This window comes from Nocardia sp. NPDC056611, from assembly GCF_042792755.1.
Lineage (GTDB): Bacteria > Actinomycetota > Actinomycetes > Mycobacteriales > Mycobacteriaceae > Nocardia.
Map to the genome: position 1 here is coordinate 1 of NZ_JBHTVV010000008.1, position 56747 is coordinate 56747.

The 56747-nt window shown below is 68.6% G+C and carries 54 protein-coding genes and 1 riboswitch (1 of these 55 running past the window's edge); of the genes, 18 read left to right on the plus strand and 36 right to left on the minus strand.

Going from position 1 to position 56747, the window contains the following annotated elements; translation table 11 throughout:
* Positions 1 to 188: 188 nt before the first annotated feature.
* Both ACFRAQ_RS31890 and ACFRAQ_RS31895 read right to left on the minus strand, forming a co-directional pair.
* Entirely contained in the window at positions 189 to 476 is a 288-nt protein-coding gene (locus ACFRAQ_RS31890; RefSeq protein WP_379106282.1) for a putative quinol monooxygenase, read from the minus strand.
* Between the two features lie 55 nt (positions 477 to 531).
* Positions 532 to 1578, minus strand: a complete 1047-nt coding sequence (locus tag ACFRAQ_RS31895) for an aldo/keto reductase (RefSeq protein WP_379106284.1) — start codon at positions 1576 to 1578, stop codon at positions 532 to 534.
* Positions 1579 to 1725: 147 nt separating this feature from the next.
* On the opposite strand from ACFRAQ_RS31895, the gene ACFRAQ_RS31900 reads away from it, so the two are divergent.
* Complete coding sequence (locus ACFRAQ_RS31900) at positions 1726 to 2577, plus strand: helix-turn-helix transcriptional regulator (RefSeq protein ID WP_379106286.1); 852 nt, start codon at positions 1726 to 1728, stop codon at positions 2575 to 2577.
* A 78-nt stretch (positions 2578 to 2655) separates the two neighbouring features.
* Here the strand turns inward: ACFRAQ_RS31900 and ACFRAQ_RS31905 are convergent, their stop codons facing one another.
* The 4 genes from ACFRAQ_RS31905 to ACFRAQ_RS31920 all read right to left on the minus strand — a co-directional run bounded on the left by ACFRAQ_RS31905 (position 2656) and on the right by ACFRAQ_RS31920 (position 7527).
* Entirely contained in the window at positions 2656 to 4230 is a 1575-nt protein-coding gene (locus ACFRAQ_RS31905; protein WP_379106289.1) for a protein kinase, read from the minus strand.
* A gap of 267 nt (positions 4231 to 4497) precedes the next feature.
* On the minus strand, positions 4498 to 5373 hold the full coding sequence (locus ACFRAQ_RS31910; protein WP_379106291.1) for an arylamine N-acetyltransferase: 876 nt from the start codon (positions 5371 to 5373) through the stop codon (positions 4498 to 4500).
* Positions 5374 to 5473: 100 nt separating this feature from the next.
* Complete coding sequence (locus ACFRAQ_RS31915) at positions 5474 to 6418, minus strand: NAD-dependent epimerase/dehydratase family protein (RefSeq protein ID WP_379106293.1); 945 nt, start codon at positions 6416 to 6418, stop codon at positions 5474 to 5476.
* A 134-nt stretch (positions 6419 to 6552) separates the two neighbouring features.
* A complete protein-coding gene (locus ACFRAQ_RS31920; protein WP_379106296.1) occupies positions 6553 to 7527 on the minus strand; it encodes an alpha/beta hydrolase family protein in 975 nt (324 codons plus the stop codon).
* Between the two features lie 120 nt (positions 7528 to 7647).
* Here ACFRAQ_RS31920 and ACFRAQ_RS31925 point away from each other — a divergent pair, with 120 nt between their 5' ends.
* From ACFRAQ_RS31925 to ACFRAQ_RS31935, 3 genes are all read left to right on the plus strand, one after another.
* Positions 7648 to 8826 carry a winged helix DNA-binding domain-containing protein gene (locus ACFRAQ_RS31925; protein WP_379106299.1) on the plus strand — a complete coding sequence of 393 codons (1179 nt, stop codon included), beginning with the start codon at positions 7648 to 7650 and terminating at the stop codon, positions 8824 to 8826.
* A 213-nt stretch (positions 8827 to 9039) separates the two neighbouring features.
* A complete protein-coding gene (locus tag ACFRAQ_RS31930; RefSeq protein WP_379106301.1) occupies positions 9040 to 9552 on the plus strand; it encodes a tellurite resistance TerB family protein in 513 nt (170 codons plus the stop codon).
* A gap of 85 nt (positions 9553 to 9637) precedes the next feature.
* Positions 9638 to 9820 carry a hypothetical protein gene (locus ACFRAQ_RS31935; RefSeq protein ID WP_379106303.1) on the plus strand — a complete coding sequence of 61 codons (183 nt, stop codon included), beginning with the start codon at positions 9638 to 9640 and terminating at the stop codon, positions 9818 to 9820.
* A gap of 72 nt (positions 9821 to 9892) precedes the next feature.
* Here ACFRAQ_RS31935 and nadC read toward each other — a convergent pair whose 3' ends face one another.
* The 3 genes from nadC to nadA form a co-directional block, all read right to left on the minus strand.
* Positions 9893 to 10753 (minus strand): carboxylating nicotinate-nucleotide diphosphorylase, encoded by an 861-nt coding sequence (nadC, locus tag ACFRAQ_RS31940; RefSeq protein WP_379106305.1) that lies wholly within the window; start codon positions 10751 to 10753, stop codon positions 9893 to 9895.
* Positions 10754 to 10859: 106 nt separating this feature from the next.
* Entirely contained in the window at positions 10860 to 12530 is a 1671-nt protein-coding gene (locus ACFRAQ_RS31945; protein WP_379106308.1) for an L-aspartate oxidase, read from the minus strand.
* A gap of 32 nt (positions 12531 to 12562) precedes the next feature.
* The gene (gene nadA / locus ACFRAQ_RS31950) at positions 12563 to 13594 is read right to left on the minus strand and encodes a quinolinate synthase NadA (RefSeq protein WP_357285739.1); all 1032 of its coding nucleotides are present in this window, start codon (positions 13592 to 13594) and stop codon (positions 12563 to 12565) included.
* Positions 13595 to 13671: 77 nt separating this feature from the next.
* Between nadA and ACFRAQ_RS31955 the strand changes: the two genes are divergently transcribed.
* Positions 13672 to 14430, plus strand: coding sequence for an NUDIX domain-containing protein (locus ACFRAQ_RS31955; RefSeq protein WP_379106310.1), 759 nt, complete (start codon positions 13672 to 13674; stop codon positions 14428 to 14430).
* A 94-nt stretch (positions 14431 to 14524) separates the two neighbouring features.
* Positions 14525 to 15019 carry a hypothetical protein gene (locus tag ACFRAQ_RS31960; RefSeq protein ID WP_379106312.1) on the plus strand — a complete coding sequence of 165 codons (495 nt, stop codon included), beginning with the start codon at positions 14525 to 14527 and terminating at the stop codon, positions 15017 to 15019.
* 71 nt (positions 15020 to 15090) lie between these two features.
* Here ACFRAQ_RS31960 and ACFRAQ_RS31965 read toward each other — a convergent pair whose 3' ends face one another.
* Positions 15091 to 15612 (minus strand): hypothetical protein, encoded by a 522-nt coding sequence (locus tag ACFRAQ_RS31965; RefSeq protein WP_379106314.1) that lies wholly within the window; start codon positions 15610 to 15612, stop codon positions 15091 to 15093.
* A gap of 139 nt (positions 15613 to 15751) precedes the next feature.
* Between ACFRAQ_RS31965 and ACFRAQ_RS31970 the strand changes: the two genes are divergently transcribed.
* Positions 15752 to 16243, plus strand: coding sequence for a hypothetical protein (locus tag ACFRAQ_RS31970; RefSeq protein ID WP_379106316.1), 492 nt, complete (start codon positions 15752 to 15754; stop codon positions 16241 to 16243).
* A gap of 4 nt (positions 16244 to 16247) precedes the next feature.
* Here ACFRAQ_RS31970 and ACFRAQ_RS31975 read toward each other — a convergent pair whose 3' ends face one another.
* From ACFRAQ_RS31975 to ACFRAQ_RS32025, 11 genes are all read right to left on the minus strand, one after another.
* Positions 16248 to 16430 (minus strand): hypothetical protein, encoded by a 183-nt coding sequence (locus ACFRAQ_RS31975; protein ID WP_379106319.1) that lies wholly within the window; start codon positions 16428 to 16430, stop codon positions 16248 to 16250.
* Positions 16431 to 16627: 197 nt separating this feature from the next.
* Complete coding sequence (locus ACFRAQ_RS31980) at positions 16628 to 18091, minus strand: MFS transporter (protein ID WP_379106322.1); 1464 nt, start codon at positions 18089 to 18091, stop codon at positions 16628 to 16630.
* 22 nt (positions 18092 to 18113) lie between these two features.
* The gene (locus ACFRAQ_RS31985) at positions 18114 to 18887 is read right to left on the minus strand and encodes an ABC transporter permease (protein ID WP_379106324.1); all 774 of its coding nucleotides are present in this window, start codon (positions 18885 to 18887) and stop codon (positions 18114 to 18116) included.
* 35 nt (positions 18888 to 18922) lie between these two features.
* Complete coding sequence (locus ACFRAQ_RS31990) at positions 18923 to 20086, minus strand: ABC transporter substrate-binding protein (protein ID WP_379106327.1); 1164 nt, start codon at positions 20084 to 20086, stop codon at positions 18923 to 18925.
* Positions 20083 to 20748, minus strand: a complete 666-nt coding sequence (locus tag ACFRAQ_RS31995; RefSeq protein ID WP_379106641.1) for an ABC transporter ATP-binding protein — start codon at positions 20746 to 20748, stop codon at positions 20083 to 20085. Before ACFRAQ_RS31995 ends, ACFRAQ_RS31990 begins: the two co-directional genes overlap by 4 nt.
* Positions 20749 to 20800: 52 nt before the next feature.
* Positions 20801 to 21424 carry a class I SAM-dependent methyltransferase gene (locus ACFRAQ_RS32000; RefSeq protein ID WP_379106330.1) on the minus strand — a complete coding sequence of 208 codons (624 nt, stop codon included), beginning with the start codon at positions 21422 to 21424 and terminating at the stop codon, positions 20801 to 20803.
* A gap of 43 nt (positions 21425 to 21467) precedes the next feature.
* Positions 21468 to 22892 carry a cytochrome P450 gene (locus tag ACFRAQ_RS32005; RefSeq protein ID WP_379106332.1) on the minus strand — a complete coding sequence of 475 codons (1425 nt, stop codon included), beginning with the start codon at positions 22890 to 22892 and terminating at the stop codon, positions 21468 to 21470.
* 11 nt (positions 22893 to 22903) lie between these two features.
* The gene (locus ACFRAQ_RS32010) at positions 22904 to 23575 is read right to left on the minus strand and encodes a class I SAM-dependent methyltransferase (protein ID WP_379106334.1); all 672 of its coding nucleotides are present in this window, start codon (positions 23573 to 23575) and stop codon (positions 22904 to 22906) included.
* Between the two features lie 65 nt (positions 23576 to 23640).
* A complete protein-coding gene (locus ACFRAQ_RS32015; RefSeq protein ID WP_379106336.1) occupies positions 23641 to 26889 on the minus strand; it encodes a thiamine pyrophosphate-binding protein in 3249 nt (1082 codons plus the stop codon).
* Positions 26877 to 27932, minus strand: coding sequence for a pyridoxal phosphate-dependent aminotransferase (locus ACFRAQ_RS32020; protein WP_379106338.1), 1056 nt, complete (start codon positions 27930 to 27932; stop codon positions 26877 to 26879). The genes ACFRAQ_RS32015 and ACFRAQ_RS32020 overlap by 13 nt, the downstream gene beginning before the upstream one ends.
* The gene (locus ACFRAQ_RS32025; RefSeq protein ID WP_379106340.1) at positions 27932 to 28903 is read right to left on the minus strand and encodes a UbiA family prenyltransferase; all 972 of its coding nucleotides are present in this window, start codon (positions 28901 to 28903) and stop codon (positions 27932 to 27934) included. The genes ACFRAQ_RS32020 and ACFRAQ_RS32025 overlap by 1 nt, the downstream gene beginning before the upstream one ends.
* A gap of 280 nt (positions 28904 to 29183) precedes the next feature.
* Here ACFRAQ_RS32025 and ACFRAQ_RS32030 point away from each other — a divergent pair, with 280 nt between their 5' ends.
* On the plus strand, positions 29184 to 30044 hold the full coding sequence (locus ACFRAQ_RS32030; protein ID WP_379106342.1) for a haloalkane dehalogenase: 861 nt from the start codon (positions 29184 to 29186) through the stop codon (positions 30042 to 30044).
* Positions 30045 to 30134: 90 nt separating this feature from the next.
* On the opposite strand, the gene ACFRAQ_RS32035 is transcribed toward ACFRAQ_RS32030, so the two are convergent.
* The 7 genes from ACFRAQ_RS32035 to ACFRAQ_RS32065 form a co-directional block, all read right to left on the minus strand.
* Positions 30135 to 33047 carry a (Fe-S)-binding protein gene (locus ACFRAQ_RS32035; RefSeq protein WP_379106344.1) on the minus strand — a complete coding sequence of 971 codons (2913 nt, stop codon included), beginning with the start codon at positions 33045 to 33047 and terminating at the stop codon, positions 30135 to 30137.
* Between the two features lie 99 nt (positions 33048 to 33146).
* On the minus strand, positions 33147 to 34235 hold the full coding sequence (fni, locus tag ACFRAQ_RS32040; RefSeq protein WP_379106347.1) for a type 2 isopentenyl-diphosphate Delta-isomerase: 1089 nt from the start codon (positions 34233 to 34235) through the stop codon (positions 33147 to 33149).
* A complete protein-coding gene (locus ACFRAQ_RS32045; RefSeq protein WP_379106349.1) occupies positions 34232 to 35344 on the minus strand; it encodes a phosphomevalonate kinase in 1113 nt (370 codons plus the stop codon). Before ACFRAQ_RS32045 ends, fni begins: the two co-directional genes overlap by 4 nt.
* Positions 35341 to 36342 carry a diphosphomevalonate decarboxylase gene (gene mvaD / locus ACFRAQ_RS32050; protein WP_379106351.1) on the minus strand — a complete coding sequence of 334 codons (1002 nt, stop codon included), beginning with the start codon at positions 36340 to 36342 and terminating at the stop codon, positions 35341 to 35343. The genes ACFRAQ_RS32045 and mvaD overlap by 4 nt, the downstream gene beginning before the upstream one ends.
* Positions 36339 to 37265 (minus strand): mevalonate kinase, encoded by a 927-nt coding sequence (gene mvk, locus ACFRAQ_RS32055; RefSeq protein ID WP_379106354.1) that lies wholly within the window; start codon positions 37263 to 37265, stop codon positions 36339 to 36341. The genes mvaD and mvk overlap by 4 nt, the downstream gene beginning before the upstream one ends.
* 2 nt (positions 37266 to 37267) lie before the next feature.
* Positions 37268 to 38452: a hydroxymethylglutaryl-CoA synthase gene (locus ACFRAQ_RS32060; protein ID WP_379106356.1), complete on the minus strand. Its 1185-nt coding sequence runs from the start codon at positions 38450 to 38452 to the stop codon at positions 37268 to 37270.
* A 1-nt stretch (position 38453) separates the two neighbouring features.
* Positions 38454 to 39497 carry a hydroxymethylglutaryl-CoA reductase gene (locus ACFRAQ_RS32065; protein ID WP_379106358.1) on the minus strand — a complete coding sequence of 348 codons (1044 nt, stop codon included), beginning with the start codon at positions 39495 to 39497 and terminating at the stop codon, positions 38454 to 38456.
* A gap of 467 nt (positions 39498 to 39964) precedes the next feature.
* On the opposite strand from ACFRAQ_RS32065, the gene ACFRAQ_RS32070 reads away from it, so the two are divergent.
* Genes ACFRAQ_RS32070 through hypF form a run of 4 tightly spaced genes read left to right on the plus strand, consistent with a single transcriptional unit; the run spans position 39965 to position 44879 of the window.
* Positions 39965 to 40948, plus strand: coding sequence for a ParB N-terminal domain-containing protein (locus ACFRAQ_RS32070; RefSeq protein ID WP_379106361.1), 984 nt, complete (start codon positions 39965 to 39967; stop codon positions 40946 to 40948).
* Positions 40949 to 40953: 5 nt separating this feature from the next.
* Entirely contained in the window at positions 40954 to 41538 is a 585-nt protein-coding gene (locus tag ACFRAQ_RS32075; protein ID WP_357287270.1) for a cysteine hydrolase, read from the plus strand.
* A complete protein-coding gene (gene hypE, locus ACFRAQ_RS32080) occupies positions 41535 to 42551 on the plus strand; it encodes a hydrogenase expression/formation protein HypE (protein WP_379106364.1) in 1017 nt (338 codons plus the stop codon). Before ACFRAQ_RS32075 ends, hypE begins: the two co-directional genes overlap by 4 nt.
* Positions 42552 to 42557: 6 nt before the next feature.
* Positions 42558 to 44879, plus strand: coding sequence for a carbamoyltransferase HypF (gene hypF, locus ACFRAQ_RS32085; RefSeq protein ID WP_379106367.1), 2322 nt, complete (start codon positions 42558 to 42560; stop codon positions 44877 to 44879).
* 20 nt (positions 44880 to 44899) lie between these two features.
* On the opposite strand, the gene ACFRAQ_RS32090 is transcribed toward hypF, so the two are convergent.
* The 3 genes from ACFRAQ_RS32090 to bioB all read right to left on the minus strand — a co-directional run bounded on the left by ACFRAQ_RS32090 (position 44900) and on the right by bioB (position 47004).
* Positions 44900 to 45610 carry a DUF2567 domain-containing protein gene (locus tag ACFRAQ_RS32090; RefSeq protein WP_379106369.1) on the minus strand — a complete coding sequence of 237 codons (711 nt, stop codon included), beginning with the start codon at positions 45608 to 45610 and terminating at the stop codon, positions 44900 to 44902.
* Positions 45610 to 45825 carry a hypothetical protein gene (locus ACFRAQ_RS32095; protein ID WP_213561023.1) on the minus strand — a complete coding sequence of 72 codons (216 nt, stop codon included), beginning with the start codon at positions 45823 to 45825 and terminating at the stop codon, positions 45610 to 45612. Before ACFRAQ_RS32095 ends, ACFRAQ_RS32090 begins: the two co-directional genes overlap by 1 nt.
* A gap of 141 nt (positions 45826 to 45966) precedes the next feature.
* The gene (gene bioB, locus ACFRAQ_RS32100) at positions 45967 to 47004 is read right to left on the minus strand and encodes a biotin synthase BioB (RefSeq protein ID WP_357095183.1); all 1038 of its coding nucleotides are present in this window, start codon (positions 47002 to 47004) and stop codon (positions 45967 to 45969) included.
* Between the two features lie 110 nt (positions 47005 to 47114).
* On the opposite strand from bioB, the gene ACFRAQ_RS32105 reads away from it, so the two are divergent.
* From ACFRAQ_RS32105 to ACFRAQ_RS32120, 4 genes are all read left to right on the plus strand, one after another.
* Positions 47115 to 47699 carry a TetR/AcrR family transcriptional regulator C-terminal domain-containing protein gene (locus ACFRAQ_RS32105; RefSeq protein ID WP_379106372.1) on the plus strand — a complete coding sequence of 195 codons (585 nt, stop codon included), beginning with the start codon at positions 47115 to 47117 and terminating at the stop codon, positions 47697 to 47699.
* 83 nt (positions 47700 to 47782) lie between these two features.
* Positions 47783 to 47917: riboswitch (cobalamin riboswitch) on the plus strand.
* A 33-nt stretch (positions 47918 to 47950) separates the two neighbouring features.
* Entirely contained in the window at positions 47951 to 48982 is a 1032-nt protein-coding gene (locus ACFRAQ_RS32110; RefSeq protein WP_379106374.1) for a FecCD family ABC transporter permease, read from the plus strand.
* Positions 48979 to 49953 carry an ABC transporter ATP-binding protein gene (locus tag ACFRAQ_RS32115; RefSeq protein ID WP_379106376.1) on the plus strand — a complete coding sequence of 325 codons (975 nt, stop codon included), beginning with the start codon at positions 48979 to 48981 and terminating at the stop codon, positions 49951 to 49953. The genes ACFRAQ_RS32110 and ACFRAQ_RS32115 overlap by 4 nt, the downstream gene beginning before the upstream one ends.
* Positions 49954 to 50051: 98 nt before the next feature.
* Positions 50052 to 51077: an ABC transporter substrate-binding protein gene (locus ACFRAQ_RS32120; protein WP_379106644.1), complete on the plus strand. Its 1026-nt coding sequence runs from the start codon at positions 50052 to 50054 to the stop codon at positions 51075 to 51077.
* Positions 51078 to 51130: 53 nt separating this feature from the next.
* Here ACFRAQ_RS32120 and ACFRAQ_RS32125 read toward each other — a convergent pair whose 3' ends face one another.
* From ACFRAQ_RS32125 to ACFRAQ_RS32140, 4 genes are all read right to left on the minus strand, one after another.
* Complete coding sequence (locus tag ACFRAQ_RS32125; RefSeq protein ID WP_379106378.1) at positions 51131 to 52279, minus strand: alpha/beta fold hydrolase; 1149 nt, start codon at positions 52277 to 52279, stop codon at positions 51131 to 51133.
* 96 nt (positions 52280 to 52375) lie between these two features.
* Positions 52376 to 52843 (minus strand): SRPBCC domain-containing protein, encoded by a 468-nt coding sequence (locus ACFRAQ_RS32130; RefSeq protein WP_379106380.1) that lies wholly within the window; start codon positions 52841 to 52843, stop codon positions 52376 to 52378.
* 194 nt (positions 52844 to 53037) lie between these two features.
* Positions 53038 to 53727, minus strand: coding sequence for a dethiobiotin synthase (bioD, locus tag ACFRAQ_RS32135; protein WP_379106382.1), 690 nt, complete (start codon positions 53725 to 53727; stop codon positions 53038 to 53040).
* Positions 53724 to 54878 (minus strand): 8-amino-7-oxononanoate synthase, encoded by a 1155-nt coding sequence (locus ACFRAQ_RS32140; RefSeq protein ID WP_379106384.1) that lies wholly within the window; start codon positions 54876 to 54878, stop codon positions 53724 to 53726. Before ACFRAQ_RS32140 ends, bioD begins: the two co-directional genes overlap by 4 nt.
* 105 nt (positions 54879 to 54983) lie before the next feature.
* Between ACFRAQ_RS32140 and ACFRAQ_RS32145 the strand changes: the two genes are divergently transcribed.
* Positions 54984 to 55277, plus strand: a complete 294-nt coding sequence (locus ACFRAQ_RS32145; RefSeq protein ID WP_379106386.1) for a hypothetical protein — start codon at positions 54984 to 54986, stop codon at positions 55275 to 55277.
* A 29-nt stretch (positions 55278 to 55306) separates the two neighbouring features.
* On the opposite strand, the gene ACFRAQ_RS32150 is transcribed toward ACFRAQ_RS32145, so the two are convergent.
* On the minus strand, positions 55307 to 56599 hold the full coding sequence (locus ACFRAQ_RS32150; protein WP_379106646.1) for an adenosylmethionine--8-amino-7-oxononanoate transaminase: 1293 nt from the start codon (positions 56597 to 56599) through the stop codon (positions 55307 to 55309).
* A 97-nt stretch (positions 56600 to 56696) separates the two neighbouring features.
* On the opposite strand from ACFRAQ_RS32150, the gene glgX reads away from it, so the two are divergent.
* Positions 56697 to 56747: the beginning of a glycogen debranching protein GlgX gene (gene glgX / locus ACFRAQ_RS32155; RefSeq protein ID WP_379106388.1), read on the plus strand. The gene runs 2061 nt beyond the window's last position; 51 of the gene's 2112 nt are visible here — the first part of the coding sequence; the start codon lies at positions 56697 to 56699; the stop codon falls past the right edge of the window.

Sequence of the window (56747 nt, forward strand, 5' to 3'; positions counted from 1 at the left end):
CACACACCGGTACTTCGGACAAGCCACATCCCGGACCCACCACACAGGTTAACCCCGCACCCATTCGGACGTCTTGACATAGAGGGGAGCCATTAGAGGGCATTCTCCCGAGATGTGGGCTCGCTAGCCGATGCGGCCTCCACGGCCGTGCCCCGCGGTGGGGCGCGGGGACACGGCCGACGCAGGGGCTATTCGGCGACGAGGCGGCGGATGATCATGGGCTCGGCGAGGATGCCCTCCAGAACGCCCGCCACGTGCTGGAAGTGCTCGGTGGCGAAGTGCTTCTCGAGGGCGTCGGCGTCCTGCCATTCCTCGACCACGACCATGTGGGCGGGGTCGTTGGGGTTGGTGAAGGGCTGGTAGGACAGGCAGCCGGGTTCGGCCAGGGACGGTTCGATCATGGCTTCCAGGGCGGTGCGCAGGCGGTCTTCGTTTCCGGCGGTGACGCGCAGCTCGGCGACGACGTGCAGGGTCATGGGGAGCTCCTCGGGGTCGGTGTGGGTCTTGGTGGTGGGGTCAGTGATCGTGGGGTCAGTGGGTGATCGGGCCGTCGCCCGCGCCGGTGGTGCGCAGGGCGGTGGCGATGGCGTCGAGGTCGGCGGAGGTCAGTTCCAGTGTGGCGGCGTCGATCCAGCCGTCGATCTGGTCGGGGGTGCGAGCGCCGACGATCGCACCGGTGACGCCGGGCCAGGTCAGGGTCCAGGCGATGGCGAGGGCGCCGACGGTGGTGTGGTGGGCGGCGGCGAGGGGGCGCAGCGCCTCGACCAGGGCGAGGTTGCGGTCGAGGTCGGTGGTGAACTCGGGGAAGCCCTTGCGCCAGTCGTCGTCGGGCAGGTTCGCGACGCGTTCGGCGGAGAAGGCGCCGGTCAGCAGGCCGGAGTGCTGCGGCTGGTAGACGATGCCGCCGGTGTGATGGGCTGCGGCCCACGCCAATTCGCCCGCGGCGGCGCGCTTGATCAGGGAGAACTGGGGCTGGATGGCGTCGACGTGGGCGATGGATTCGGCGATTTCGAGCTGTCCGACGTCGTGGTTGGACAGGCCGATGGCGCGGACCTTGCCCTCGGTGACCAGGTCGGCCATGGTCTGCCAGTACTCGTGCAGCGGGGTGACCACGGCGTCGTCCACGCCGTCCGGGTCCGAGAAGTCCAGGGAGGCACCGGTGTCGGGCCAGTGCACCTGGTAGAGGTCGATGCGTTCGACGTCCAGTCGCCGCAGCGAGTCCTCGATCTCGCGACGCACGCTGGCGGCGGCCATGATCCGCCGGGGCGCGGCGGCGCGGTCGTTGTCGTCCCAGACCAGTCCCGCCTTGGTGAAGACGAAGGGCCGGTCGGCTTCGGGCAGGTCGCCGATCGCCTTGCCGACCACTTCCTCGGAGTGGCCGAGCCCGTAGACGGCGGCGGTGTCGATCCAGTTCACGCCCGCGTCGAGGGCGCGGTGCAGGGTGGCGATCGATCCGGCGTCGTCCTGCGCGCCCCAGGCGTAGCGCCAGCCCGCGCCGCCGAGTGCCCACGCGCCGAAGCCGATCCGGCTGATGCGCATGTCGGTGGTCCCGAGCTGACGGGTGGGAAGGGAGGTCATGCTGTGCTCCTCGGGAGTCGGTGTCCGCCGTGGTGTGCGGCGCTGAGCACTACAGTCGCCCGATCCGGCAGCGGCAGACAGTGCGGCGTCTGCCTGGGCACGCGATGACCAGGATGAAACCCGGGGCCCGCGTGGTTACCTGGTTCCATGACCCTGGACCGTCGCGCCGAACTCGGTGAATTCCTGCGCTCCCGTCGCGCCCGGCTGCGCCCGGAGGAGGTGGGCCTGGTCTCGCACGGGGCGCGCCGCCGGGTGCCGGGGCTGCGGCGCGAGGAGTTGGCGCTGCTGGCCGGGGTGAGCGTGGATCATTATGTGCGCCTGGAGCAGGGACGCAGTCTGCAGTTCTCGGAGTCGGTGCTGGACGCGGTGGCGCGGGCGCTGCGCTTGAATCAGGTCGAGCGTGATCACCTCTATCTGCTGGCCCGCCCGTGGTCGGGTGAGGAGCCGCCCGCCGCGCAGCGGGTGCGCCCGGGTCTGCGGCGGCTGCTCGACGCCGCGCACGACGTGCCCGCCTACATCGTGGGCCGCGGGGTGAGCGTGCTGGCGTGGAATCGCCTGGCGGCGGCCCTGATCGGTGATTTCGGCGCGATCGCCCCCGAGCAGCGCGACTTCCTGCACCTGGTGTTCCTGGACGAGGGCGCGAAAGACCTCTACGAGGACTGGGACGACAAAGCCGCTGACACCGTGGCGTATCTGCGAGTGGACGCCGCCCGCAATCCCGGCGACCCCCGCATCACCGCGCTGATCGACGAAATGAACTCCGCGAGCCCGGAATTCGCCGCCCTGTGGGAGCGCCACGAGCTCAAGGACAAGACGCACGGCCGCCACATCTACCGGCATCCGATCGTGGGCCGCCTCGATCTGGGCTACGAAACCCTGCGCCTGCCCGACGATCCCGATCAGGCCCTGGTCGCCCATCACGTCGAGCCGGGCTCCCCCAGCGCCGACGCCCTGCGCCTGCTGGCTTCGCTCGCCGCGGATCCGGCCACACAGCACTAGCCGACCCGGGCACGACCTCCGGAAAGCACTGCGCCGCACCGGTGATCCGGTGCGGCGCAGGCGGTTCGAGCGATCGGGCTACTTGGTGTCGCTGTCGATCAGCAGCGAGCCGCCGCTGTCGACGACCCGCAGCGTCACCGACTTGCTGCCGCTGTTCTTGGTGCTCAGGCTGGCCAGCGAGATGTCCACGGAGCCATCGGGATTGTTGCTGTCGGTGCCACGCGCGCCCTCGATGGTCGAGTAGCGGCTGACCGGGTTGTTCGTCCAGTAGGTCTGGAACGCCGACGCACTGCCGTACACCTGCTGCGCGGCCGGGGTGAGCCGGGTCCACGCCTCCTGGTACCGCTGCGAGGTGAGGGCGTCGTAGAACTTGTCCACGGCGTCCGCGCCATTGCCCACGCTCACGGTCGAGGCGCTCTTGGTCTGGCCCAGGCCCGAGGGCGTGCCCTTGGTGGAGCTGGCCGAGGTCGAGGCCTTCACCGAGGTGGTGGTCCCGCCCGCACCGGGCGAGTCGCCCGAGCCGGAGTCGCTCATCATGCCGTAGACGATGCCGCCGGCCACCACGACGACCGCGGCCAGCAGGATCCACACCAGCTTCTTCTTGCCGCCCGGCTCCGAATCCGGTTCCGGCGCGGGGTGATTGCGGGTCGGCGGGCCGCCGTTGGGCACCGGCCGCGGCGGCGGGGTCTCGAGCAGCTGGGCCTGGCTCATGGCGCCGGTCGGGATGTCGGCGTTGGCCGACGAACGGCGTTCCATCTGCCGGGTCTGCTGGCGCGGCGCGGTGCCGCCCTGCGGGGTGACCGGGCCGGAGCGGCGGCCGGCGAACACCCGGGCGGCCTCGGCGTCCGGGCCGACCTCGGCGAATTCCGCCATGATGTCGCGCACGTCGAGCATGCTCGGCCGGTCCTCCGGCTCGAAGCTGAGCAGGCTGAGCAGCAGGTCCGACAGCGGCCCGGCATTGCGCGGCTCGCTGATCTGGCCGTTGGCCGCGGCGTAGAGCAGTGCCAGCGGATTCGGGTTGGTGCCGTAGGGCGGTTCGCCTTCCAGCGCGTGGAAGAGCGTGGCGCCCAGGGCGAAGACGTCGGCGGCCGGGGTCGGTTCGGCGCCGCGAGCGACCTCGGGGGCGAGGTAGGCGGCGGTGCCGGAGATGAGCCCGGTGGCGGTGAGGGTGACGTCGCCCTTGGACTTGGCGATGCCGAAGTCGGTGATCTTCACCGCGCCGTTGTCGCCGAGCAGGATGTTGCCGGGCTTGACGTCACGGTGCACGATGCCGGCGCGGTGCGCGGCGATCAGCGCGGAAGCCACCTGTTCGCCGATGCGCGCGCACTGCGGCAGCGGCAGCGTGCCCTGCGCGGACAGCACCACGGCGAGGCTCTGCGAGGGCAGGTACTCCATGATCAAGCACGGGTCGCCCTCGTGCTCGGTGATGTCGAAGACGACGATGGCGTTCGGATGCTGGAAGCGGGCCGCGTTGCGCGCCTCGCGCGCGGCACGCTGCTTGACGATGTCCTTGTCCGCATCCGACAGGCTCGGCTGGGTGAGGATCTGCTTGATCGCGACGGATCGCTCCAGCCGCTGGTCGACGGCTCGCCAGACGACACCTGTGCCGCCGCTACCAATCCGTTCGACCAGGCGGTAATGCCCTGCGATCACTTGGCCGGTTTCGATGGCACTACTCCGAGGTTCTTCGAGATGACTGTGACAATGCGGTTGCCCGCGCGTTTCCCCGCATGAGTGTAGCGGGCGACGCGCGGATCGCCGACGTCAGCGTGAGATATGGCGGAGATCTCGATGAGATCTGCGCCGCCCGTCAGCGACCGGCGCGTGACCCCGCTGACGTATGTGCTGGTAGCGACCCATACATGACCAGACATAGACCGATCGGTTTGGTGCGTGTTTGCTCCCACACACCAACCGAGTTCAGCTACTTTTCACCGCCGCGGGCCACTCCGCGCGAACCAACCGGGCGGCGTCGGCGGCATCGAGCTCGATATCGAAGACCTCCGCGAGCACCTTGGGCAGCTCGGCGACCTCGAGCTCGCGCACCTCCTCCGAGCCATCGGGATGGTGCGTGGTCCAGGTGGTGCCGTCGATCTGGTGGTGCACATCGGGCAGGAAGCGCTGCACGAAGGGCCGCAGGGTGAACGGCGAACGCGCCGCGGTGGACACGTAGTGGTTCCCGACCGCGAAATCGACGCGGTATTGCGGGGTGATGGCGAAGGTGTGCCGGTCCACCCAGCCGTCCTTCCCGAACTGGTACAGCGTCCACAGCTCGCCGCCGACCGCGTCGGTGGTCCGCTCCAGCCGGAAACGCCATGCGCCCGCAGCGAATTCACCGCGGTCGGGGGCCAGTTCGATCGGTTCCAGGGGACCCCAGCCGAAACCGACGTCACACAGCCACAGCCGGTCGTCGTCGGCGGCCTCGACCCGCAGCAGCGCGTGGGTGGCCGGGCGCAGGCCGGTCGCGCCGAGGGTGACCCGGCCGGACATGGCGGTGAATTCGAAGCCGAGCCGCTCCAGCGCGGCCGCGAACAGTCCGACGTTCTCGTAGCAGTAGCCGCCGCGCCGCCGCCGGATCAGCTTGTCCTGCAGCGCTTCCGATTCCAGGGGGATGCCACGGCCGAGGATGATCTCGAGGTTCTCGAACGGGATCGTGGTGGTGTGGGCGCGCACCAGGGCGCGCAGGGTCTCCAGGGTGGGCGTGCGCGCACCGGTGAATCCGATCCGGTCCAGGTAGGCGTCGAGGTCGAGCTCCGCGCCCAGCCAGGTGTAGGTGGGGTCCGCCGGTGTGTTCATCACTGCCTTCCTTCGCGCCCGATTCGCGTGGATCATCGGTCTTCCGAGGTGATCAACGGTAGTGGGCGCGGCTGTGTTCCGACGCGACCGGTCCGCCGGGTCAGGCGTGGACGCGCGCGAGGGTGCGCAGGCCCTCGCGGTAACTCGGATAGCGCGGCGCCCAGCGCAGTTCGGCCCGGGCCTTGGCATTGGACGGGCGGAGGGAGAAGTCCAGCATCTGGGCCGCCGTCAGCGGGGAGGTGATGCGCATCAGGCGCGGGGGCACCCGCAGCGGCGGGCGCGCGCCGACGGCCTCGGCGGCGGCGTCGAACATGGCCTCCCAGGTGGCGGGCTCGTCGTCCACGATGTTGTACGCATGGCCGGGAACGCCGCGTTCGAGGGCGGCCACGGTCGCGGCCGCGGCGTCCTCGACGTGCACGAAGCCGGTGTGCCCGGTGGTCGTGCTGGGCAGCGGGAACAGTCGCCGCCGCAGGGCGCGGGTGAAGGACGCGGACGCGCCGGGTCCGTAGAAGACGCCGTAGCGCAGCGCGATTCCGTCGATGCCCGGCGCCCGCCAGGCGTGGCATTCGGCCTCGTGCAGCGCGCCGATGAGGCCGTCGTTGACGTCGCCGGGGATGCGGCCGAAGGGATCCTGCTCGGTCACCGGCCGCGGGCCGTGGTCGCGCATGCCGTAGCCGAAGATCACCGATTGCGTCAGGTACCGGCGCGCGCCCGCGCGCTGGGCCAGTTCCACCAGGTGCTTGCCGCCGGTCTCGCGTAAGGCGTTGGTGCGCAGCAGGCCCGGCGAGTGGTAGTGGGTGGGCGGCGAGTTCCGGTAGGCGGTGAGCTCGTGGATGACCGCGTCGGCGGTGAGCCGCTCGGTGGCGCGCAACAGCTCCGAGCGGTCCATCACATTGGCGACCAGCGGGGTGGCCCCCAGCGTCCGCGCGACTTCCGCGCCGCGGCCGTCGCGGGTGAGCGCGTACACCTGGTGTCCGCGGGCGCGCAGCGCCATCACCAATGGCCGCCCGATCGCCCCTGTCGCTCCCGCCACCACGACTTTCATTGCGCTTCATCCCGTCTCGCCCTGCCGATGCCGGGCCCGAGCCTAGTGTTCGGCGCGCGATCGTGTGGCACGGCGGTCGGCGCGCGCGGGGCGCGACGGCGGGCGCGGTGACCGCTCGCGCGCGGGACCGGTTGTCAGGCGGCGCATTTGGCGTTCGCCGGGGCCGGTGGAGCGGTGTTGACTCCCGCGCCGACGTCGATCGTGTAGTCGTGATCGCCACCGAGGGGTTCGGTGCCCTGCAGCAGTCGCATGACGGCGCAACCGGATTCGAAGAACACCGGATTGATGCCGTGTTCGCCGGGCACGACGCGGCCGTCGAGATCGCGGCCGCTGACGACGGTGTACATGGACACCCGCTTGCCCGCGAGCGTCAGCGCGGCGCGCATCTCCACCGAACTGATGTAGGGCACCACCGTATCCGCGGTGCCGTGCACCAGGATCGCCCGCTTGACGTCGATGCGGCCGGGCATCAGTACCGGGGAGCGATCGATGTAGGCCTGCGGGCAGGTCAGCGGAATACAGCCGCCCGCATCGCGTTCGATCTCCGGCCGCAGTTGCTTGCCGGCCAGGCCGGCTTCCAGCCAGGCGGTGAGATCCCCGGCGTGGCCGAAGGTGTCGACCCAGTAGTCGTAGGTGCCGGGCGGGGCGTAGGCGGCGGCCAGCCCGCTGGTGACGCCGCCCTGACTCCAGCCCCACAGCACGGTGGGGCCGAGGCCGGGGTGTTCGCCGCGATACCACTGGGTGGCGGCGACAGTGTCGCGCCAGCCCGCCCACACGTTCCACTCCCCCGTACGCCACGGGCTGTTGCCGGAGCGCTGGTCCATGGTGAGCAGGGCGGCGCCGGTGTTCTCGACGATCGAGGCCATGTAGTCGGGGAAGTCGCTCGCGCTGCCGTCGTGGCCGTGCACCGCCACGATGAGCGCCCGGGCCCCGCCCTCGGGTTCGTAGACGCGGCCGGTGGCGGTCTCGCCGTCGACGGTGAGGCTGATCGGCCGCATGGACACGCCGTCGTCGGCCGCGCCCGCGATTCCCGGTAGCCCGACCATCACCGCCGCCACCACGCCCGCGACCGCACCGATTACCCGCAACCCTCGCCGTTGAGCACGCACGTCCGGCATCGTCGCACGTCCGGTCGGTCCGGTCGGGAACCCACGCCGGGCCGGTCGGCGCGCCGGAACCGATGTGGCGGGGTGTGCCCGAATCAGGCTGCCGGCGGCTAGGATTCGACCATGCGTTCGATGGATGCCGCGGAGCGGCGGGCTCGACTCGGGGTGCGGCACCGGCTGGCGTCGACGGAGCGCGGCGAGACGGTCGAGTCGATCGTGCGGTCCCTGGTCGTCTTGCACGCGACCGACCCGGCCACCGTGTACCTGTCCGTCGCGGCGCGCTCGGCGGACCTGGAGACCGGCCACGTGGAGAAAGCGCTCTACGACGACCGGACCCTGCTGCGCATGCTGGCCATGCGGCGCACCATGTTCGTCGCGCCCATCGATCTGGTGCCGGTGCTGCAGGCCGCGGTCGCCGACGCGCTGGCGCACAAGCAGCGCAAGACCTACGGGCGCTATCTCGAACAGTCCGGCGCGGTGCCCGGCAATGTCGTGACGTGGTGGAACGCGGTCGAGTCGAAGACGCACGACGCCTTGCTGGCCCGCGGCGCGGCGACAGGAGCGCAGCTGAGCAAGGAGGTGTCCGAGCTGCGGACCCAGGTGGACACCGCGCCGGGCAAGCCGTACTCCAAGCCCACCAATATCACCACCTGGGTGCTGGTCACGCTCGGTTGCGAGGGCCGGATCGTGCGCGGCCGTCCCAATGGAACCTGGTCCAGCAGCCAATACACCTGGGCGCCCATCGAATCCTGGCTGCCCGACGGGATCGCGGTCATGCCGGTCGAGGAAGCTCGCGCCGAGCTGGTCCGGAAGTGGTTGCGCGCCTTCGGTCCCGCGCCGGTGAGCGATCTCAAATGGTGGACCGGCTGGACCCTGGGCGAAGTCCGCAAGGCGCTGGCGCTGGTGGACACGGTCGAGGTGGACCTGGGCGGGGAGACCGGCCTGGTGCTGGCCGACGATCTGGAACTCACGCCCGCCCCGGAACCGTGGGCGGCGTTGCTGCCCGCGCTGGATCCCACGCCGATGGGCTGGCAATCGCGCGACTGGTATCTGGGACCGCATCAGCCCGCCCTGTTCGACCGCAACGGCAATATCGGCCCGTCGGTGTGGTGGGACGGCCGCATCGTCGGCGGCTGGGCGCAGCGACCGGACGGCGACATCGCCTGGCGGCTGCTCGAGGATGTCGGCGCCGCCGCCGAGCGCGCCATCGCCGCCGAGGCGGACCGGCTGCGCGGCTGGTACGGCGAGGTCCGCCCGATCCCTCGCTTCCGCACGCCGCTCGAACGCGAACTGTCCGCCTGACCGTCCGGCCCCCGCGCGCGGCGCGCCCGATGATCACGGGCGCGCCGAACGCGGTTGCTGTGCGCGAGTATTCGGAGAATTTCTGCGGGCCCCGCCTCGGTGGACTGTTACTGTCGACGATGTTGTTCGCACGATCCGGGCCCGGCTGAACCTTTGGTTCACTCCGCGAACGCGGGAGGTCCACGGGTTCGGCATTTCTTCGGAGTGTGTGTCATGGCGTTCTCGAATCGGCTGGTCTCCCCGGCTGCCCCGCGCACCGATCCGGCCGCCGCCGCGCCCGCCGGATCCTCGGACGCACGGCCCGCACCGCATCTCACGGGGCTGCCGGGAGGGCGCGAGGAGCAGTGGGGTGATGCCTTCCGCGATGCGGCGCTGGGCATGTGCGCGGTATTGTCCGCGACCGACGGCCGCATCGATCCGGCGGCCCGGATGCGGGTCGCGCAGATGGCCGGGGAGCACGAGGTTCTCGGCCGCCGGCCCGCCGAGGACCTGCGCAACCGGTTCGAGGACAACTGCGCCCGGCTCATCATGGATCCGGCGTTCGGCCACGCCTACGTGATGGCCCAGATCGCCAAGGCCACCGAGTTTCCCGACCAGGCCGCCGCCGTGCTGCGCATCGGATTGACGGTGGGGCGAACCGATGGCGAACTCGGAGCACACGCGGCCACGGTGATTCGCGAGGCATGTCAGGTGCTGCGGGTGGACCCGCGCGAATTCGGTGTGTAAAGCCCCCCTGGCTTTTGCTGGACATTGCCCGGAGCCGTCCCGCATTCTTGGATCGTTTGCTGCCCAGCGAGGGGATCCACTCTGCATGGCGATCCAAGGGTTTCTCAATATCCTGCTCGACACCGTCCACCCGAATCGGGGCTGGCGGTACTGCGGATGGTGCGAAGGCACCGGGGCCGCAGGCTATTCCGAGGCGGGTTCGGTCATCCTGTGCACCGGCTGCGGGGGCATCGGCTGGCTCGTCGACCCGCCCCTTCCCCGGGCCTGAACCGGCTCCGAGCAGCGACGCGGCCCCGGGCGAACAGCACCCCGGGGCCGCGTCGACGCAACGGTTTCCGCGCTACATGTCCAGTCCGAGATCGAGCACCCGGACCGAGTGGGTGAGCGCGCCCACGGCCAGGTAGTCGACGCCGGTGCGCGCGTAGTCGGCGGCCATGTCCAGCGAAAGCCCGCCCGAGGACTCGAGTTTGGTGCGCGGCGACCGGGTGTTGCGGCGCTGCACCGCCGCCTGGGTGGCCCACAGCGGGAAGTTGTCCAGCAGTACCAGTTCCACGTCCTCGGCGAGCACGGCGTCGAGCTGTTCGAGGCTGTCCACCTCGACCTCGCACTCGATGTCCGGGTCCAGCTCCCGCACGGCGCGCAGCGCGGCGACCACCGAGCCCGCGGCCACCACGTGATTGTCCTTGATCAGCGCGGCGTCGCCGAGACCCATACGGTGGTTCACCCCGCCGCCGACCCGCACCGCGTACTTCTGCAGTGCGCGCAGACCCGGCAAGGTCTTGCGGCTGTCGCGGATCCGGCATTCGGTGCCCTCGACGGCGTCGACCCACTGGGCGGTCGCGGTGGCGATGCCGGACAGGTGGCACACCAGATTCAGCAGCGTGCGTTCGGCGGTGAGCAGCCCGCGCGTCGGCGCGACCAGGCTCAGCACGGTGTCGCCCGGCTGAACCCGGGTGCCGTCCGGCACCCGCCCGGTCACCTCGTAGTTGCCCGCCCCCAGCACCTCGTCGAGCACCAGCAGCCCGACGTCGAGCCCCGCGACGGTTCCCGGCTGCCGGGAAGCCATGCCCGCCTTGGCGATCGCGTCGGCGGGCACCGTCGCCAGGGTGGTGATGTCGGGCCCGTACCGCAGATCCTCATCGAGGGCGGTGCGGATGAGCGCGAGCATTTCGTCGCGGTCCAGTCCGGCGTCGAGAGCCATTACTGCACTCCTAGATCGATGCGTTGTCCTCCGCGCCGGGTCCTATCGCCCGGAGCGGCAGTGTTGTTCGCGGCGGCGGTTGTCGGACCCGGTGCTCCGGCGTGGTTCACGACGCGGCCGGGACGGCGACCTCGTCCCACGAGGGGGTCGGCGCGCCATCGGTGACCAGCTTGGGCCGTCCGTCGGAGCCGAGGCGCACGGTGGTGCTGCGCCGCAACTCCTCTCGCGGTTCCGGATAGTCGGAGCGGGTGTGGCAGCCGCGGCTCTCGGTGCGCGCCGCCGCCGCGACGAGCAGCGCCCGGGCGGTCAGGGTGAGCGCCGAATCCTCGAGCTCGCGGAGGACGGTGGCCGCCGAATCGGCGCCGTCCGGCGCGGTCGCGGGGCGGTTCAGCGCCCATTCGACGGTGATCTCGGGGGCGTCGTTGCCTGCGATCAGGCCGACCAGACGCAGGATGGCGGCGCGCAGGCCGTCGCCGTCGCGGACCACGGCGGCGTGCTCGGTCATCAGCTCCTGCAAGAGCTTCCGGTCCGCGTGCGGGAACCGCAGCGGGCCGACCTCGGTGATCGGTTCGGCCATACCCTCGCGTTCCGCGGCCGCCGCGCCCGCCCGTTCGCCGATCACCAGGCCCTCCAGCAGGCTGTTGGAGGCCAGGCGATTCGCGCCGTGCAGACCCGTGCGGGCCACCTCGCCCGCGGCGTAGAGGCCCGGGACGGTGGTGCGGCCGGAGGTGTCGGTGAGGACGCCGCCGCACTGGTAGTGAGCGGCGGGGGCGACCGGGATCAGGTCGGCGGTGGGGTCGATGCCCGCGGCCAGGCAGGAGGCCGTGATGTTCGGGAAGCGTTGCGCGAAGCCGTCGATCGCGCGGGCGTCGAGGTAGACGTGGTCGGCGCCGAGCTCCTGCATGCGGGCCGCGATGGCACGCGAGACCACATCGCGCGGGGCCAGGTCGCCGCGCGGGTGCACGCCCGCGGTCACCGAATTGCCCTGGGAGTCGACCAGTGTCGCGCCCTCGCCGCGCACCGCCTCGCTGATCAGCGGGCGGCGGCCGAGACCGCCGGGGGTGAACAGCACGGTCGGATGGAACTGCAGGAACTCCAGATCCGAGACCAGCGCTCCGGCCCGCAGCGCCAGCGCGATGCCGTCGGCGGTCGCGCCCGCGGGGTTGGTGCTGCACGCGTAGAGCTGGCCGAGGCCGCCGGTGGCGAGCAGGACCGCGGGCGTGTGCACGATGCCGAAGCCCTGGTCCGACAGCGCGATCACGCCGCGCACGCCCTCGGGTCCGGTGACGATGTCGAGGACGGCGGCCCCGAAGATCACCGGCAGTCCGGCGGCGTTCAGGGCCCGCTGCACCTCCGCACCGGTGGCGTCGCCGCCCGCGTGGATGATGCGGCGGGTGCTGTGCCCGCCCTCGCGGGTGCGCGACACCTCGCCGTCGCGTCCCAGGTCGAAGACCGCGCCCAGGTCGGTCAGCGCGTCGACCGCCTGCTGACCGCCCTCGACGATGGACCGCACCGCCTCGACGTCACACAGTCCGGCCCCGGCGACCACGGTGTCGTGCACATGGGATTCCACCGAATCCCCGTGTGGCGCGACCACCGCGATCCCGCCCTGCGCGTACTGCGTCGAGGTGTCGGTGGGTCCGCCCTTGCTCAGGGTCAGCACCCGCAGCCCGTGCCGGGAGGCGGTGCGCGCGGCGGTCAGCCCGGCCACGCCACCACCCACCACGACGAGGTCGGCCTCGGCTTCCCAGGTGACCGAAATCGATGTGTTCACCATTGCTCATCCCTCCCCCGACGGGGCGGGCGTGGCTACTCGCCGCCGCCCGGGTTGCCGATCTCGATCATGCGCTGCACCGAATTGCGGGCCAGGGCGGCGGTTTCGGGATCGACGTGGACCTCGTCGCGGTTCTCCACCAGGCAGCGGAGCAGGGCGGCGGGGGTGATCATCTTCATGTACTTGCAGGACGCGCGGTCGTTGACGGCCTGGAAGTCGATGCCGGGGGCGGCCTTGCGCAGCTGGTGCAGCATGCCGACCTCGGTGGCGACCAGCACCTGGCTGGACTTGGCGGCCTTGGCGGCGTCGATCATGCCGCCGGTGGACAGGATGTGCACCCGGTCGGCCGGGAACTCACCCGCGCCCGCCAGATAGAGAGCCGAAGTGGCGCAACCGCATTCGGGGTGCACGAACAGCTCGGCGTCGGGGTGGGTGCGCGCCTGCTCGTTGAGCTCGTCGCCGTTGATGCCCGCGTGCACGTGGCACTCGCCCATCCAGATGTGCATGTTCTCGCGGCCGGTCACGCGCTTGACGTGCGCGCCCAGGAACTGGTCCGGCAGGAACAGCACCTCGCGGTCGGGGTCGATGGAGGCGACCACGTCGACGGCGTTGGAGGAGGTGCAACAGATGTCGGTCAGGGCCTTCACCGCGGCGGTGGTGTTCACGTAGGAGACCACCAGCGCGTCCGGGTACTCGGCCTTCCAGGCGCGCAGTTCGTCGGCGGTGATGGAGTCGGCCAGCGAGCAGCCCGCCCGCTCGTCCGGGATGAGGACCGTCTTCTCCGGGCTGAGGATCTTGGCGGTCTCGGCCATGAAGTGCACACCGCAGAAGACGATGGTGTCCTCGGGCGCCTCCGCGGCGATCCGGGACAGGGCCAGGGAGTCGCCCACGTGGTCGGCGATGTCCTGGATCTCCGGCAGCTGGTAGTTGTGCGCCAGGATGGTGGCATTGCGCTCGCGCGCCAGCCGCTTGATCTCCGCCGCCCAGTCGGGGGTGGCGTCGACGCCGGTGTACCCCGACGGCCCGTCGGCGATGCGCTCGGTCAGCGTGCCCACTGCTGCAGCCATGGCATGGCTCCTTCTCTCATGCGCCCGGCAACTTCGCCGATTCGCATCCACACGGTTTTCGACTTAGAATCGAAAACGTGGCCCATCGTAGCACCATCCACGAAACGCTCACCGCCGTGTTCCAGGTTCGTCGCTTCCCGGAAATCATCAGTGCAGGTGAGAGCGCTAGGGACCGGCGCAGCGCGGTCACGGATCGGTGCCCGCCCGGGCAGCGCACCGAACTCGCGGTGCTGTTGTGGGAGCGCGCCCTCGACCCCGCCAAGGACACCTGGTCACTTCCCGGCGGCCGGTTGCGCGACGGCGAGGACCTCGACGCCTCGGCCGCGCGGCAGCTCGCCGAGAAGGTCGATGTGCGCGAGCTGACCCATCTGGAACAGGTGTGGGTGTTCAGCGATCCCGACCGGGTGCCCGGCGACCGCCGCATCGCCTCGGCGTACCTGGGGCTGGTGCCGCTGACCGCCGAACCGGTGCTGCCGCCCGACACCCGCTGGCATCCGGTCTCGAACCTGCCGACCATGTCCTTCGACCACGGCACGGTCGTGCGGCACGCGCGAAACCGGCTGGCCGCCAAGCTCTCCTACACCAATATCGCCTTCGCGCTCGCGCCCGCCACCTTCACCATGTCCACGCTGCGCGAAATCTACTGCGCGGCATTGGGATACGACGTGGACACCACGAATCTGCAGCGCGTTCTGACCCGCCGCAAGGTGATCACGCCCACCGGCGAGACCGCCTCCCCCGGCCGGACCGGCGGCCGTCCGGCCGCGGTCTACCGCTTCACCGACTCCGAGATCCGGGTGACCGACGAGTTCGCGACCTTCCGCCCGCCGGCCTGAGGCCCCCATTTTTGGTGGCGGCGGCCGGGGTAACCCGAAAAGCGCTGCGCCCGATAGTGGAATGAACAACCAAGATCACTATCGAAGGAGTGCCATGTCCGCATCCGTGCGCATCGGAACCGCCCTCGCCGGCGCCGCCCTGACCGCGGCCGCCGTGTCGATCTCGGGATCCGCGGTCGCGTCCGCCGAGGCCGTGGTGGCCGATCCGAACGCCTACCTCGTGGGCGACACGGTGTACTTCAGCTACGGCAACCTCGCCAGTTGCGCCATCAAGCCCAACGGGGACGTCGGCTGCGACGCCACCGGTTACGATCTGCGCTGGTACGGCCTGCCCGTCACCAACCTCTCCATCGACGCCGCCTTCCTGCCCGCCCACCCCGCGATCGGCCCCATCGGCGTGCACGGCCGTTCCGGCAGTCCCGCCCTCTCCGGCGGCGGCCCCACCCCCGGCTCGAATTCCCCCTACGGCCCCGACGCCACCCTGTCCTACGGTGGCGCGACCTGCAGCGGCAGCGGCTTCCGCGGCGCGATCTCCTGCACCTCCAAGGGACACCACTTCACCTTCGGCTTCGTCACCGACTACAACTGAGCCGCCGCCCCTTACGCTGGCCCGCACCAAGATCTCGACATCGCTGACCCCGGCGCCATCCGCTGATCGGGCTACCACCGCACCATGGGCAGCGGGCGCAGCGGATGGGTGACGGCGTACGCGACACCCCGGCGCGCCAGGAAGGCGTGGAACCCCTCGTAAGGGAGTTGGGCCACAACGGATTCGACGTCGGCGCGGGCCAGCGGACGCCGGAGCAGGCCGTGACTGGCGTCGATCCGGTCAGCGATGCGGAAGGTCTCGACGAGGCGGTCGTCGACGGCCCGGAGCCGGTGATGGTCGAGGACCAGGCGGCGCGCGGTGCCGACATCGGTGATCCCGAAATCGGCGGCGTGCGCGGTGGCCAGGTCGGCCGAGGGGGCGAGATAGTCCCAGGTCCCCGCGGTCCAGACGCCGAGGTCGTGCACGGCCCACGCCAGAGCCGCGACATCGGGGACCGGCTCCCCCAGCAGCAGCCGCTGATAGTTCAGGCTGCGCAGCACGTGATTGCGGTAGGCGGGGAGCGACGCGCCGAGCTGGTCGCGGTGCCGGTCGAGCACGGCATCGACGATCGGATGATCGGTCTGTATCCGCATGGCTCCCCCTGGTGTGTCATCCGGGCTGCAGCGGACACTACACCCGGCATCGCACCGCGGGCGGGTGAGCGATCCCCCGAAAACCTGGGTCCCCGAAAGTCCTTGTGGAACAATGGTTATTCAAAAATACTTCTCGCCCATGAACATCACGAAGATCGGTCACCACGCCGCGCTGGGGGCCGCGCTCGCGGCCGCGGCGGTAGGGCTTTCCACCGGGTCGGCCACGGCCGCCCCGGACACCATCCCGATCTGGTTCGGCGCCGGCGCCGGCGCCGACCCGCTCGCCTGCCAGGCGACCACACTGAAATGCGAAATCGACGTCGAGGTGAACGACGTGACGACGCCCGTCTCGATCGTCATCAACGGCAAGACCATGGTGACCGCCCTGCCCGCGCCCAGCGGGGGCACCCCGGGGCTCGGCTTTCTGGTCTACCAGTGGATTCCCGATACGGCGGGCTCGAACACGATCACCGTCACGCAGGGCAGCCGAACCCACACCGTCACCATCCCCATCATCGACAACAACTCGCCCGAGGCGTTCATCCGGCGCAACCAGGACGCCGTGCGGCGCTTCGCCTGTCAGTCGGGCAGCAGCACGCTCTCGGCATGCTCGAGCGGCGGCGTCAAATGATCAGCTAATCGTCACGGGAACGATCGCGATGCTTGGTGGTGCGCCGGTAGCGGCGGCCGCTCGGAATCGGCTGGGACGCATTGGATCTGCGGAGCTCGTGGCGCTGCCGCCACGCGGTGAGATCCGGGCGCTCGGCCCGCTCGGCGGCAGCGGCCGGGGCGGGCTTGCCCGGCGGTGCGGTCTTCATGGGTTTCCCCCCAGTGGTGCTGATCCGTGGACTCGAACACGGTAGGGGGTACAACGCACGAGATCCAGCGAATATTGCCGGAATCGGAGTCAGCGGGTGGCGGGTTCGGGGGCTTCGAGGGGATGGTGCCAGGACGGGGGCGACTCCCCCGAATTCATCGTCGGGGAAGTCGCCCGGGTTCATCGGTGGTGGACCGGCTATGCCGGCATGGTCGCCGCCCGGTCCGGGTCGGTGACCGGGTCCAGCTTTCGGACTCGGATCGTCAGTGCGACCACGATTGCCGCGATCACGAAGAACCCCGCGCCCCAATAGAATCCGACGTCGTAGCTGTGGATCGCCGCGCGGGCAGGGAGGTCCGGGGTGAAGGGGTGGCTCTGGGCGTAGCGGGTCGAGACCTGTACCGCGATCGTGGTGAGCAGGGCGGTTCCGATCGAGGCGCCGATTTGCTGGACCGCGTTCAACAGGCCGCTGGCCACGCCGGCGTCGCTGTCGTCGATCGCGTAGAGCGCGGTGGCCTGCATGGCCACGAAGATCTGGGCCATGCCGAGCGCGATGATGATCTCGGCGGGAAGCACTGCCGCCCAGTAGGGTTGGCCGACGCGCAGCTGGGCCAGGTAGATCAGGCCGCCCGCGCCGAGTTGGGCGCCGGCGAGCATCAGTACCCGGGGTCCGACCTTGGGTAGCAGCTTGCTGGCGACTCCGGCGGAGAGGACGATGCCGAACGGGAAGGGCAGGAACGCGATTCCGGCCTTCAGCGGCGAATAGCCCAGCGTCTGTTGGAAGTAGTAGCTCAGGAACAGGAAGACCGCGTACATGGCGACCGGAACCAGGAGCGCGACCAGAAATGACCCGCCCCGGTTGATTTCACCCGGAATACGGAGGGGCAGTAGTGGATTGGTGACCCTGGCCTCGATGGCGACGAAGGCCAAGAGCAAGAGCACACCGACCACCAGCAGTGCGACGGTGCCGCCCGCGCCCCAACCGGCTTGCGCCGCACGGTTGAACCCGTACACGACGCTCGCCAGTCCCGCGGTCACGACGACCACGCCGGGCAGGTCGTAACCGCCCGCCCGCCGCACGGGCACGTCCCGGACGACGACCAGCACGGCCGCCGCCGCGGTGGCCAGCGCGATGGGAATGTTCACCAGCAGGCACCAGCGCCAAGACGCGTACTCCGTCAATGCTCCACCACCGATGAGCCCGACCGCGAATCCCGCTCCGGATACGCCGCCGAACACCGCGAAAGCCTTGGCCCGCTCCTGTGCCGCGGTGAATGTCACCGACACCAGCGACAGCGCCGAGGGCGCCAGCAAGGCCGCGAACAGACCCTGCAGCGCCCGTCCGGCGAACAGCATGCCGGGACTCATCGCCGCACCGGCCAGCACCGAGGCCGCCGCGAATCCGACCAGGCCGATCAGGAAGATTCGCCGGCGTCCGACATAGTCCGCCAGGCGACCGCCCAGCAGCAGCAGGCCACCGAACATCAGCGTGTAGGCGGTGAACACCCACTGCTTGTCGGCGTCCCGGATGCCGAGGTCGGCCTGCGCGTAGGGCAGCGAGATGGTCACGATCGTCGCGTCCAGGACCACGAGCAATTGCGCGATGGACAACACCAGCAACGCCCACCAGCGACGATCGGACGCCGCGCGTACTTCGGACATCATCACCCTTTACTCATCGGTTTCATGCGACTGCGCGATTGTTGAAGGTCCGCCCGGGCAGGCGGCTCGCCACGAGATCCACCGCGGACCCGAGCACGCCGATCACGAGAATGATGGCCACAACCTGGTTGTAGGCCAGCTGATCTCGGGCATTGAGGATCTGGTAGCCCAGCCCCGACCGCACACCCAGCATCTCCGCGGGAACCAGCACGATCCAGGCGGTGCCGAGCCCCAGGCGCAGGCCGGTGCGGACGTGATCGCGCACGGCCGGAATGATCACGACGCGCAGTTGCTCCACGCGCGTCGCGTGAAAGGACCGGGCCACGTCCAGGAAGCCGCGATCGATCGCGTGCACCCCGGACACGGTGTTCAGCAGGATGGGCCACACGGCCGCGGCCGCGACCAGGAAGTAGACCGGCTGATTGCCGATCCCGAACAGCGCCACCGCGATCGGCGTCCACGACAGCGGAGAGATCATGCGCAGGAACTGCACCACCGGCGTCGACGCCTGTTCGATCCGGGTGTTCAGTCCGATCAGCAGACCCATCGGCACGCCGATCACCGTGGCGATGGCCAACCCGATGATCAAGCGCCACAGGCTGATTGCCGCATCCGATACCAGCACGCCGCGCCGATACAGATCGACGATCGCGGGCAACACCCGTTGCGGGGCGGTCTGACGCAGCAGCGAATGCTCCGCCGACAGCACCGATGTCGCCAGCCACCAGAGCAAGACCGTGACGATGATGGCCGCCACCGCGGGCCACGCCTTGGCGAAGGCCGATCGGGATGCCACGCGGACGGTGGTATCGGAGGAAACGAGGGTCGAAGTCACAGCAGTTCCACCTGTTCAGCTCTCACGAGGTCGGCGGGTAGCCCCAAGGCCTGTGGTCCTCCGTGCGCGGCAATCGAATTCAGCACGAAGGTGTCGTCCACCAGCGCCCGGTGCACCGTGTTCGGATCCAGGTCGTCCAGAAAGCGGCGGTCCCCGTCGACCACCGTGTCGTGCATGGCCTCGACGAGCTTCCGGGTGAAGCTGGGATAGGGGTACGGCTGGAATCCCACCAGGTGCGGTGACCAGTCGGGATGCCGCAATGGGTAGGGCGGTGCGGGGTAGGTGAGCGCGGTGCGCACCGCCGGCAGGGGCTGGGGAAGGTAGCTGCCGGAGGTCAACGCTCCGGCAGCCCGATTCCGGTCCGCACTGATCTGCGCTTGCGCGGAAACCACCGCATCCGTCACCGCCTGCACCGCGGCCCGCCGCTCCGCGATCACGTCCTCTCTGGTGACCAGGACACAGCAGGCGTGGTCACGCCACACGTCGCCCAGGAAGGTGTGGATTCGCCCGATCTTCTTGATCTGCGCGATGGCATTGAACGGGTCGGCCACCGCGTACCCCGCGATCGACCGATTCGCCAGGGCGGGAACCATGTCCGACGGACTCATGACAATGAGTTCGACGGTGCGTTCGGCTCGCGAGGCACTGCGCCGGACCACCGGCGTGATGTCGTGCGCCCGCAGCAGTTGCTGGAGGACGATATTGTGAATCGACCACCAGAACGGGATCGCGACCTGGCTTCCCACCAGCTGTTCCAGATCCGTGATGTCCGGTGCGACAGTGAGTGCCGAGCCGTTGGTGTGATTCCAGCCCAGCACTCGCACCCCGGCCCCCAGCACGCGCTGGAGTTGCAGGGCCATCGGCATCAGCAGATGGGCGACGTCGATCTGCCGGGAGACGAACGCCTCCGCCAGCCCGGCCCAGCTTCGGAACAACACGGGCTTACCACCGCTCACCCCGGAGGAGTAGAGGCCCGCCGAGTGCGCGATCAGCAAGGGCGCCGCATCGGTGATCGGCAGATAACCGATGCGCAGCGCATCCTCGTGCCGCCGCCCCGCGGTCGCCGCGCTGCGGGCGAGGTCCGCCGTACCGAACAGCCCGGCGGCGACGGTGAGTCCCGTCGCCCCGGCCAGCAGGTACCGTCTCGAAATATCTGTCAAGGAACCGCAACCTCGTCCGGGTGGTACTGCTGGAGGATGTCGTCACGCAGCGCCGGAGTATCGCCGCCGGTCCGCACGTCCCGCCATTCCCGGCGGATCCGGCCGTGATCGAGCAGCACGATCCGATCCGACAGCGCGATCGCCTCCTCCACGTCATGCGTGATGAGCACGACCGTGGCCGCGAGTTCGGCGACGAGCTCGGAAAGCCACTGCTGCAGATCGATTCGAGTCGCCGGGTCCAGGGCACTGAACGGCTCGTCGAGCAGGAGCAGCCGCGGCCGGGTCGCGGCCGCCCGCAGCACCGCCACGCGCTGCGCCTGGCCGCCCGACAACTCGTCCGGATAGCGGCCGGCCAGGCCGTCCAACCCGAATCGCCGCAACAGCGTCATCGGATACGCACCGTCGAACCCGTCGCGATGAGCGGTGAATCGTTTTGCCAGCGAGATGTTCTCGATGACGGTGAGCCACGGCAGCAGCAGGGATTGCTGAAACACCACCCCGGTGCGCGGACGACCGCCGTCCGCGCTCCAGCTCACAGTCCCCGAGGTCAAACTCTCCAGCCCGGCCACAACCCGCAGGAGCGTGGACTTTCCGCTGCCGCTCGGGCCGAGCACGGCGAGAAACTCACCGCGCTCGACCTCGATGTCCACGCTGTCCAGCACGAGATGGTCGCCGAACTTCTTCGTTCCGTGTTCGACGGTCAGTTCCCGGACACTAGGCACGTTTCACGCCGGTGAGCCGCGTATACATGCCGCCGTGCACGCTGTCGACGACGACGTCGCCGAGCCCGTCACGGAAGACCCGCTCGAACGGCTCGAGCTTCTTGTAGTGCGAGCCCACGATGAAGGACTTCAGGAAGTTGTAGCCATTGATGGCGGGGTACCCGAATCCACCGGTCCGCGGCAGCGCATCGATGATGCGAACAGTGGTGCCCGGCTTCAGGTTCGCGAGCAGTTCCGCCAGCTTCTGCGACGGGTCCGGAACACAGCTCATCGCGATGCAGCTGAAGACCACATCGACGTCACGCAGCAGCGGCGTGGTCGCGATGTCGTCGACCACGAGCTTGACGTTGTTCCACCCGTTCGCCACGACCCGCTTCTCCGCCTTGGCGAGAATGGCCGCGTTATTGTCCAACCCGACGACCCGGCCCGACGGGCCGATCGCCTCGATCAGCGCCGGGAAGGCAAGTCCGGTACCGCATCCGAGATCGGCCACCGTCTTACCGGACAGGTCCAGTCCGGCGACCAGGGCCGGGTGCAGCTTGTCGATGCCGCCGAGCGACAGGACCCACGCGGTCCGGTCGTAGATGGGCGCCGCAATATCGTACCGCTCTGCCACTTTGATCTAGTCCTCTCTCAGATTTCTTTCCGGCTGAAGGCTTTCAACGTCGCGTCAATCGAACGCGGAAGCCGCCCTTGAATGTCGGTGCCAGACCGGTGTCCTCGCGCATCACGAAGTTCGGCGGAATGTCGACCTTGTACTGGCTCAGGATCAGGGCGACGAGGTAGGGCGCGATCAGGTATCCGAGTTGGGCGCCGGTGCATCGGTGCGGGCCCGCGCCCCACGCGAGGAAGTGCAGCAGGCGTGGCTGATCGACCCGTTTGCTGTGGTCGTAGAACCGATTGGGATCGAAGGTGTCGGGATCGGTCCACCACCGCGGATCGCGGTGGATCGTCGAGATGGGGGCGCCCAGCATCGTGTTCGGCGCGATGTCGAGCCCTTGGAAATTCGCCCCGGAGGCGGTGAATCGCAGCAGGAGCGGAAACCCTTGCATCCGGATCGATTCCTCGAAACAGGCTTTCACCCATCGCAGACTGCGCACCGACTCGATGGTCGGTTGCGACAGATCGACCGTGCCGCACTCTTCCACCAGACGATCGGTCGCCTCGGCGTCGAGGAGGGTGCGAACGACCGTTTGGGTGATGGCGCCGGCGGTGGTGCCGTACGACGCGCTGGTCATGGTGGCGACGTCGAAGCACAGGTCCCAGAAGGTCATGGGGGTCTTCAGCTTCTTGTACCCGAGCACCATGCCGTCCAAGACATCGCCATAGGTTCCCAGCGCCGGTGAGTTCTGCCGCTCGACAACCCGGTTCTTGACGATCCTCGCCGCGGAAAGCACCGTCCACGGCCGAATTTTGTACGGGCCCCACGGACGCACCAGATTCGGCGGATCAGCGATCTTCAGCGTCGATCCGAGGAACTTGGTGAAGGTCGCCATGCCCTCGTGCAGTTCCTTCATCTCCTTCGGAGTGAAGTCCTCGGTGTAGGTCTGCTTGAGCACGCCGCGCAAGAGGGTCTGAAATATGACTTCTTGCAGATCGGTCACGCCGTCGGCGTCGGTCGCCGCGGCGATATTCGCATCCAGGGTCTGCAGGTAGGCATCGACATTGGCCTGAAAGGTGTTCTTCAGGCCGTCCCGCGTGACCAGCGGACTGACGATTCGGCGACGCTCCCGGAAGATCTCGCCCTCGATGAACGACAGCCCGTTCTGCCGTTTCGCCAGCGCCGGATGATAATTTCCGAACTTGCTGTAGTCGCCGGACGTGTCGTCCATCGCCTTGTGCACGTCTTCCGGATTGCCCAGTACGACGAGGTCGCGCAGTGGGAGCTTGATCCGGACGACGTCGCCGTACTGCCGGACCGCCTCGCGCAGGAACTTGTTGCGATCCTTCGAGAACTTCGGGTACGAGCCCATGATGCGGTGGCCCGGCGGGCCAGGCAGATGCCCATTCGAGAGACGACGGCTGGTGATGCTGGTGACGGAGTGCACCTTCGGTGCCTCGACATGCGGGCATTGATTGGCCATGGAGAATCCTTCTACTTACGGAAGACGTACGCACGGACCAGGCCGCCGTGGTACCGCGCTCGGTTGTCCAACGTCAGCCCGGCGCTCTCGCAGCGGGAGATCGTGTACTCCGCGCCGCGATCCGATTCCACTTCCTCGGTCATGTGGGCGACGGGATCCATACCGAATAGTCCTGCGACCCTGCGGATCACGAGCAAGCGGAGCTTCATGAGCTCGAGCAGCAGCTTGTTGTCCGGCAGGGCGAGCTCGATCAGGAGAAAGCGTCCGCCGGCGCGGAGCACCCGGGTCGTCTCCGCGAGCGCGGCCGCCGGGTCATCCATATCGTCGAGCGCGAAGCACATGACGACGGCGTCGAAGGTCGACGACTCGAAGGTCAAAGCCTCCGCGCTGCCGCACATCTGGTCGAACTCGCTGCGGGGGTGCTCCCGCCGCAGCCGCGCCAGCTTGCGTTCGGCGACCTCCAGCATCTGCTCATTGAGATCGACAGCGCTGTAGGAGATCGGGAATCGATACTCCGCGACCAGCGCGGACGCGATCTCGGCCGTCCCCGCGGCGACATCGAGCACCCTCGCACCGGCCTCGAGCCCGAGCATGCGGACCGCCGCGCGGCGCAGCCTCTTGTCGCCACCCAATGTCATCAATGAGTTGACCAGGTCATAGCGCGGGGCTATTTTCGTGAACATTGCCTGAGGCGTGGCAGGACGTGTCCCGACCATTCAAATCCCTCCTCTCCGATCGACTGGGCACTTCATTCGCTTCGCCCGACCCGGCGCATGGCTTGAACAGCCGCGTCGGCGCCGACGGCCTTCACCATCGACCAGGCCCCGGATCTCGCGGATTTGCCGTCCCGGATCCAGCCCGACAGCAGACCCACGACCTGACGAACATGGATGCGCCCGGCCAGCGCGGGGGCCTCCACCGCGGGGATGCGCGCGTCGATGAGCGTCGGGCCGTCGGTGTGCAGCGCGGCTCGGAACGCCGCCCCGAATTCCTCGGACGTCCGCGCCGTCACCCCGGTGAGCCCACAATGCCGCGCGAAGCTCGCGAAATCGAAGGGCGCGAACTCCGAGGAGGTGTCCGGCCAGCCCATGATCCAGCTCTCGAACTTGATGGCCGCGAGCGCGCCGTTGTTGAAAACGACGATGACCGTGGTCGATTCGGCGTTCGCGACATTGCGGAGCTCGGCCAGCGTGATGCCGATCCCGCCGTCGCCGACGATCGCCACCGAGATGTCCTTCGGATTGCGCACCGCGACATCCACCGCCGCCGGCACCGCGAATCCCATGGTGGCGAACGACGCGGTCCACAGATATCTGGTCGCCGACCGGATGTGGCGGTACGCCCACAGGGTGTTGATGCCGACATCGACGCTCAGGGTGGAGGCCCGATCCGCTTGCGCGAGCTCATGATCGATGATCTGTGATGCTGTCACCGCGAGCAGCTGACGCGCACTCTCCCGCGGCCCCTTCGATGGGGGCTTGCCGATGCGGACGACAGTGTCCACGTCGACAGGATCATTCGAGGTCCCGATCAACGCCTCCAGCACCTCGCGCGCGTCGCCGAGCAAGCCGATCGATTCCGGCGGGAGGCGGAGGAAGGTCAGTGCGTCGGCATTGATGGAGATCACCGGGCCGTCGCCGGCGAGCTCGAAGGCGGAGCCTCGCCAGGACACACCCACCAGAATCACGACCTGGCTCTGACGAATGTTCTGCATCGCCACGTCGTGGCCGGATGTGCCGACCAGGCCGTCGCAATGATCCCCGACGACATCCGCGGCCAGCGCGCCCATCGTGCAGTAGAGCGGGGCCCGGGTGCGTGCGGCCAATTCGAGGAGTTCCCGTCGTGCGCCCGCCGCGCCGCGGCCGACGACGATCGAGACGTTCTCGGCCGCCGCGAGGAGTTCCGCCGCTCGCGCGATCTCGTCGGGTGCGGCCATCGTGCTGCCGGGAAGTCCGATCAATGACGTCGGAATGCTCAGTGCGCCGGCGCTGTTCACGAGCGCCGCGCTGTTGCCTGCCGACAGCGCCGCATGGGAAACGTGAATATGCGTCACGCCCTTGCCGCCACCGGCGACGGTCAGCAACGCGTCTCGAAGGCGCGTCGAATCCTGCTCGGTGCCGTCCAGCACCACCGATATCGCCGAGATCTCCCCCAGCAGATCGACCGGATCCAGGAACCAGCGGTCGATCTCGAAGGAGATCAGCAGCACCGAGGCGCTGTCGAACGAGGCGTCGTAGAGCCCGTTCAGTTGCGCGAGCAGTTCCGCGGGAGAGGTCACCAGGGCGCAGGCGGTCGTGCCGGCGGCCTTGAACGCGGCGGTCGCCCGCATGGCCGCCGCCTGTGTGTCGGCGACGGTCCGCAGGTCCAGGTCCGGACGCGCGGCACTCGTCAGACCGAGTCGCGCGCTGCCGGTTCGCGTCAGATACACCGAGTCGATGCCACGGTCGGCAATCGCGCCGAGCAGATCGCTCGCGAACTCGACGGCGTCGGCGCGGGGCGTCGTATCGGTGAGCGCCGCTTCCATCTCCAGCGCCGAGGTGAGGATCACCGCGGGACCCTCGGCCTGCCCGGCCGCTGCCAATCGCGACGCCAGCTCGCTCGGGTCGCTCGCCCAGAACACCGGGATTCCGAAGGCTCGCGCCAGATCGCTGATCGTCGCGCCGGATTCCGCGGCGCAGATCACCGTGACGGGAACCGTGTATCGCGCGGCGGTGGACAGCTCCGCGATGTACTGGTCCAGCGACGCGAGTTCGGTCAGCGCGTAGGCGCGATCGCCGGCCGCCAGCGCCAGGCCCATCGACATCGGCAGCGCCGAACCCTCGGCTGCCAGATTCCACGCACTGTGGATGTCCGCGTGCTCACTCAGATATCGGCGCGACAGTCGTTGTATCGGACCGGGATCGACGGCGACAGCGGCTCCCGCCAGCAGTCGCGCGAGCACGGCCCAGCCCTCGGGCGCATCCGCGGTCTGCGGGATTCCCGACGGCCGCTCCGATGCCGCCGGTGCGCCCCTGCGGCTCGATACCGCCTCGGTCAGGGACTCCAGAATCGCCGGAATATCGCCGGCGATGCCGATCCTGCGGCATCCGGTGTCGAACCCGGACGTCGCGAGATCGGTGATTTCGATCAGGATCTGCGCCGAGGGGTAGTAGCGCTCCACACCGACGGTCGGCCGGCCGATCAGCACAACGCTGTCGTCTGCCGCCGCGGTTCGCTCATCGTCGACGGGAGATACCAGCGCCTCCGGGATTCCGGATTCGGGCAGCGCCCGCAGCGGAACATCCAGTGCCTGTGCGAGTAACCGGGCCTGCTCGACGGATTTCCCGCTGCCGGAACCCAAGACGATCGGCGTCGGGTTCGCGCAGAGGTGGTCGGCGAGGTCGTCGATGCGCTTCTTGTCGACCCTCGTCGGGCTGCGCCGGTCCAGCCGATACGGGCTCGGCTGTTCCCGCTCGCCGACCGGTGCGATCAGCAGGTCCGAGGGGATGGCGACGTGCGCCGAGGTCTGCTCGAGCCGGATGCCGAGCATGATCTGGTCGAAGACGCCGATCTGGTCGGCCGACATGATGTCCGCCGATCGCCACGTCCCGTCCGCGAACAGTCGCGAGGAATCGATCTCCTGGAACGACTGCGTCCCGATATCACCCAGGTGCACCTGTCCGGAGATCGCGAGCACCGGCACGCGGTCGTAGCGCCCGTCATAGACGCCGGGCAGCAGATGCGTCGCACCGGGACCGGCCGTGCCGAAGCACACCCCGACGGTGCCCGACCGGCGGGCGTAGCCGACGGCCATCCACGAGGCCGCGCTCTCATGACGAACCGCGATCAGCCCGATCTCCTCTCGCCGACCGACCGCGTCGACAAGGCAATTCACCGATTCCGCGGGCATTCCGAAGATGTAGCGAACATCGTTTCGGACCAATCGATCCACCAGTGCGTCGGCGAACCGTGGCCGGCCCATGAGGTCGGCCCCGAGATGCGGATTCATCTGTGGCATGCGGTTGCCTCCATTCGGCTGTATCCATCCGCGAGGACTTCGACAACGTGATCCATGTGTTCCGGTGCGGGCACGGTGATTCGGACGCCGAGGTCCGGATATTCGCGTACCGCGATCCCTGAGCGGGAGAAGCAGTCGACGAGCGGGGCCGGATGCCGCATCGGCACCCACAGGAAATTGCCGTGCGATTCGGGAACGGAAAGTCCGTGCGCGCGAGCCGATTCGATGAACTGTGATCGGCAATGAACGACCCGATCGACCTGATCGGCCAGCTCATCACTGACATCCAGGGATGCGATGGCCGCGGCCACCGCCAGTCGATTCACTCCGAAAGGCATGGCGACGGTTCGGCAGGCGCCGATCAATCCCGCGTCTCCGACCGCGTATCCCACGCGCAGACCCGCCAGACCGTAGGCCTTCGAGAAGGTACGCAGGACAACAAGATTCGGGTGTGCGGAAGTCAGCCGGAAGGTCGCCGAGGCATCGACGGTGCGATCGAAGTCGATATAGGCCTCATCCACCACGACGACCGTGTGCCGCGGAACCGCGCTCAGGACCATCCCGATCTCGTCGAGCGACACTCGCTCACCCGTCGGGTTGTGGGGCGAGCAGATCAGGATCGCGGCCGCATCGTCCCCGGCCGCCGCCACCATCGACTCGACCGGCTGCCACCGGCTCTCGGCGCCCCGCACCGGAACCGCCGTTCCACCGGCATCCACCACAACGCGCTCGTAGGCATCGAAGGCCGGTACCGCGAAGACAACCCGGCCGCCATCACCGGCGACCCGCCGCATGATGTATCCGAGCACGCCCACACTGCCCGGCCCGACGATGACCTGGTCGGGGTCGAAGCCCGCGAAGTCGGCGATGGCATTCCGCAGCGATCCGTAGGCGGCCGCAGGGTAGTCGGCCGCGCGATCCACTTCGGCCTCAATTGCTTTGCGGACGCTCGGCAATGGAGCGAAAGGCAGTGCATTGTTCGAAAGGTCCAGGGTGACAGCAGAATACTCGGTCTCTTCGTTCGAGCGATACTCGCTCCACATCAGACGACATCCTTCTTTCTGCGGGTATCGAGCTTCAGCGCATCCATCAGGAAAATGATGATCAGCGAGCCCAGCACGATGCTGATCGAGGAAATGGACGGGTCCACCAGCAGAATCCAGGTCGACAGATATCCCGTCGATACCACCATGTCGGCACGCAGCATGTTGTTCGCCGAGTGGGCGTCATCGCGCAGGATCATCCGCGCGCATTGAACGCAGACGATCGGGAACCACACCAGGGTCAGCAGGTATTTCGCCGCGAATTGTCCACTGGCCACCAGGAATACCGGTCCCAAGTAGGCGGCAATCGTACCCGCCGCGGCCACGATCGCCGCCTGCTTCCGCGTCGGGCTGAGTGTCGCCGAGGTCTTCAGTCCGGCGCTCTTGTCGCCGTAGTAGTCGGGCAGGTTCTTCACCAATCCCTTGGCCGCGAACCAGAGGAACAGATACGCGGCCATGAGGATGAACGGCCAATTCCCGAGCACCGCCGGGCCATGCTTCGCCACCGCGGGAGCCATCAGGAACGGAAAGGCGACATCCAGCGCGAACAGAGCGATCGACGACACCGGCCGCGCCTTCACCCGGAACGGCCGCAAGGAGTACTGGTGCGCGATGACCACGCACACCGCGGTCAGCACAACGAAAATCGGGCTCACCAGCGCCGCCAGCGCCAGCATGATCAGGCATACGGCATAGGAGCTGCGCAGCAGCCGCCGACGGCCGTAGAGACCGAGCAGGTACAGGCGGGCCGGAAGATTCTCGTTGTCTTCCGCGACATCCGAGTACCCGTTGAACAGATTGGCGACCGCGCTGTACAGGAAGGTGATCGCAAAGCCGATCAGAACATCCAGGTCGATCGACAGGCCCAGCATTTTGCAAGAAAGGCAGAACGCCAGCATTCCCGGCAAGCAGGTGCGCGGGCGAGCGAATGAGAGGAACAGCTCGAGCCGCGCTCGAATTCCTGCCGTCAACCCCTCGGACTCATTTACCCAATCGAGTCTCTCTTCTGCCGGCTTACCCAGAAATTCGTCAAGTGTCGGTATCGAAATAGCACACCCCATCGATCCTTATACGGCGTATCGCGATTCCAGTGCTGCGAGCCTACAACGGAATCCGATGTAGCCCAAGGGTGTTCAACCGCTACCTTCGTCAGTTGCACAGGCTTTTGTACAACCAAAACGGTGAGCAATTCACGTGATCACCCGCGGGCGGGGTATATCAGACAGTGTCTCGTCACGCAGAGAGGTTGCAATGCTGATCGACTTCGTTCCCGACAAGAATCTGTACCCCTTCGAGTCCCGCTGGTTCGACTCGTCCGCCGGCCGGGTGCACTACATCGACGAGGGCTCCGGACCGACAATCCTGTTCTGCCATGGCGTTCCGACGTGGAGCTTCCTCTACCGCCACGTCGTGAAGGAACTGCGGAGCCGGTACCGCTGCGTCGTCATCGACTACCTGGGCTTCGGATTGTCCGAGCGCCCGGACGATTTCGGCTACACGGTCGCCGAACACACCGCGATCCTCGGCGAGCTGATCGATCACCTCGAGCTCGACGACTTCATTGTGATGGGACACGACTGGGGCGGCCCCATCGGACTGGGCGCCGTCACCACCCGCGCCGATCGACTGCGCGGCATCGTGCTGGGCAACACCACCTTCTGGCCGCCCGAAGCCACGGCGAACCAGATCTTCAGCAGGCTCATCCGCACCCCGATGATGCAGCGCCAAGTCCTCGAGAAGAACTTCCTGGTCGAGCGCGTCCTCCTCGGAGAGCTGGGCCGCAAGCTCACCCCCGCGGAGATCGACCACTACCGCTCGGTGCAGCCCACGACCGAAGCCCGACGCGGACTCGGCGTGATAGCCAAACAGATTCGCGACGCCCGCCCGCTCCTGGAGCAACTCTCCCGAGACGTCCCCGCCATCCTCGCGGACAAGCCAACCCTGCTGGTGTGGGGCATGCGAGACATGGTCTACCGTCCGAAGGGCCACATCCCCCGCATGCGAGCGACATTCACCGACCTGGAGGTAGTCGAACTGCCCCGCGCCCAGCAGTTCATCCAGGAACACGCACCGGACGAGATCGCGACCGCGATCGCCAAGCGATTCCCCTGATCCTGGCGACGAAAACGACGTGGGCGGCGCTACCGATCGGTAGCGCCGCCCACGTCCATCCGGTTCGACTGCCCGGTGTTTCAGCCCGCCCTAGCTCTTCTTACCCGGCGCCTTCATGCCCGACTTGAACCCGAGCCCACCCGGCTTGGAGGCGGGCGGCTTGGCAGCGCCATTGCCTTCGGACGTTCCCTTGGCGTCCGGGGTGCCGTTGCTCTCCGAGCCGTCCGGAGTCTCCAGAGCCGAATCGGCCGGAGCAGCGGGCGCTTCCGCAGCCACGGCGGCGGCCGGAGCCGCAGCACCCGGAGCCTTCGGGCCGGGACGCTTCAGACCGGACTTCATGGCCAGGCCCTTGGGCGCGATGGACGGCTTGGCCTCGGCGGCCGGAGCTTCCGGAGCGGCGGCGGCCTCGGCCGGAGCGGCCTCGGCGGGAGCCGCGGCGGTGGAAGCGGTTTCGGCCTTCGCGCCGGGAGCCTTGGCGGCGCCCTTCATGGCCAGACCCTTGCCGCCGGGGGCCTTGAGGCCGCCCTTCATTCCGAGTCCGCCCGGCTTGGCGGTCGGGGCCGCCGGAGTCTCGGCCTCGGGAGCCTCAGCAGCGGAGGCGGTTTCGGCGGCAGCTGTGGCGGTCTTCGCGCCAGGAGCTTTGAGCCCGCCCTTCATGGCCAGGCCCTTGCCGCCGCCCGGCGGCTTCAGACCACCCTTCATACCCAGGCCGCCACCGGCCGCAGCGGCCTTCGGCGCGGCCTCGGCCGGAGCCTCCGCGACCGCGACCGCGGCCTTGACCGGCTCCGGAGCGGGCTCCGGCTCGGGCTCGGCCTTGGGGGTCTGGACGACCTTCAAGTTCTCGGTCAGGGTCGCGGCGTCCACACGGTTGATGGACTGCAACATCAGCTGCGCGACATCGACGACCTCGACACCCTGACCGACCTCGCCACCGTCCTTACGGGCAGTCACACCATCGGTCAGCATCACCCGGCAGAACGGGCAACCCGTCGCGATCATCGACGGCTCGTTGCCGCCCTTCAACGTGTCGAGCGCCTCGTCGACCCGGTCGATGTTGATGCGCTTGCCGAGCTGCTCTTCCATCCACATACGCGCGCCACCCGCGCCACAGCACATGGAACGTTCAGCGTGACGCGGCATTTCGACCAGAGTCGAGCCCGAGGCCTCCATCAACTCACGCGGCGCGTTGTAGATCTTGTTGTGCCGACCCAGATAGCAGGGGTCGTGATAGGTCACGTTCTGCGCGACCGGCGACACCGGCACCAACGCCTTGCCCCGCACCAGACGGTTCAGCAGCTGAGTGTGGTGCACGACCTCGTAGGTGCCACCCACCTGCGGATACTCGTTGTTGAGCGCGTTGAAGCAATGCGCACAGGTCACGACGATCTTCTTCTTGGCCTGCTCGACACCCTCGAACACCGAGTTCAGCAACTCGATGTTCTGCATCGCCAACTGCTGGAACAAGAACTCGTTGCCCGCGCGGCGAGCCGAGTCACCGGTGCAGGTCTCCTCCTGCCCGAGCACCATGAACTTCGTACCCGCGGTCGCCAGCAACTCCGCGACAGCCTTGGTGGTCTTCTTCGCGCGGTCCTCATACGCACCCGCGCAACCCACCCAGAACAGATACTCATAGCCGTCGAAGGAGTCCGCGTCCTTACCGAAGACCGGAACCTCGAAGTCGACCTCGGAGATCCAGTTCAGGCGATCCTTGGCGTTCTGACCCCACGGGTTGCCCTTGTTCTCCAAGTTCTTGAACAAACCCGCCAGCTCGGAGGGGAACTCCGACTCGATCAACACCTGATAGCGACGCATATCGATGATGTGATCGACATGCTCGATATCCACCGGGCACTGCTCCACACACGCACCACACGTCGTGCACGACCACAACACCTCCGGATCGATGACGCCGTTGACATCCTCGCCACCGACCAACGGACGCTCCGCCTCCGCACGCGCCGCCTCGGAAACCTTGGCCTTGTCACCGGCCAGCAGGTATGGGGCCTTGGCGTAACCATGGTCACGCAGCGACATGATCAACAGCTTCGGCGAGAGCGGCTTGCCCGTGTTCCAGGCCGGGCACTGCGACTGACAACGACCACACTCGGTACAGGTGGTGACGTCGAGGATGTCCTTCCAGGAGAAGTCCTCGAACTTGCCGACACCGAAGGTGTCGTTGTCCGGATCAGCGGTCTCCATCTCGATCGGCTTGCCGCCCGACATCATCGGCTTGGCCGCGCCCAGGGCGACGTCGCCGTCGGCCTCACGCTTGAAATAGATATTGAAGAACGCCGCGAACCGATGCCACGCCACACCCCAGTCGATATTGCGACTGACCACGACCACCCACACCAGCGCCGCCATCAGCTTGCAGAACGCGAAGACCGAGACCGCCCCGGCGCTCGACGGCAGCACCCTGGCGATATTCATGCTGACGAAGTCGCTGGCGGCGTGCGATTCCCCGGTGTAGCTGATGACGAACGCCTTGACGCCGACCATGCTGATGCCCTCGGCGACCACGATGAACTCGACGAAATACGCCGCCAGGAAGTTCGAGCCGGAGAACCGGGACAGCCGCTCGGGCCGGCGCGGGTGGTTCAACTGCCGAATGATCACCAGCGTCAGCCCGCCGACGATGGTCCCGAGGCCGAGCAGCTCGTCGAGGAGGTGGTAGGCGAGGGTGTCACCGACCCACGGCCACGTGAACGTGGGGCTGAAGATCTGCCCCTGCGCCTGGAAGACCGTGACGAACCCGATCAGGAAGCCGACCATGACGAGCCAGTGCGCCCACCCGACGGTCCGGAACTTCACCATGCGCGTGTGCGCGGCGAATTCCTTGACCATGGTGGCGAATCGCGGCAGGAACGGCCCGAACCGGTCGGGGGCCGGCTGCCCCAGCCGGATGGTGCGCACCATCTTGCGTATCGCCAAGACAAACCCAGCCCACGCTGGGACACCGATCAGTATGGAGATGATGCCCAGCGTTATTTGCAGGGGGCTCATGCAGTGGCCTTTCACTTACGAAGGGACGCAATGTCGTTCGTCGGTCGACGCACCATAACACGCTCTAAGTTACTCGCGGGTAACAACACTCGATTATCGCTACTCGCGAGTAGACCGACTGCGCCGCGCGTAGGCGGCCGGGTCGATCCCGCGCAGTCTGCACAGCTCGGCGAGCCCACCGGTCAACAGCACGTCCGCGTTCGCCAGTGCGTGCACGGTTTCCGCGCCGAGCACCACCATGAGCTGCCGGATCTGAGCGATCCACGCGTCGATGGCCTCGATCAGCGCGTCGACGCCCGCCGCTTCGAGGATCGACAGGAAGTGTCCCGAGACCCCCACCGCCCGAGCGCCGAGCGCCAGGGCGCGGACGACGTCGAGCGGAGTTCGCACCCCGCCGGAGGCGAGCACGGTGACCCCGCGCAGCGCGGCCACTTCGGCCCCATCGACCAGGCACGCCGGGGTGGACAGGCCCCAGTCGGCCAGCAGGCCGAAGTCGGCTCGACGCCGCCTGGCGTTCTCGATGAGCGCGAAATTCGTTCCGCCGTTGCCTGATACGTCAACGATCCGCACGCCGAGGTCTGCCAGTTGCGTGACCGTATCGGCGCTGATCCCGAATCCGACCTCCTTCACGATCACCGGAACGCCGAGTGATTCGGCGAGGCGGGCGATATTGCGCGGCCAGGCCGAGAAGTCCCGATCCCCCTCCGGCATCACGATCTCCTGGATCGCATTGACGTGCACCTGGAGTGCGTCGGCCCGCAACAGCTCCACGGCGCGTGCCGCCATCTCCGGTGTGGCATTGGCATTGACATTGGCGATGACGTAGCCGTCCGGATTCTGCTCGCGCAGCACGCGATAGGTCCCGGCCACCGAGCTGTCCGCCAGATAGGCGCTCATCGAGCCCGACGCGATCGCCAGGCCGGTCTCCCGCGCGGCGATCGCCAGCCCGCGATTCACCTCGCCGGTGCGGGCGCTACCGCCGGTCATGGCGTTGATGTACAGCGGCACCGGCCACGTCGCGCCGCCCACCTCGGTGGCCAGCGAGACGGCCCGCTCCGCGGTGCCCCGCACGGCATGGTGAACGAAGGCGACATCCTCGAACGGGGATGGGCGCTGCCCGGCCATCGACTCCCGATGCTGCGCGACGGCCAGGCGGACATGATCGTCCTTGCGGGTGGCATAGCTCATCTGATGCTCTCTTTCCTCTCGGGTACCCGGAGATTCAGCGGTTCGATTCCGCCGGCTCGCCACCGTCGCCGCAGGGCCGGTACTCGGGCGGGATCGATCAGGGCGATCCCGCAGTCGCCGCCCCCCGCGCCGGAGCTCTTCGCCACCGCGCCGAGTTCCTCGGCCAGACACCGCAATCGAGACAGTTCGGGGCTTTCGATGGCCACCCCGGAGGCCGCGGCCAGATCGCGGAGCAATCGGCCCGCCGCGCTCAGCGCGAGTTCGATCGCGCGATCGTCGCCCGCTCGGCACGCCGTCACGAGTTGTTCGACACACCGATCGCTGGCGTCGACGAACCGCCGATACACCGAACGATGCTGTCGGGCGGCTTGTTTCATCGCCGCGACCAGGGCGCTCGAACTCGCCGGTCGTCCGACCCAGCCCACCTGCAGCGACAGCTCCCGGGGCGACGGCAACGACCGTGCGGCCAGGTGTTTCCACGGTTGCCGCAGCAGCGCCCCGAGGTCGAGGTCGCGCCGCGCCAGTGCGCTGATCAGTGCCGCGCGATCCGGGGTCCGGTAGTACACCCAGCCGCCCCGCGCCGAGGCCGCGACATCGCCTCCTGAGCAGTGCGGATCCACCGAAAAGACCGACAGCAGAGCCAGTTTCAGTTCGGTGGCGGCATCCAACGGCAACCCGTACGCCCGGGCGGCGGCCCGCACCGCCGCGACGGTCACCGCCCCGGAGGAGCCCAGCCCGTACTTGCGGCCGGTCTCGGCATCGTCCAGCTGGGAATCGATATCCAGGGCGAAGCCGACCGGCCCCCGCCCCGACCCGGCGGCGTAGCGATCGACCATGGCCAAGGCTGCCAGCACATGGGACAGCCCGGCCGCATCGGCCTCCGCCGCCGAGACAGGCTCGAAACCCGCTCCCCGGTGGACGAATTCGATGGAACGTCCCCGGGCATGATCGGTGGTGATCGTCCGGACCGCCGGGCCGATCGACGGCGTCGGAGTCAGGCGCACTCGCACATAGCGATCGACGGCGATCAGCACTGCCGCGCTGCCCGGCTCCAGGACCGCGTATTCGCCCGCGATGTACAGCTTGCCGGGAACGGCGACCGTGATCATCGATGTCCGCTGCCGGAGAGGGCGGCGCCCGGCCCCGCGGTGGTGACCACGACCCGCTCCGCTCCCCCGGCCACCTCGGCGACGGCGGCCGCCACGGCGGCGCTGTCGCGGGAATCGCACAGCACCTTCACGTTCGGACCCGCGTCCATCGTGGCCCACGCGCCGATTCCCGCGGCACGCAACTCCAGCACCCGGTCCAGCACCCGGAAGGTGCCGGGGGCGAAATACCGCACGGCCGGCCGAGCGCCCAGCATGGTCGCATGCATCCCGAGGGCGTTCGCCTCGGCGATTTCCCCGACGGTCGCCAGGTCGCCCTCGCCCAGCGCCCTCCGCATGCGATCCAGGTCCCGGGCGGATTCCTCCACCCACGCCGGGTAGAACGGCGAGGTGGCGACGGTCCGCCGCATGGCTTCCCTGCTGGGAACCGCCTTTTCGCGGGTGTCGACCAGCGCGACCACCAGCGCCGGGTTCAGCAGCGGCGCGTCGATCGGCTCGGCGAAACTGCTCAGATCACCGGACTCGCCGTCACCCGCACCGCGCCACCACACCGCGAAGCCGCCGAAGATCGATCGCGACGCACTGCCGGACCCGCGCCGCGCGAGCCGGGACAGCGCGCGGGGATCGGGATCCAGCCCGTAGGCGGTCGCGGCGGCCAGCGCCAGTGCGGCGAAACCCGCCGCGGAGGAGGCCAACCCGGCTCCGGTCGGCACGGTGTTCACGGTATCCACCGCGGTATGCCGACGGTCGCGCGACAGCTCACGCACCAGATCCAGAAACCGCGAGACCCGCTCCGCGAAGGCCTCGGGCGCCGGTGCTCCGGCGAAGGTCACCCGGTCGGCGGCGAGGTCCGGCCGCACCGTGACCGTGGTCGTGGTGGGGAATTCCCGCAGGGTCAGCGACACGCTGGTGGTCATGGGCAGGTGCAGGGCTTCGTCTCGCTTGCCCCAGTACTTGATCAAGGCGATGTTCGGATGCGCGACCGCTGCCACGGAATTCATGCGCGCACCGGTTTCAGCGGAACCTCGAAACAACGATGCGCGCCCGCGGCGAGCAGTGCCGCGCGGGTAGCCGGAGCATCGGTGGTCAGTGCGATGACGCAGCCGCCGAGTCCGCCGCCCGAGAGTTTCGCGCCCAGCGCGCCCCCGGCCAGCGCGGCGGCCACCAGGTCGTCCACGGCCGGACAGCTGACGCCCAACCGCACCAGAATCCGTTGTGTCGCGGTCATGGCACGGCCCAGCTCGGCCAACCGCCCGAGCCGCAGATCCTCGGCGGCACCGAGGGTGAGGTCCCCGGCCTGCTCGAGCAACTCCGCACCCACCGCGCCGAGCTCGCGGAGTCGCCCGCGCACGGTCGCCACCGCCTGCCGAGTGCTCCCGGCTATCCCGGTGTCGGCCACCACCAGGACCGCGCGATCCGCGCTGTCCGCCACCGGAAGTGACCGCGCCACCCCATCCTGGAACCACAGCGGCCCGCCCGCGCCGATCACCGTGCGCGCGTCGACGCCGCTGGCGTTTCCGTGCGCCAACGTCTCCGACTCCTGAATCAGCGCGAAAAGGGTTTCGCCGGAGAGCTGCCGATCCCACAGATCGGCCACCGCCGCGATGATGGCCGCGGCGACGGCCGCGCTGGAACCCAATCCGCGCTCGCTGGGGATATCGCTGTCCACGGCGACGGCCAGGCCGTCCTCCGGAACCCGGAGATGCGCGCAGACCGCCGCCATCGCCTGCCGCGACACCGCCGTGTCGCCCAGCCGCGCGGCGGTTCCCCTGGATCGATAGGCGGTGGCCCGCACCCCGATCTGCGGCACCGGCAGCGAGATCGCCGGACGGCCGTACAACACCACATGTTCACCGAGCAGAATCAGTTTGGCGGCCGCCCGGCCCTTGCCGAGCGTGCCGCAATCCGAGGGTTTCGCATCCATCCTCATGCCTGAATCGGGTGACATGCCTCGTACATTCGCGAATGCTCGGCGACGGCTCGCAAACGGAACCCTCCCGCGCCGTCCACCTCCAGCACCGTCGACGAACCGTCTTCGGGCAATTCGAAATCCCTTATCGCACGATACCTTTCGTAGGAGATCGACTCCCGTCGCGCGATGGCGTCCTGATTGGACGAGGTCCGCAGCCGTTGCCGGTATCCCGGCACCATCGACAATCCGAAGAACTCCGCGACACATCCCGATCCGTAACTCAGCATCCCGACCGAGCGGCCACTCAAATCCTCGGCGTGGTCGAGCAACGACAACAGGGCCACATACAGCGAGGCCGTATAACTGTTGCCGATCAGGCGGTTGTAGCTGGTGGTGTGCGCGAGATCCGCGTCCAGCCGAGCCATATGGGCGTCGATACCGTGGATCTCGAGCAGCCGCGCGTGGGCCTTGTAGGCCATTTTCGTGAAGGGCTGGTGATAGCAGAAGGCCGCGAAATCCTCGATCGCGCGACCGCCACGAGCCTCGTAGTCCTTCCACGCCTGTTCCGCCGCTTCGAGATACAACGAGACCGACAGCTTGCCGTCGACCATCGGTGTCGAACGGTAATTCGGCCGCCAGAAATCCTGCACATTGGCGGTGTACAGACCCGAGGTGGGTTCCAGGACGGCGACGGCCGGATCCGCCGACACCAGCATGGCGACCGCGGCCGCACCCTGCGTGGCCTCGCCCGCGGAATCGACATCGTATGTCGCGATATCGCTGGCGAGCACCAATACTCGCTGCTCGGGGTCGCGATGCACGAGCCCGGCCGCGAACTGCAGCGCCGAGGTGCCGCCGTAACACGCCTGCTTCAATTCCACCGCCCGGGTCGAGGACGACAGTCCCAGCAGATCCTGCACGTAGACCGCCGCCGCCTTGGACTGGTCGATCCCGGTTTCGGTGGCGAGCAGAACGGTGCGAATGTCCCCCGCGTCGTGCTCGGCGATGATCTGCTTCGCCGCCGCGGCGGCCATGGTGACAATGTCCTCGTCCGTCGCCGGTACGGTCTGCGTGGTCTGCCCCAGGCCGACGGTGTACTTGCCGGGATCGACGCCGTGCCGCTCCGCCAGGTCCTCGAGGCTCAGCGCGTAATGCCCGGTCGCCAAGGCGATATCGTGAATTCCGACGGTCAACGCCACGTCAATTCCCTCCATCCGATGGTGAGCGTTCGAAATTCAGGTGTGTCCGCATCAATTCCCCCGAGTTCGTCTGGGCCGCCATCAGCGACAGTTCGCCGCACAGGACCGCCGCCGCGGTCACCACGGCGAGACGCCGGGAGTTCTCCCCCGTCGGACGGTCGTCGCGGCATCCCAGCCTGGCCAGATTCGCGGCGGCGAAATCGAGACCCTTTCCGTTGCCGACGGTTCCGACGATGAGGTTCGGCAGCGTGCACGAGAAATAGAGATCACCGTCGCGGTTCTCGGCGTGCGTGATGCCCTGCGAGCCTTCGACGATATTCGCCGCGTCCTGGCCGGTGGCCAGGTAGACGGCCAGCAACATGTTCGCGTAATGCGCGTTCGCGGAACGGATTCCGCCCGCCAGGTTCGTTCCGATCAGGTTCTTCCGGACATTGAGCGCCGCCACCCGCCGCGCGGTCGTATGCAGATCGTTCTCCACCACGGCACGAGGGATCAGCAATTCGGTCACCACGTTCTTCCCGCGTCCCAGGATGCCGTTGACCGCGGACGCCTTCTTGTCGGTGCAGAAATTCCCCGACACGGATTCGTAGCGCAGGCCCGGGAACGTTCGCACGACGTACGCGAGGAGGGCATCGGCGGCCAGGGTCGCCATATTGTGGCCGGACGCGTCGCCGGTGGAGAACTCGAATCGCAGGAACAGCAGATTGCCGGCGATCTGGTGGCGGACCTCCAGCAGTTCGGCGTACCGGCTGCATTCGGACACGATCCGGCGCAACTCACCCATCGAGTCCGCGAGACTGCGCGCCGCCGCCAGCGCGGTACCGGCGTCGTCGGCCTCGAGCAGCACCGACCGGGTCATCCGCTCGTCGACGAGCGTGGCCACGATGCCGCGCGCGCAGCGCCTGGTGATCTTGGCGCCGCGCGCCACCGATGGCCACAGTGGCGATTCGTATGTGGCCAACGGGATTTCGACCGGCTCGTCCACCACATTACCGGTGATCTTGACCGGCCCCACCCATCGGAGCGGGACGATTGCCGCGTCCATTTCACCCACTGTCGAAAATAGAAGGTCCCGAGCAAGACGATCGGGTGAGCTGTCAGCCGACGAGCAAATCTCTGTGATTGCGATTTACATGTACCGCAACCGAAGTCGGCCACGGTATTACCGCACATGTCGATCGTCACGACAAGGGCCGAACGCGAGTAGCCGATCTCACCGGGAGAGACGCCGCGGGTGTGAGCCGTCACAATTGTGTGAACGCTCACCCCGTACCGGGCGGTCACCTGCGGCAATGCATCGAATCACGCTGTGCAACTGCGGCTTTCACCCAGTTGCACAGCCCCGGGACGGGCGCCGGCGGGCGCGAGTCGGCACCGCCTGGCATGGTGGTGGGCGGGGGGACGATCACAACGGCTGTGTTCGCAATCCCGAGCACCCTTGCCGGAATGATGCACCTGCGGTAATTTTCGATCAGGCCCAGGGGCACAACGCATTTGGAGCATTTCTAGAACGTGAATCGCGTCAAGACATCCCTAGAGATTGTATCGCTGGTCACCGCCGGATCCCCCAGATCCGAGGGTGAGGATCATTCCCACATCGAACGGTTGGTCGAGGCCGAATGGCCGTTGCCGCCAATTCTCGTTCATCGGCCCACAATGCGGGTTATCGACGGATTTCACCGCACCTCCGCCGCGCGACTGAAGGGATTCACACATATTGATGCATATCTGGTGGACGGTTCCGAGGAACTCGCATTCATAGTCGGGGTCCGCGAGAACACAACCCACGGCCTGCCACTGTCACTCACCGATCGGCGGACCGCCGCGGAACGGATCATGCGGACGCATCCGCATTGGTCGGATCGTTCGATCGCGACCACCGCGGGACTGTCGGCGAAGACCGTCGCATCGATCCGGGGCCGCATCCACGACGATTCACGGTCCAGCCATCGCCTGGGCAGCGACGGCCGCCTGCGACCGGTCGACACCAAGTCGGCGCGGCGGACCGCCGCCGAGCTGATCATGGCCCGGCCCGATGCCTCCCTGCGCAGCATCGCCCAAGAGGTCGGGTTGTCCCCCTCGACCGTTCGAGATGTGCGCACCCGACTCAAACGCGGGGAGGACCCCCTCCTCCACACGAACGAAAACCGTAGTCTCACTGCACCATCCGAGCCGGAGAGCAAACTCTCGGAAACACTCGATCGGCTCAACTCCCCGCTCAATCCCGAGAGGCCCGCCGATCTCGGCGCCCTGCTGGCCGTTTTGTCCAGGGACCCCGCACTACGTATGAGTGCCAGCGGCCGCGACCTCCTGCGGTGGATGCATCAGCGCGCGGTGAAGAGCAGCGATCTCGAGCAGATCGCCGACGCCATTCTCCCCCATACGCGGGACCACATCATCGAATTCGCGTACCAATGCGCGGTCAATTGGTCGAATATCGCACGGGATCTGCAAGGTCGCTCGGACGCAGCGCAGAACAACGAATCACTGGAGTAATCGAAATGTCAAAGATCGCCATTCTCACGAGCGGCATGCAGTACGACATCGTCGGAAAGAATCCGGAGCGTCAGGCAGCCATAGCCGCGGCGACTCCCCATGTGACGGGATTCTTGTCCGCCATGCGGAAACGCGGTTACCCCGTCTTCCACCTGCAGCTCCTCAACGAGCCCGACGATCCCCTCGCCGAGCGGTACGACGGGCGCATCCCCGCCCTGCGAGGCACGGAGGGCGCCGATGTGATTCGCGAGTTCCTCGACTCCGACGACATCATTCAGGAGCGGAGCAAGGACAGCGGTTTCTACGAGACCGATCTGCACGAACGACTCCAGGCGATCGGGGTCGAGACCCTGATTCTCATCGGCCTGCAAACCCAGATCTGCATTCAGACGACGGCGGCCGACGCGTTCTTTCGCGGATACATCGTCGGGGTGCCGAGCGACTGCGTCTTCTCCGCCGTCGAAGCCGACCGGCTGCGTGCGCTCGAATGGCTCGAGGGGTACTGCGCCACCGTTGCCGATTCCGAGGAGATCATTCGGACGCTGGATGAGAACGGCGGACTGCCCCGGAAGGAAACCAAGACACCGTGACTCTCGCGACCCAGCAGATTCAACTCGACCACGGCACGGGTGCGACATTGTCGGGCGAACTCGTGGCATTCATCGCGGAAACGTTGGGCGACGTCTACATCGGCGAGATGGAGGACAGCGCCGTCCTCCCCGTCGAGGGCACCCGGATCGCGATGACCACGGACAGTTTCGTGGTCGATCCGCCCTTCTTCGGCAATGGCGATATCGGGAAGATCGCGGTCTGCGGGACCGTCAACGATCTCGCGGTCTCGGGGGCCACCGCGCGCTATCTCACGCTCGGATTGATCCTCGAGACGGGACTGCCGTTCGATCGCCTGTTCCGCGTGCTGACCTCCATTCGGGAGACCGCGCGCGAAGCCGGCGTGCAGATCGTGTGCGGCGATACCAAGGTGGTGCGCGCCGGGGAAGCGGATCAGCTGTACCTCAACACCAGTGGGGTCGGCTTCTTCGCTCGCGAGCCCCTGCGGATGGATTCCGTGCGTCCCGGGGACGCGGTCATCCTGTCCGGACCGATCGGTAATCACACCGTCCATCTGCTGTCGATCCGCGAAGGTCTGGGCTTCGAAAGCCGGGTCCTCAGCGACTGCGCGCCGCTCAACACCATGATCGACCGATTGTTCGCCACCGTGCCCGCCGGGTCGATCCACTCGATGCGCGATGTCACCCGGGGCGGACTCTCCGCGGTGCTGCACGAGTACGCGGGCAAGCTGGACAAGGCCATCGTGGTCGAGGCGCCGGCCCTGCCCATCCAGCACGAGACCGCGATGGCGGCGGACATGCTGGGGATCAATCCGCTGCACTGCGCCAACGAGGGTTGCGTGGCGATCTTCATCGATCCCGCGGCGACCGATGCCGTCCTGGCCGCACTGCACGGGCACGAGTACGGGCGGCACGCCGTGGCGATCGGTGAAGTGACTGCGCGAGAGGGCGCTTCGGTGCTGTTGCGGGATTCCGCGGGTCGCGAATCGGCGCTCCAACCGCTGCTCGGCGCAGAGCTGCCCCGGTTGTGCTGAGTCGTCATGACCGAACAAGCAACCTGGCAGATCAGGGTCACCGGTGTCGTTCAGGGCGTGGGCTATCGCCCGTTCGTCTACAAGCTCGCCCGCGAACGGCAATTGGCCGGATGGGTTCGCAATGATCCCGAGGGCGTGCTCATCGAGGCGAGCGGCTTCGAGTCCGTGCTGCGGCTGTTCAGCGAGGAATTGGCGAGCAAGGCTCCGGAACTGGCGAGGGTCGACAGCGTGGTCACCCTCGGCAGGTCGGCCGGACGGTCGGAGGCCACCGGCTTCGACATCGTGCACAGCGAGCACACCGGGGCGAAAGTGGCTCTGGTACCGGCCGATACGCACGTGTGCGCCGACTGCCTGGCCGAGCTGCGCGATCCGGCCGACCACCGTTATCGCTACCCGTTCATCAACTGCACGAACTGCGGTCCCCGGTATTCGATCATTCGCGCACTGCCCTACGACCGGTCGCAGACCACGATGCACTCCTTCGTCATGTGCGAGCGATGCGACCGCGAGTATCGGGATCCCATGAGCCGGCGCTTCCACGCTCAGCCCAATGCCTGTGCGGACTGCGGACCTCGCCTGTTCCTCGCCGACCGGCAGGGGACGGTCATCGAGGGCGAGGACGCATTGCGCCGATGCGCAAGGGAATTGACGGCGGGACGGGTCGCGGCGATCAAGAGCGTCGGCGGTTTCCACCTCGCCGTGGATGCGCGCAACGCCGAGTCGGTGGCCTTGCTGCGCGAGCGTAAGCGCCGGGATTCGAAACCCTTCGCCGTCATGGTCCGGGATCTGGCCACCGCTCATCGGATCGTGGAGTTGTCCGCGGCCGAGGAAGCGGTGCTGAGCTCGCCCGCACGGCCGATTCTGCTCGCGCGCAAGCGTTCCGGCACGGTGCCCGAGAACGTCGCCCCGAGGAATCCGAATCTGGGTCTGATGCTGCCCTCGGCGCCGCATCATCACCTGCTCCTGGACGAATCCGGCCTGGACACGGTGGTCATGACGAGCGGGAACCTCTCCGGCTATCCGATCGCCTATCGCAACCAGGACGCCCTCGGACAGCTCTTCGAGATCGCCGATGTGATCCTCTACCACGACCGTGAAATCGAGATCAGGGTCGACGATTCCGTGGTCCGGTTGTCCGCGCACCCCGAATTGGACGGCCCCCTGCTGACGTTCCTGCGCAGGGCGCGCGGATACGCGCCGTACCCGGTGGAGGTCGGGCGGCCGCTGACGCCACTGGTCGCCTACGGCGCCGAACTCAAGACGACGGTGGCCCTGTCCGCCGGTTCCCGGGTCTTCCTCAGCCAGCACATCGGCGACCTGAAGAACGACGAAACCTTTGCCTCGCACCGCAAGACGGCGGCGCACCTGGCATCGCTCTACGATCTGCGGCCCGCCGCAGGTGTTTACGACATGCACCCGCAGTTCCGCACCAGCAGTTCCCACGAAGGCATCGGTGAGCCGGGCGAGCCCGTGTTCGTCCAGCACCATCATGCCCATATGGCCGCGTGTATGGCGGAGAATCGGCTCACCGGGCAGGCCATCGGTGTGGTGTTCGACGGGGCCGGCTACGGCACCGACGGCGCCATCTGGGGCGGGGAATTCCTGGTGGGCGGTTTCGACAAGGTCGAGCGGGCAACCCATCTGCGGCGTCTGGCACTGATCGGCGGCGACCGAGCGGTCCACGAACCGATCCGGACCGCGGTATCGGTCGCCGTGGACACGTTCGGCGATATCGATACCGCCGTCAAGGCCTTCCCGGCGCTCGGCCGGCTCGAGCAGGAGCGTCGGCAGGTGTATTCGACAATGCGGGCGCGAGGCATCAACTCCCCCGAAGTGTCGAGCATGGGCCGGCTCTTCGACGCAGTGGCCGCCCTCCTGGACATCTGCTCATACGCCGAGTACGAAGCCCAGGGCCCGATCGAGTTGGAGGGCCTGCTCGAGCGCAACCTCGACATGGCCGATGGATACGAATTCGACTACACCACAACCGAAGTCGACTTCAGACCCGTCATCCGCGCCATCGCCGAAGACCTGGCCGCCGACCTACCCCTCCCCGAGATCAGCCGCCGATTCCACTCGAGTGTCGTCACCATGGTCCGCCGCCGGTGCCACGACATCTCCCGCCGAACCGGCATCCGCCGGGTGGTGCTCTCCGGCGGCGTCTTCCTCAACGAATTCCTCCAGATCAACTGCCTGACAACGCTCACCCGCGACGACTTCGAGGTCCACACCCACCGCCAAGTCCCCCCGAACGACGGCGGTCTGGCCCTGGGCCAACTGCTGGTCGCCGACTACCGGCACACCATCGGAAACGGCCGCCCGGGGTAATTCAGGCACCGCAGTACTGGTCAGCGGGGGGCGTCGGTTTCGGGGGCTTCGAAGGGGACGACCGGGCCGCGGGGCGCGAGAGGCTGGGGCGCAGCGGAATTGCCGGGGTACGGGCCGTAGAGGATGGCGGATCCGTATTGGGGCGGGGCGATGACGGCCGGTTCGGGACGCGGGCCGCCGAAGGGTAGATATTCGCCGGTGCCCAGATCGTCGGAGGTGCTCAAGGCGGCCAGCAGGAGGATCACGACGGCGGCGGCGAGCGGCTGGGCGATGAGGGCTGCCCAACCCTCCACGGAGGGAGCGAATTCCACGATGGTGTGAATGGGCGGATGGGTCGGCCGGACGTGACGCTGTTCGGCCACCGCCTCGCCGACCACCTTGGTGAGGAACGCGCCGACCGCGGAACCGAGGATGATGCCGGTCAGCAGGACCGGGCCCCGCACCCGCCGCCAGCGCCAGGCCGCGACCGTGCCGAGCACCCCGAGCACGATACCGATCAGCACGTAGATGGCGAGCGCGTCGAAACGGTGCAGGCTCTCACCGGTCAGGGCGGTGCCGCGGTCGGGTTCGACCACCAGCAGTTGTTCCGCCGGAGCGAGATACGCCCAGGCCACCCCGGCCAGGGCGCTCACCGCGGCGAGCGCGGCACACACCGCCGCCGCCGCACGCACTTCCCGCATCAATACCTCGACGCGTAGTCCGCCCGGCTCGGCGGCGAATGTGGCTGCCACTAGCGGTGTTCCAGGCTCGTGGAGTCGAGCACCCCGTGGCGCGAACACTTGGCCCACCAGCCGTCGGGGCTGACCTGCACGATCATGCGGCGACCGCATTGCTCACAGAAGCGCGGCGGCTCCAGGCCCAGGGCCGCAGCGGGGGGTACCGGATCGTCCAGCCCCGGCACGACTCGCTTGCCCGTGAAAGGGTTGTAGCGCTCCTCGATGTCCACGACCACCTCGATGGATCCTTCGCGTATCGAACTCGGCGGGTAGATCAGGTCCAGGGGACAGTCGGCCCCCGTACCCCTACCGTACGAGACGGGTTCGGGGCCTATGCCCCGAACCCCCTTTTTTATCTCAGTGGTTTTCGCTCAGAGGGTTTCGTTGAGCGCCTTGATCGGCATCTTCAGCTCGCCGAGCAGATCGATGTCGGACTCGGCCGGGCGGCCCAGGGTGGTCAGGTAGTTGCCGACGATGACGGCGTTGATGCCGCCGAGGATGCCCTGCTTGGCGCCCAGGTCGCCGAGGGTGATCTCGCGGCCGCCGGCGAAACGCAGGATGGTGCGCGGCATGGCGAGGCGGAAGGCGGCGACGGCGCGCAGCGCGTCGGCGGCCGGGAGCACCTCGAGGTCACCGAAGGGGGTGCCCGGGCGCGGGTTGAGGAAGTTCAGCGGCACCTCGTCGGGCTCCAGCGAGGCCAGGTCGGCCGCGAATTCCGCGCGCTGCTCCAGGGATTCGCCCATGCCGAGGATGCCGCCGCAGCAGACCTCCATACCGGCCTCGCGCACCATGCGCAGGGTCTCCCAGCGCTCGTCGTAGGTGTGGGTGGTGACCACGTTCGGGAAGTGCGAGCGCGCGGTCTCCAGGTTGTGGTTGTAGCGGTGCACGCCCATGGCGGCCAGCTGGTCCACCTGCTCCTGGTTCAGCATGCCCAGCGAGCAGGCGACCTGGATGTCGACCTCGTTGCGGATGGCCTCGACGCCGGCGGCGACCTGCGCCATCAGGCGCTCGTCCGGACCGCGCACCGCGGCCACGATGCAGAACTCGGTGGCGCCGGTCTTGGCGGTCTGCTTGGCCGCCTCCACCAGCGAGGGGATGTCGAGCCAGGCGGCGCGCACGGGCGACTGGAAAAGGCCGGACTGCGAACAGAAGTGGCAGTCCTCGGGGCAACCGCCGGTCTTGAGCGAGATGATGCCCTCGACCTCGACCTCGGGGCCGCACCACTTCATGCGGACGTCGTGCGCCAGGCCGAGCAGCTCCTCGAGCCGCTCGTCGCCGAGCCGCAGGACCGCGAGGGTCTGCTCCTGGGTCAGGCCGACGCCGCGCTCGAGCACCTGCTCGCGAGCGATGGCGAGAATGTCATCGCCTGCGTTGGTACCGGCTTCGGTGGTGACGGCTACCTGGGTCATGTCCGCGGGAATCCCTTCGTCCGGCCGTGTGACCGAGCAACTTGAACGGTGTTCAGGGTAGGCTAGCAGCCCGGAACGTGAGCCGGAACACGAGAGGGTCGGAATCTTCAGTGCAACTCCATCGCACGGACGTGGTCGACGGGGCCATCGCCATTCTCGACCAGTACGGGCTGGCGGATCTCACCATGCGCCGCCTGGCCACCTCGCTGCACGTCCAACCCGGTGCGCTGTACTGGCACTTCCCCAACAAACAGGCGCTGCTCGGCGCGGTCGCCGACCGCATTCTCGCGCCCATGGACGAACCGGTCCGGGCCGAGGAATGGTCCAAGCAGATGGCCGAACTCGCGCACCGGCTGCGCGAGAGCCTGCTCGCCTACCGCGACGGGGCCGAACTGGTCTCGGCCACCTACGCGTCCCGCCTCACCACCAGCAAGGGCCGGGAACGACTGGCCAGCGCCGCGATTCGCGCGGGCATGACGCGCGAGGAGGCCGAACTGGCCGCCTACACGCTGCTGTACTACGTGCTCGGGCAGACGGTGGACGAGCAGTCGCGCATCCAGATGGATTCCGCGGGCGCGCTCACCGAGGAGAACTCGCCGCTGTACGACATGCCCGACGCCACCGCGCGATTCGACTTCGGGTTGCAGCTGTTCGTGAGCGGCGTGCGGCATCTGCTCGGTTCGCGAATCCGCTGATACGCGCGATCGACCGCGAATCGAGTTTCGGCGCAGGCGGATCGGGGCCGGACCCCGGGATGTACCGACCAGTCGGAACCGGCGAAGGTTCCGGACGGTAGGGTTCCCCTCGTCGATATCGGCGGGTGCGGGAATCCGGTGGGAATCCGGAGCGGTCGCGCCACTGTGAGCACCGGATCCCGGTGCGAGTCAGACCTCCCCCGCCGCGCAACACTCTGGAGAGGCCGCGTCATGCCCGAGGAGCTACCGCGATGAGCCGCGCGCGGACCTCGCTCGCCCTGCCCGTCATGGGGGCGCTGCTGGTCGTGGCCATGATCGTCGCGACGGGCTTCGGCGCGGAGACGATCCCGGTGCGCGAGGTGCTCGGAGTCCTGCGCGACCGGCTGACCGGGACCGCGCACAGCGATCTGGGGCTCGACACCATCGTGTGGCAATTGCGCGTGCCGCGAACCGTTCTCGCCGCCATCGTCGGCGCGGGCCTGGCGGTCGCCGGGGCGGCCATGCAGACCCTGGTCCGCAATCCCCTCGCCGACCCCTACCTGCTGGGCGTCTCCTCGGGCGCGGGCGTCGGCGCGGCGGCGGTCATCACCTCCGGGGTGTTCGCCGGAGCCGGACTCTGGGCGCTCTCGGCGGGCGCGCTCGCCGGGGCCTTCGCCGCCGCGGCCGCGGTGTTCCTCATCGCCGTGGCCCAAGGCGGCCTCACGCCACTGCGTCTCGTGCTCACCGGCACGGTGCTGGGCTCGGCCTTCGCCGCCTTCAGCAGCTACCTGATCTTCCGCAGCAGTGACCCGTCCGCCGCGCAGTCGGTGCTGTTCTGGCTGCTCGGCAGCCTCTCCGGCGCGGACTGGACCCGAATCCTGTTGCCCGGCTGCGTGGTCGCGGCCTGCCTGACGGCCCTGCTGCTCGCCGCCAACTGGCTCGACGCGCTGAACCTGGGCCCGGACACGGCCGCTTCCATCGGAGTTCCGGTGCGCGAGTTGCGCATCGCCCTCTTCGTCCTGCTCGCGGTCCTGGTCGGCGTCCTGGTCGCGGTCTCCGGCGGCATCGGCTTCGTCGGCCTGGTGGTCCCGCACGCCGCCCGCCTGCTGGTCGGGCCGCGCCACCGCGTCCTACTGCCCGCGAGCGCCCTGTGCGGCGCCACCTTCCTGGTCGTCGCCGACGCCGCCACCCGAGTCCTGGTCCGCCCCACCGAGATCCCGGTCGGCGTCCTCACCGGACTCATCGGAGCCCCCGCCTTCCTGCTCCTCATGGGCCGCCGCACCTACCGATTCGGCACCGCATGAGGCCCGGCCACCCGGACAACGCCGCTCCGGAGACCTCCGAGGCCATCGCCGCAGCGGACCACCGCGACGCGCTCACGACGAGCGGGCCGAGCAGCCGCGACCTCCCGGCCCCGAATGCCCTGGCGCCACGACAGCGCCGGCGTGGGTGGCGGAACAGCGCGATGCGGCGACACCACCCGGCCGCGGAGAGCCCCGGCGCGCTCCAGGTGGCAGCGCTGGCCTGCGCGGCGGGGCGACGCACGGTTGTCACGGACGTCGACTTCACGGTGTCACCGGGCGAAACGGTGGGTATCGTCGGGCCGAACGGTGCGGGCAAGACCACGCTGTTGCGGACGCTGGCGGGTTTGATCACGCCCGCCGCGGGCGAGGTCGTGGTGGATGGCCGTCCGGTGCACCAGGTTTCGGCCCGGGAGCGGGCCCGGCTGGTGGGTCTGGTCGGGCAGGACGAGGTGCCGCCCACCGATCTGCTGGTCGGTGAGCTGGTGGCACTGGGCCGAACGCCGTATCTGCCGCCGTGGGGTGCGGGCGGCCCGGGCGAACGGGCGGCCGTCGAACGGGCATTGCGCCAGGTGGATCTGGCCGGGTTCGAGGGACGCGCGGTGGGGCGGTTGTCGGGCGGCGAACGGCAGCGGGTGCTGCTGGCGCGGGCGCTGGCGCAGGACACGCCGGTGCTGCTGCTGGACGAGCCGACCAATCATCTGGACATCACCCATCAGCTCGAATTGCTGGCGCTGACCAGGGAATTGGCGCGGACCGTGGTGATGAGCCTGCACGATCTCACCCTCGCGGACCGGTTCTGCGATCGGGTGCTGGTGCTGGACGCGGGCCGGGCGCGCCCCCTGGAACCTCCCGGCGCGGCGCTGCGCCCCGAAGTACTCGCCGAGGTGTTCGGCGTACTGGCACGCCGGGTGCCCGACCCGGACTCGGGCGGCACGCACCTCGTGATCACCGGACGAAAGGCGAACTCGTGAACAAGATCCCGGCACGCACCATCCGAACCGATGCGGCACACGCGGCGCGCGGGGTTCGTCACGACCGGGCGGGCGGCGACCGGCGCCGGACTTCGGCCGTGGTCGCCCGCGGCGCCCGGCGAGCGCTCGCGGTGGCGGCCGTCGCCGGGGCGCTCGCCGCGTGCGGGTCGCCGCAGGCCGCGACCGGCAATCTGACGGTGCGCAATTGCGGTGTGGACCAGCAGTTTCCATCGCCCGCGCAGCGGATGTTCGTCAACGACGGGAATCTGATCTCCATGGTGCTCGCGCTGGGGGCGGCGGAGCAGACCGTCGCGGTATCGAGCCTGAAGCGGGACGCCGACACGCTGCGCAAGCATTACGGGGACGGAGTGGATCGGCTGAATTCGGTCGCGCCGGACTATCCCTCGCGGGAGACGGTACTCGCGCAGCGGCCGGACGTGATGGTGGCGGGCTGGAACTACGGGTACTCGGAGTCGGCGAATCTGACGCCGGAATCGTTGCGGGCGGCCGGGGTCGCGCCGTACGTGCTCACCGAGAGCTGCCGCCGGCCCGGCGGCGAGCGGGGCGTGGTGGACGCCTGGACCGCGCTGCGCACGGATCTGACCGCGCTGGGCGCGATCACCGGTCGCGCGGACCAGGCCGCGCGGGTCACCGGGGATCTGGATCGACGACTGTCCACGCTCCTGGCCGCGCCGCAGCCGGAGCGGCGGCCGACGGTGTTCCTGTTCGACAGCGCCTCCGACACCGTCTTCTCCAGCGGGCAATACGGTGCGCCGCAGGCGATCCTGGAGGCGGCGGGCGCGCGCAACGCTCTCTCGGATGTGGCCGACACCTGGACGGCGGTGTCGTGGGAGCGGCTGGCGGCGGCCGACCCGGACGCCATCGTGTTCGTCGACTATCCGCCGCAGACCTTCCAGCAGAAGGTGGATCTGCTGCGCGGCAAGCCGGGCATCCAGAATCTGCGGGCGGTCACACAGGGCCGGTTCCTGAACCTGCCGTACGCGCTGTGGACCAGCGGGCCGTTGAACATCGACGCCGCCGAGCAGGTGCGGGCGCGGCTGGAACGCTGGAACCTGGTGCCCGCCTCGGGAATTCGTCCGGCCGCCGACGACGCGGTGCGCTAGGCCGACCACGCCGATCGCTGAGCCGACCACGCGGCACGTCGACGCCGATCGGCTCAGTGGCCGGCCGCGGCCGCCCCGGACTGCTCCCGCCACAGCTGCCGCACGAACGGCACCACCTGCTGGTCGATGACGGTGTTGTACTCCTGCGGCCGTTCGATCGGGTTGGCGTGCCCCGTGGTTCGTGTGGTCACCACCAGCAGGGTCCCGCGCACCCCGCCGACCCGGTCGATGAGCACCTGGTGCGAGTACTCGACGTCCACCACCGGATCGTCGTACGGGTCGTGCGGCCGGATGAACACGATGGCCGGGCGGGGTTTGCCCGCCGCGGGTTTGGCCAGCGCCCGCAGGTCGTCGACCGCGCCGCCCGCCACGATGGCCTTGAACTGCGCCTCGATCAGCCCGTTGCTGGCGGCGTCGGTATTGAGGATCTTGGACCGCAGCACGTCGTCGACCGCGCGCCGGAGCTCGCCGCCGCGGATCACGTAGCGCCCGCCGACGAAACGGTCATGGCGCGCATACACTTCCACGACCAGCCGCAGCATCCGGCTCTCCCGCGCCCCGGGCACCCAGCCCATCCAGCGCAGCATCTCCTCGCCCTGGTCGCGGCTCTCGGGCCGCACCGCGTTCAGATCCACCGGCGTGCAGTCCAGGATCACCGCCCGCACCCGGGTGCCGCTGTCCTCGTGCAGGTGCTTGGCGATCTCGAGCGCGATGACCCCGCCCATGCTGTGCCCGGCCAGCACCACGTTCGGCACCTTGGCGGCGTCGGTCACCTTCACGATGAGATCCGCGATCACCTTGGTGTCGATACCGGTGTTGTCGTAGCGGACCGCCCACACCGATCCCAGCCGCGACAGCGACGGCAGCGCCCGCGCGGTGTCCCCGGCGTCGAGCACGCCCAGCCCGACCAGATCGAAGACGGCGGTGTCGGTGGCCTGCAGTTCCGCGGGCGCGGCGATGGGCAGCACCGACGGTTCGGTGCGGGCCAGCCGATCCTGTTCGGGCAGCACGTCCAGGCCGATGTACTCGACGAACGCACCCAGCGCGACCAGCGGAACCAGGCCCAGTCGCAGGGCCAGCAGCCGGGCCCGCCGGAAGCGTCCCCAGCGCGCGCCGAGCCGGGTGGACCGCAGCCGGGCGCGCCGTCGCCGATCGTCGTACTCGGCGGCGCCGGACGGATGCGGGAATCCCGGCAGGGCCATCAATCCACTGTACGAATTTCCGGCTCGTCATCCAGGCTTGTGCCGCGCGTCATCTGCTGATAACGCGTGCTTCACCCGCGCGTGCCGCGGCGTGGATCAGTGTCCCTCGGCGCGTTCGGCGAGGGTGGCGAGATTGTGCAGGGCCGTGCGGAAGCCGACCTCGTTGTCCTCCGGGGACAGCCCCGGGGGCAGATTGTCGTGCTGAGCGGTGACGCGGGTGCCGCCGGGCGCGTCGTCGAGGGTGTAGGTGACCGTCATCTCGCCGGTCAGTTCCGGATTGTCGGTCTCGAACTCGATGGTCTGCACCACCTCGCGGTCGGGGACGACGCGGGCGAAGACCCCGTGGAAGGTGTCGGTGTGCGGGCTCGTCTTGCCGGCCTCGGTGGGCAGGTCGTAGGTCAGTGAGATGCGGAACCGCCCGCCGACGCGGGCATCGAATTCGTGGACGCGGCTGGTCATTCCGTCGGGCACCATCCAGGTCCGCACCGAATGCGCGTCCAGGAGGGCGCGGAAAACGCTGGGACGCGGAGCACCGACGAACTTCTCGACTCGAGTGGAAGGCACGGGCGCCACCCTACGCCCGATGTGACCAAGATCACGACAGCCCCGGCGCATCCGCGCCCGCGTCCTCCGGCACGACCGGCAGCGTGCGGGTGGCCAGGGTGCCGCCGCCGGGCGCGGGAACCGGTGTCACCGAACCGGAATGGACCGCGGCCGCCCACGCTCGTGAGGAATTCGTCAGTCCGGGCGGCCACCGGTCAGGGTCGCAGATACCGATCGGTCCAGTCCGCGTCGAACCAGCCGGGCGCGGCCGAGGTGAACTCGGGTCGGTCCCAGGCACCGCTTCCGGCGGGCAGCGAACCGACCAGGTCGACGCCGGTGACGGCGGGCAGATCGGTGCGATTGCATTCGGAGGCGAGATCGGGTGCGGCGGGCCAGGATCCGATGACCAGGCCCGCGCAGTCGACGCCCGCCGCGGCCAGCGTGCGGGTGGTCAGTTCGCTGTGATTGAGGGTGCCCAGCCCGGCGGCGGCCACCAGCAGGACGGGGGCGCTCATCTTCTGGGCCAGGTCCAGCAGGGTGAACTCGCCCATACGCACCAGCAGCCCGCCGGCGCCCTCGACCAGGATCAGGTCGGCGTCGGCGCAGGACTCGATCCCGGCGACCGTCTCGGCCAGGGTGAGCAACGGCTGACCGCAGCGGCGCGCGGCGGTGTCGGGAGCCAGCGGGTCGGGATAGCGCGCGAATTCGAGGGTGCGGGTCACGCCGCTGAGCCGGGTGATGTCGGCCAGGTCGCCGGGTTCGCCGGGCGCCATGCCGGTCTGCGCGGGCTTGACCACCGCGACCTCGGCCCCGGCGGCGCGGGCGGTCGCCGCCAGCGCGGCGGTCACGATGGTCTTGCCGACATCGGTCGAGGTGCCGGTGACGAACAGCAGTGTCGCGGTCATACCGAAACGGCCTCCCGCCCACGGGCTTCGGCCAGGACCTCGCCGAGAACGGTGGCGATGGTGGCCAATTCGGCCTCGGTGAGATCGGCACGCGCGGTCAGGCGCAGGCGCGAGGTGCCCTCGGGCACCGACGGGGGGCGGAAGCAGCCGACGCTGAGGCCGCGCGCACGGCAGGCCTGGGCGGCGTCGAAGGCGACCTGCGCCTCGCCGAGCACGACGGAGACGACCGCCGACTCCGGGTGCCCGACACCGGCGATGCGGGCCAGGTCGGCGGCGCGGTCGAGGACCCGCTGGGCCATCTCGGGCTCGCGGCGCAGCAGTCCCAGCGCCGCGCGGGCCGCGCCGACGGCGGCCGGAGCCAGGCCGGTGTCGAAGATGAAGGTGCGGGCCGCGTCGATCAGATGCGCGCGCACCCGCTCGCTCGCCAGCACCACACCGCCTTGCGCGGCAAAGGCTTTGGAGAGGGTCGCGGTGATGATCAGGTCCGGTTCCCCGGCCAGCCCGCACTCGTGCACCAGGCCGCGGCCGCCGTCGCCGCGCACACCCAGTCCGTGCGCCTCGTCCACGATCAGGACCGCGCCGTTGGCCCGGGTGACGCGATGCAGTTCGGTCAGCGGCGCCAGGTCGCCGTCGGCACTGAACACCGAATCGGTGAGCACCAGCGCGCGTTCCTCGGTGCGCTGCGCCAGCAGCCGATCCACGGCCGCGGGATCCTTGTGCGCCGCGATCTCCACCCGTGCCCGCGACAACCGGCAGGCGTCCACCAGGGAGGCGTGACTGCCCTCGTCCGAAACCACCAGCGCCCCACGTCCGGCCAGCGCGGTGACCACGCCGAGGTTGGCGGCGTAGCCGGAGGCGAACACCAATCCGGCTTCCGCGCCCACGAATTCGGCGAGTTCGCGTTCGAGCTGCTCGTGTTCGACGGTGGTCCCGGTGACCAGTCGCGAACCGGTGGAGCCGGTGCCCCAGTACCGCACCGAGGCGACCGAGCCCTCGACGACCTCGGGGTGGCGCACGAGCCCGAGGTAGTCGTTGGAGGCCAGGTCGATGCTCGCCGCGTCGGAGGTGCGGGGTCGCAGTTCACGGCGCAGCCCCGCGTCCACGCGTTCGGCGGCGCGGGTGTCGAGCCAGCTCAAGGGATCGGCAGTCACAGCTCGGAAGCATACTTGAACGCCGTTCAGGAGGCCATGGGTGTCGGTGGACGGCGCTATGCTGGAGGATCGTAAGGAGGCTGCGCGATGCCACGATGGGCAATAGTGGTCGAGCAGACGACCGGCTTCGGCGACTCCAAAACCTGGAGTCCGAAGATCCTCACCGAGGTGGTGGGAACCCGCGAACAAGCTCTCGCCAAGGTCCCTGACCTCGTCTCGAAATTCATTCCCGATCATCCGAAGTTGATCAGCCGCCGCACGATTCTGCGCGACGGCGACACCTTCATGCTGATCGCACGTGGCTGGTCCGATGACTATCACTGCGTGTTCAAGGTCTGGGAAGTCCTGTCAGACAGCGACAATGCAGACAAAGCACGCGAGAAACGGGTCAACCGCTAGGAATTCGGCATCCCGGCGGTCGTTCAGGATCAGGCCGCGGCAGCCGCGAGCATGGCGGCGGTGATCCGGCGGACGTCCTCCGAGGTGCTGATGAACGGGGGCATGGCATAGACCAGGTTGCGGAAGGGCCGCAGCCAGGCTCCCGCGTCGACGGCGGCGTGCGTCGCCGCGCGCATGTCCACCGGGTGATCGAGCTCGATCACCCCGATGGCACCGCGCACCCGCACGTCGGCGACGCCGGGCAGGTCCCGCGCCGGGGCCAGACCGGAGTTCAGCTCGGCCTCGATCCGGGTGACCTCGCCCCGCCAGTCGCGCGAGAGCAGCAGTTCGATCGAGGCGACCGCCACCGCGCAGGCGAGGGGGTTGCCCATGAAGGTCGGGCCGTGCATGAGACCGCCGTGCGAGCGGCTGATGGCCTCGGCGATCTCCGTCGTGGTCAGGGCGGCGGCCAGGGTCAGGTAGCCGCCGGTGATGGCCTTGCCGACGCACATCACGTCGGGGCGGACGCCGGCCTGGTCGGCGGCGAAAAGTGTTCCGGTGCGGCCGAATCCGGTGGCGATCTCGTCGAAGACCAGCAGGACGTCGTGTTCGTCGCAGAGGCGGCGCAGTTCGGTCAGGTAGCGCGGGTCGTGAAAACGCATGCCGCCCGCGCCCTGCACCACGGGTTCCACGATGACGGCGGCCAATTCGTGGGCGTGCTCGGCGATGGTCCGTTCCAGTTCGGCGACGTACTCCGGCCGGAAGTCCGCGGGGGGCGCGCTCGCGAAGATCTGCGGGACCAGCACGTCCGACCACAGCGAGTGCATGCCGCCCTCCGGGTCGCACACGCTCATGGGGGTGAACGTGTCGCCGTGGTAGCCGCCGCGCCAGGTCATCAGCCGATGCTTCCCGGGCCGGCCCAGCGCGCGCTGATACTGCAGGCACATCTTCACCGCGACCTCGACCGACACCGAGCCGGAGTCGCAGAGGAACACCTTGTCCAGCCCCTCGGGGGTGAGCTCGACCAGCAGTCGCGAGAGCCGCACGGCGGGTTCGTGGGTGAGCCCGCCGAACATGACGTGACTCATCCTGCGCGACTGCGCCAGCAGCGCCGCGTCCAGCACCGGGTGCTGGTACCCGTGCACGGCCGCCCACCAGGAACTCATGCCGTCCACCAGTTCCCGGCCGTCGGCCAGGGTGAGCCGGGTGCCCGACGCCGAGGCCACCACCAGGGGTTCGGTGCCGGCCGGGAAGCCGCCGTAGGGATGCCACACGTGGGCGGCGTCGAGGGCGGTGATCTCGGCGGGCGACAGCGCGGCCGATGCCGTCAGGGGGTCGGTCAATGCCACAGGTGGTCCTTCGAGCAGCGGGCTTGAACGGTGTTCAAGTTACCAGAACCGCCGCACGACCCGGCAGGCGCGGGCCGATAGGGTTCCCGGTATGGCTCCCGCGACTCCCGGCACCACCGGGCTCGGTGTCTGGCCGGGGACC

What these genes read in the sequence shown, in the direction of transcription:
- ACFRAQ_RS31890 (WP_379106282.1), bottom strand. Translation starts at nt 476, where the DNA reads ATGACCCTGCACGTCGTCGCCGAGCTGCGCGTCACCGCCGGAAACGAA.
- ACFRAQ_RS31895 (WP_379106284.1), bottom strand. Translation starts at nt 1,578, where the DNA reads ATGACCTCCCTTCCCACCCGTCAGCTCGGGACCACCGACATGCGCATC.
- ACFRAQ_RS31900 (WP_379106286.1), top strand. Translation starts at nt 1,726, where the DNA reads ATGACCCTGGACCGTCGCGCCGAACTCGGTGAATTCCTGCGCTCCCGT.
- ACFRAQ_RS31910 (WP_379106291.1), bottom strand. Translation starts at nt 5,373, where the DNA reads ATGAACACACCGGCGGACCCCACCTACACCTGGCTGGGCGCGGAGCTC.
- ACFRAQ_RS31915 (WP_379106293.1), bottom strand. Translation starts at nt 6,418, where the DNA reads ATGAAAGTCGTGGTGGCGGGAGCGACAGGGGCGATCGGGCGGCCATTG.
- ACFRAQ_RS31925 (WP_379106299.1), top strand. Translation starts at nt 7,648, where the DNA reads ATGCGTTCGATGGATGCCGCGGAGCGGCGGGCTCGACTCGGGGTGCGG.
- ACFRAQ_RS31930 (WP_379106301.1), top strand. Translation starts at nt 9,040, where the DNA reads ATGGCGTTCTCGAATCGGCTGGTCTCCCCGGCTGCCCCGCGCACCGAT.
- ACFRAQ_RS31935 (WP_379106303.1), top strand. Translation starts at nt 9,638, where the DNA reads ATGGCGATCCAAGGGTTTCTCAATATCCTGCTCGACACCGTCCACCCG.
- nadC (WP_379106305.1), bottom strand. Translation starts at nt 10,753, where the DNA reads ATGGCTCTCGACGCCGGACTGGACCGCGACGAAATGCTCGCGCTCATC.
- ACFRAQ_RS31945 (WP_379106308.1), bottom strand. Translation starts at nt 12,530, where the DNA reads ATGGTGAACACATCGATTTCGGTCACCTGGGAAGCCGAGGCCGACCTC.
- nadA (WP_357285739.1), bottom strand. Translation starts at nt 13,594, where the DNA reads ATGGCTGCAGCAGTGGGCACGCTGACCGAGCGCATCGCCGACGGGCCG.
- ACFRAQ_RS31960 (WP_379106312.1), top strand. Translation starts at nt 14,525, where the DNA reads ATGTCCGCATCCGTGCGCATCGGAACCGCCCTCGCCGGCGCCGCCCTG.
- ACFRAQ_RS31965 (WP_379106314.1), bottom strand. Translation starts at nt 15,612, where the DNA reads ATGCGGATACAGACCGATCATCCGATCGTCGATGCCGTGCTCGACCGG.
- ACFRAQ_RS31970 (WP_379106316.1), top strand. Translation starts at nt 15,752, where the DNA reads ATGAACATCACGAAGATCGGTCACCACGCCGCGCTGGGGGCCGCGCTC.
- ACFRAQ_RS31975 (WP_379106319.1), bottom strand. Translation starts at nt 16,430, where the DNA reads ATGAAGACCGCACCGCCGGGCAAGCCCGCCCCGGCCGCTGCCGCCGAG.
- ACFRAQ_RS31980 (WP_379106322.1), bottom strand. Translation starts at nt 18,091, where the DNA reads ATGTCCGAAGTACGCGCGGCGTCCGATCGTCGCTGGTGGGCGTTGCTG.
- ACFRAQ_RS32005 (WP_379106332.1), bottom strand. Translation starts at nt 22,892, where the DNA reads ATGGCCAATCAATGCCCGCATGTCGAGGCACCGAAGGTGCACTCCGTC.
- ACFRAQ_RS32010 (WP_379106334.1), bottom strand. Translation starts at nt 23,575, where the DNA reads ATGTTCACGAAAATAGCCCCGCGCTATGACCTGGTCAACTCATTGATG.
- ACFRAQ_RS32015 (WP_379106336.1), bottom strand. Translation starts at nt 26,889, where the DNA reads ATGCCACAGATGAATCCGCATCTCGGGGCCGACCTCATGGGCCGGCCA.
- ACFRAQ_RS32020 (WP_379106338.1), bottom strand. Translation starts at nt 27,932, where the DNA reads ATGTGGAGCGAGTATCGCTCGAACGAAGAGACCGAGTATTCTGCTGTC.
- ACFRAQ_RS32030 (WP_379106342.1), top strand. Translation starts at nt 29,184, where the DNA reads ATGCTGATCGACTTCGTTCCCGACAAGAATCTGTACCCCTTCGAGTCC.
- ACFRAQ_RS32035 (WP_379106344.1), bottom strand. Translation starts at nt 33,047, where the DNA reads ATGAGCCCCCTGCAAATAACGCTGGGCATCATCTCCATACTGATCGGT.
- fni (WP_379106347.1), bottom strand. Translation starts at nt 34,235, where the DNA reads ATGAGCTATGCCACCCGCAAGGACGATCATGTCCGCCTGGCCGTCGCG.
- ACFRAQ_RS32045 (WP_379106349.1), bottom strand. Translation starts at nt 35,344, where the DNA reads ATGATCACGGTCGCCGTTCCCGGCAAGCTGTACATCGCGGGCGAATAC.
- mvaD (WP_379106351.1), bottom strand. Translation starts at nt 36,342, where the DNA reads ATGAATTCCGTGGCAGCGGTCGCGCATCCGAACATCGCCTTGATCAAG.
- mvk (WP_379106354.1), bottom strand. Translation starts at nt 37,265, where the DNA reads ATGGATGCGAAACCCTCGGATTGCGGCACGCTCGGCAAGGGCCGGGCG.
- ACFRAQ_RS32065 (WP_379106358.1), bottom strand. Translation starts at nt 39,497, where the DNA reads ATGGACGCGGCAATCGTCCCGCTCCGATGGGTGGGGCCGGTCAAGATC.
- ACFRAQ_RS32075 (WP_357287270.1), top strand. Translation starts at nt 40,954, where the DNA reads ATGTCAAAGATCGCCATTCTCACGAGCGGCATGCAGTACGACATCGTC.
- hypF (WP_379106367.1), top strand. Translation starts at nt 42,558, where the DNA reads ATGACCGAACAAGCAACCTGGCAGATCAGGGTCACCGGTGTCGTTCAG.
- bioB (WP_357095183.1), bottom strand. Translation starts at nt 47,004, where the DNA reads ATGACCCAGGTAGCCGTCACCACCGAAGCCGGTACCAACGCAGGCGAT.
- ACFRAQ_RS32110 (WP_379106374.1), top strand. Translation starts at nt 47,951, where the DNA reads ATGAGCCGCGCGCGGACCTCGCTCGCCCTGCCCGTCATGGGGGCGCTG.
- ACFRAQ_RS32115 (WP_379106376.1), top strand. Translation starts at nt 48,979, where the DNA reads ATGAGGCCCGGCCACCCGGACAACGCCGCTCCGGAGACCTCCGAGGCC.
- ACFRAQ_RS32125 (WP_379106378.1), bottom strand. Translation starts at nt 52,279, where the DNA reads ATGGCCCTGCCGGGATTCCCGCATCCGTCCGGCGCCGCCGAGTACGAC.
- bioD (WP_379106382.1), bottom strand. Translation starts at nt 53,727, where the DNA reads ATGACCGCGACACTGCTGTTCGTCACCGGCACCTCGACCGATGTCGGC.